Source organism: Streptomyces viridiviolaceus, from assembly GCF_014650995.1.
GTDB classification, from domain to species: Bacteria; Actinomycetota; Actinomycetes; order Streptomycetales; family Streptomycetaceae; genus Streptomyces; species Streptomyces viridiviolaceus.
In genome coordinates, this window is sequence record NZ_BMWA01000018.1 from 112776 (window position 1) to 169432 (window position 56657).

Annotated in this window: 53 protein-coding genes and 9 pseudogenes (2 of these 62 cut by a window edge); 30 read left to right on the forward strand and 32 right to left on the reverse strand. The window is 69.7% G+C overall.

Features of this window, described 5'->3' with window-relative positions; genetic code table 11:
- A protein-coding gene (gene ctaC, locus IE260_RS25825) for an aa3-type cytochrome oxidase subunit II (RefSeq protein WP_189875869.1) crosses the window boundary here: on the reverse strand, positions 1 to 506 show its 5' portion. Its footprint begins 469 nt before the window's first position; the window shows 506 of its 975 coding nt (coding positions 1-506); its start codon is at positions 504 to 506; its stop codon lies beyond the left edge, outside the window.
- Between the two features lie 521 nt (positions 507 to 1027).
- On the opposite strand from ctaC, the gene IE260_RS25830 reads away from it, so the two are divergent.
- From IE260_RS25830 to IE260_RS25840, 3 genes are all read left to right on the forward strand, one after another.
- The gene (locus tag IE260_RS25830; protein WP_189875870.1) at positions 1028 to 1870 is read left to right on the forward strand and encodes an MBL fold metallo-hydrolase; all 843 of its coding nucleotides are present in this window, start codon (positions 1028 to 1030) and stop codon (positions 1868 to 1870) included.
- Positions 1871 to 2299: 429 nt separating this feature from the next.
- The gene (locus tag IE260_RS25835) at positions 2300 to 2833 is read left to right on the forward strand and encodes a hypothetical protein (protein ID WP_189875872.1); all 534 of its coding nucleotides are present in this window, start codon (positions 2300 to 2302) and stop codon (positions 2831 to 2833) included.
- A 263-nt stretch (positions 2834 to 3096) separates the two neighbouring features.
- Positions 3097 to 3669: a hypothetical protein gene (locus tag IE260_RS25840; protein ID WP_189875873.1), complete on the forward strand. Its 573-nt coding sequence runs from the start codon at positions 3097 to 3099 to the stop codon at positions 3667 to 3669.
- On the opposite strand, the gene IE260_RS25845 is transcribed toward IE260_RS25840, so the two are convergent.
- Entirely contained in the window at positions 3670 to 3813 is a 144-nt protein-coding gene (locus IE260_RS25845) for a hypothetical protein (protein ID WP_189875991.1), read from the reverse strand.
- A 299-nt stretch (positions 3814 to 4112) separates the two neighbouring features.
- On the opposite strand from IE260_RS25845, the gene IE260_RS25850 reads away from it, so the two are divergent.
- Together IE260_RS25850 and IE260_RS25855 are read left to right on the forward strand one after the other, a co-directional pair.
- The gene (locus tag IE260_RS25850; RefSeq protein WP_189875876.1) at positions 4113 to 4430 is read left to right on the forward strand and encodes a hypothetical protein; all 318 of its coding nucleotides are present in this window, start codon (positions 4113 to 4115) and stop codon (positions 4428 to 4430) included.
- A 223-nt stretch (positions 4431 to 4653) separates the two neighbouring features.
- Entirely contained in the window at positions 4654 to 5253 is a 600-nt protein-coding gene (locus IE260_RS25855) for a hypothetical protein (protein WP_189875878.1), read from the forward strand.
- A gap of 1381 nt (positions 5254 to 6634) precedes the next feature.
- Here IE260_RS25855 and IE260_RS25860 read toward each other — a convergent pair.
- The gene (locus IE260_RS25860) at positions 6635 to 7042 is read right to left on the reverse strand and encodes a hypothetical protein (RefSeq protein WP_229881251.1); all 408 of its coding nucleotides are present in this window, start codon (positions 7040 to 7042) and stop codon (positions 6635 to 6637) included.
- A 328-nt stretch (positions 7043 to 7370) separates the two neighbouring features.
- Between IE260_RS25860 and IE260_RS41905 the strand changes: the two genes are divergently transcribed.
- The 3 genes from IE260_RS41905 to IE260_RS25865 all read left to right on the forward strand — a co-directional run bounded on the left by IE260_RS41905 (position 7371) and on the right by IE260_RS25865 (position 8994).
- The gene (locus IE260_RS41905; RefSeq protein ID WP_229881253.1) at positions 7371 to 7469 is read left to right on the forward strand and encodes a DUF6233 domain-containing protein; all 99 of its coding nucleotides are present in this window, start codon (positions 7371 to 7373) and stop codon (positions 7467 to 7469) included.
- 301 nt (positions 7470 to 7770) lie between these two features.
- Entirely contained in the window at positions 7771 to 7902 is a 132-nt protein-coding gene (locus tag IE260_RS42655) for a hypothetical protein (RefSeq protein WP_268254941.1), read from the forward strand.
- A 354-nt stretch (positions 7903 to 8256) separates the two neighbouring features.
- The gene (locus IE260_RS25865; RefSeq protein WP_189875882.1) at positions 8257 to 8994 is read left to right on the forward strand and encodes a VOC family protein; all 738 of its coding nucleotides are present in this window, start codon (positions 8257 to 8259) and stop codon (positions 8992 to 8994) included.
- A 617-nt stretch (positions 8995 to 9611) separates the two neighbouring features.
- On the opposite strand, the gene IE260_RS25875 is transcribed toward IE260_RS25865, so the two are convergent.
- A complete protein-coding gene (locus IE260_RS25875) occupies positions 9612 to 10487 on the reverse strand; it encodes an NAD(P)H-binding protein (protein WP_189875887.1) in 876 nt (291 codons plus the stop codon).
- A 93-nt stretch (positions 10488 to 10580) separates the two neighbouring features.
- Here IE260_RS25875 and IE260_RS25880 point away from each other — a divergent pair, with 93 nt between their 5' ends.
- Positions 10581 to 11429, forward strand: coding sequence for a LysR family transcriptional regulator (locus IE260_RS25880; protein WP_189875889.1), 849 nt, complete (start codon positions 10581 to 10583; stop codon positions 11427 to 11429).
- 385 nt (positions 11430 to 11814) lie between these two features.
- Here the strand turns inward: IE260_RS25880 and IE260_RS41910 are convergent.
- The 9 genes and pseudogenes from IE260_RS41910 to IE260_RS25915 all read right to left on the reverse strand — a co-directional run.
- Positions 11815 to 11963, reverse strand: a pseudogene (locus IE260_RS41910) (sugar isomerase); the annotation flags it as partial.
- 134 nt (positions 11964 to 12097) lie between these two features.
- A pseudogene (locus IE260_RS41915) lies at positions 12098 to 12316 on the reverse strand (DUF6233 domain-containing protein); the annotation flags it as partial.
- Between the two features lie 302 nt (positions 12317 to 12618).
- Positions 12619 to 13029: a hypothetical protein gene (locus IE260_RS25890; RefSeq protein WP_189875893.1), complete on the reverse strand. Its 411-nt coding sequence runs from the start codon at positions 13027 to 13029 to the stop codon at positions 12619 to 12621.
- Between the two features lie 146 nt (positions 13030 to 13175).
- On the reverse strand, positions 13176 to 13871 hold the full coding sequence (locus IE260_RS25895) for a response regulator transcription factor (protein WP_189875895.1): 696 nt from the start codon (positions 13869 to 13871) through the stop codon (positions 13176 to 13178).
- Positions 13843 to 15072, reverse strand: coding sequence for a sensor histidine kinase (locus tag IE260_RS25900; protein WP_189875897.1), 1230 nt, complete (start codon positions 15070 to 15072; stop codon positions 13843 to 13845). The genes IE260_RS25895 and IE260_RS25900 overlap by 29 nt, the downstream gene beginning before the upstream one ends.
- A 457-nt stretch (positions 15073 to 15529) precedes the next feature.
- On the reverse strand, positions 15530 to 15652 hold the full coding sequence (locus IE260_RS42660; protein ID WP_268254942.1) for a hypothetical protein: 123 nt from the start codon (positions 15650 to 15652) through the stop codon (positions 15530 to 15532).
- Positions 15653 to 15970: 318 nt separating this feature from the next.
- A complete protein-coding gene (locus IE260_RS25910; RefSeq protein WP_189875899.1) occupies positions 15971 to 16546 on the reverse strand; it encodes an SMI1/KNR4 family protein in 576 nt (191 codons plus the stop codon).
- Positions 16547 to 16873: 327 nt separating this feature from the next.
- The gene (locus IE260_RS42665; RefSeq protein ID WP_268254943.1) at positions 16874 to 17002 is read right to left on the reverse strand and encodes a hypothetical protein; all 129 of its coding nucleotides are present in this window, start codon (positions 17000 to 17002) and stop codon (positions 16874 to 16876) included.
- A gap of 162 nt (positions 17003 to 17164) precedes the next feature.
- Positions 17165 to 17899, reverse strand: coding sequence for a hypothetical protein (locus IE260_RS25915; RefSeq protein ID WP_189875901.1), 735 nt, complete (start codon positions 17897 to 17899; stop codon positions 17165 to 17167).
- Positions 17900 to 17975: 76 nt separating this feature from the next.
- On the opposite strand from IE260_RS25915, the gene IE260_RS25920 reads away from it, so the two are divergent.
- Positions 17976 to 18548 carry an ArsR/SmtB family transcription factor gene (locus IE260_RS25920; RefSeq protein WP_189875903.1) on the forward strand — a complete coding sequence of 191 codons (573 nt, stop codon included), beginning with the start codon at positions 17976 to 17978 and terminating at the stop codon, positions 18546 to 18548.
- A gap of 433 nt (positions 18549 to 18981) precedes the next feature.
- On the opposite strand, the gene IE260_RS25925 is transcribed toward IE260_RS25920, so the two are convergent.
- Positions 18982 to 19278: a hypothetical protein gene (locus IE260_RS25925; protein WP_229881255.1), complete on the reverse strand. Its 297-nt coding sequence runs from the start codon at positions 19276 to 19278 to the stop codon at positions 18982 to 18984.
- A gap of 402 nt (positions 19279 to 19680) precedes the next feature.
- A complete protein-coding gene (locus IE260_RS25930; RefSeq protein WP_189875907.1) occupies positions 19681 to 19932 on the reverse strand; it encodes a hypothetical protein in 252 nt (83 codons plus the stop codon).
- Positions 19933 to 20410: 478 nt separating this feature from the next.
- Between IE260_RS25930 and IE260_RS25935 the strand changes: the two genes are divergently transcribed.
- Positions 20411 to 20815 (forward strand): hypothetical protein, encoded by a 405-nt coding sequence (locus IE260_RS25935; protein WP_229881258.1) that lies wholly within the window; start codon positions 20411 to 20413, stop codon positions 20813 to 20815.
- A gap of 7 nt (positions 20816 to 20822) precedes the next feature.
- Here IE260_RS25935 and IE260_RS25940 read toward each other — a convergent pair.
- A pseudogene (locus tag IE260_RS25940) lies at positions 20823 to 20933 on the reverse strand (ATP-binding protein); the annotation flags it as partial.
- A gap of 236 nt (positions 20934 to 21169) precedes the next feature.
- Here IE260_RS25940 and IE260_RS25945 point away from each other — a divergent pair.
- Positions 21170 to 22276 (forward strand): hypothetical protein, encoded by a 1107-nt coding sequence (locus IE260_RS25945; protein WP_189875911.1) that lies wholly within the window; start codon positions 21170 to 21172, stop codon positions 22274 to 22276.
- Positions 22277 to 22488: 212 nt separating this feature from the next.
- Here IE260_RS25945 and IE260_RS25950 read toward each other — a convergent pair whose 3' ends face one another.
- Entirely contained in the window at positions 22489 to 22896 is a 408-nt protein-coding gene (locus IE260_RS25950) for a DUF3592 domain-containing protein (protein ID WP_189875913.1), read from the reverse strand.
- A 77-nt stretch (positions 22897 to 22973) separates the two neighbouring features.
- On the opposite strand from IE260_RS25950, the gene IE260_RS25955 reads away from it, so the two are divergent.
- The 3 genes from IE260_RS25955 to IE260_RS25965 all read left to right on the forward strand — a co-directional run bounded on the left by IE260_RS25955 (position 22974) and on the right by IE260_RS25965 (position 25545).
- Complete coding sequence (locus IE260_RS25955) at positions 22974 to 23702, forward strand: transposase (RefSeq protein WP_189875915.1); 729 nt, start codon at positions 22974 to 22976, stop codon at positions 23700 to 23702.
- Positions 23703 to 23813: 111 nt separating this feature from the next.
- The gene (locus tag IE260_RS25960) at positions 23814 to 24944 is read left to right on the forward strand and encodes a methyltransferase (RefSeq protein WP_189875917.1); all 1131 of its coding nucleotides are present in this window, start codon (positions 23814 to 23816) and stop codon (positions 24942 to 24944) included.
- A gap of 469 nt (positions 24945 to 25413) precedes the next feature.
- Complete coding sequence (locus IE260_RS25965; RefSeq protein ID WP_189875979.1) at positions 25414 to 25545, forward strand: helix-turn-helix transcriptional regulator; 132 nt, start codon at positions 25414 to 25416, stop codon at positions 25543 to 25545.
- A 465-nt stretch (positions 25546 to 26010) separates the two neighbouring features.
- Here the strand turns inward: IE260_RS25965 and IE260_RS25970 are convergent, their stop codons facing one another.
- Positions 26011 to 28242, reverse strand: coding sequence for an MMPL family transporter (locus tag IE260_RS25970; protein ID WP_189875919.1), 2232 nt, complete (start codon positions 28240 to 28242; stop codon positions 26011 to 26013).
- Between the two features lie 514 nt (positions 28243 to 28756).
- Between IE260_RS25970 and IE260_RS25975 the strand changes: the two genes are divergently transcribed.
- From IE260_RS25975 to tpg, 3 genes and pseudogenes are all read left to right on the forward strand, one after another.
- Positions 28757 to 29836, forward strand: coding sequence for a sensor histidine kinase (locus IE260_RS25975; RefSeq protein ID WP_229881262.1), 1080 nt, complete (start codon positions 28757 to 28759; stop codon positions 29834 to 29836).
- On the forward strand, positions 29833 to 30510 hold the full coding sequence (locus tag IE260_RS25980) for a response regulator (RefSeq protein ID WP_189875922.1): 678 nt from the start codon (positions 29833 to 29835) through the stop codon (positions 30508 to 30510). Before IE260_RS25975 ends, IE260_RS25980 begins: the two co-directional genes overlap by 4 nt.
- A 75-nt stretch (positions 30511 to 30585) precedes the next feature.
- Positions 30586 to 30941, forward strand: a pseudogene (gene tpg, locus IE260_RS25985) (telomere-protecting terminal protein Tpg); the annotation flags it as partial.
- An 84-nt stretch (positions 30942 to 31025) separates the two neighbouring features.
- Here tpg and IE260_RS25990 read toward each other — a convergent pair.
- Positions 31026 to 32201, reverse strand: coding sequence for a PP2C family protein-serine/threonine phosphatase (locus IE260_RS25990; protein WP_189875923.1), 1176 nt, complete (start codon positions 32199 to 32201; stop codon positions 31026 to 31028).
- A gap of 371 nt (positions 32202 to 32572) precedes the next feature.
- On the opposite strand from IE260_RS25990, the gene IE260_RS25995 reads away from it, so the two are divergent.
- The 4 genes and pseudogenes from IE260_RS25995 to IE260_RS41920 all read left to right on the forward strand — a co-directional run bounded on the left by IE260_RS25995 (position 32573) and on the right by IE260_RS41920 (position 36372).
- Positions 32573 to 32791, forward strand: a complete 219-nt coding sequence (locus IE260_RS25995) for a hypothetical protein (protein ID WP_189875924.1) — start codon at positions 32573 to 32575, stop codon at positions 32789 to 32791.
- A 244-nt stretch (positions 32792 to 33035) separates the two neighbouring features.
- A pseudogene (locus tag IE260_RS26000) lies at positions 33036 to 33767 on the forward strand (dienelactone hydrolase family protein); the annotation flags it as partial.
- A gap of 451 nt (positions 33768 to 34218) precedes the next feature.
- On the forward strand, positions 34219 to 34425 hold the full coding sequence (locus tag IE260_RS26005; protein ID WP_189875925.1) for a hypothetical protein: 207 nt from the start codon (positions 34219 to 34221) through the stop codon (positions 34423 to 34425).
- A gap of 555 nt (positions 34426 to 34980) precedes the next feature.
- Positions 34981 to 36372 (forward strand): serine/threonine-protein kinase, encoded by a 1392-nt coding sequence (locus tag IE260_RS41920; protein WP_229881264.1) that lies wholly within the window; start codon positions 34981 to 34983, stop codon positions 36370 to 36372.
- Between the two features lie 38 nt (positions 36373 to 36410).
- Here the strand turns inward: IE260_RS41920 and IE260_RS41925 are convergent.
- Positions 36411 to 36491 (reverse strand): annotated as a pseudogene (locus tag IE260_RS41925) (NUDIX hydrolase); the annotation flags it as partial.
- 70 nt (positions 36492 to 36561) lie between these two features.
- Here IE260_RS41925 and IE260_RS26015 point away from each other — a divergent pair.
- From IE260_RS26015 to IE260_RS26025, 3 genes and pseudogenes are all read left to right on the forward strand, one after another.
- A pseudogene (locus IE260_RS26015) lies at positions 36562 to 36735 on the forward strand (tyrosine-type recombinase/integrase); the annotation flags it as partial.
- Positions 36736 to 37066: 331 nt separating this feature from the next.
- The gene (locus IE260_RS26020) at positions 37067 to 37501 is read left to right on the forward strand and encodes an NfeD family protein (protein ID WP_189875927.1); all 435 of its coding nucleotides are present in this window, start codon (positions 37067 to 37069) and stop codon (positions 37499 to 37501) included.
- A 29-nt stretch (positions 37502 to 37530) separates the two neighbouring features.
- Positions 37531 to 38643 (forward strand): SPFH domain-containing protein, encoded by a 1113-nt coding sequence (locus tag IE260_RS26025; RefSeq protein ID WP_189875929.1) that lies wholly within the window; start codon positions 37531 to 37533, stop codon positions 38641 to 38643.
- 314 nt (positions 38644 to 38957) lie between these two features.
- Here IE260_RS26025 and IE260_RS26030 read toward each other — a convergent pair whose 3' ends face one another.
- The 6 genes from IE260_RS26030 to IE260_RS26060 form a co-directional block, all read right to left on the reverse strand.
- Positions 38958 to 39638: a class I SAM-dependent methyltransferase gene (locus IE260_RS26030; RefSeq protein ID WP_189875931.1), complete on the reverse strand. Its 681-nt coding sequence runs from the start codon at positions 39636 to 39638 to the stop codon at positions 38958 to 38960.
- Positions 39628 to 41538 (reverse strand): phosphotransferase, encoded by a 1911-nt coding sequence (locus IE260_RS41935; protein ID WP_229881266.1) that lies wholly within the window; start codon positions 41536 to 41538, stop codon positions 39628 to 39630. Before IE260_RS41935 ends, IE260_RS26030 begins: the two co-directional genes overlap by 11 nt.
- A gap of 8 nt (positions 41539 to 41546) precedes the next feature.
- A complete protein-coding gene (locus tag IE260_RS26045; RefSeq protein WP_189875934.1) occupies positions 41547 to 43037 on the reverse strand; it encodes an NUDIX domain-containing protein in 1491 nt (496 codons plus the stop codon).
- Between the two features lie 49 nt (positions 43038 to 43086).
- A complete protein-coding gene (locus tag IE260_RS26050) occupies positions 43087 to 44226 on the reverse strand; it encodes an NUDIX hydrolase (RefSeq protein WP_189875936.1) in 1140 nt (379 codons plus the stop codon).
- Between the two features lie 45 nt (positions 44227 to 44271).
- Positions 44272 to 46155 (reverse strand): ATP-binding cassette domain-containing protein, encoded by a 1884-nt coding sequence (locus IE260_RS26055; RefSeq protein ID WP_189875982.1) that lies wholly within the window; start codon positions 46153 to 46155, stop codon positions 44272 to 44274.
- Between the two features lie 146 nt (positions 46156 to 46301).
- Entirely contained in the window at positions 46302 to 46601 is a 300-nt protein-coding gene (locus IE260_RS26060) for a hypothetical protein (protein ID WP_189875938.1), read from the reverse strand.
- Between IE260_RS26060 and IE260_RS41940 the strand changes: the two genes are divergently transcribed.
- Positions 46551 to 46670, forward strand: a complete 120-nt coding sequence (locus IE260_RS41940) for a hypothetical protein (protein WP_229881269.1) — start codon at positions 46551 to 46553, stop codon at positions 46668 to 46670. The genes IE260_RS26060 and IE260_RS41940 overlap by 51 nt on opposite strands.
- Before the next feature lie 73 nt (positions 46671 to 46743).
- On the forward strand, positions 46744 to 46977 hold the full coding sequence (locus tag IE260_RS26065) for a tautomerase family protein (protein WP_229881271.1): 234 nt from the start codon (positions 46744 to 46746) through the stop codon (positions 46975 to 46977).
- On the opposite strand, the gene IE260_RS43145 is transcribed toward IE260_RS26065, so the two are convergent.
- The 4 genes and pseudogenes from IE260_RS43145 to IE260_RS26080 all read right to left on the reverse strand — a co-directional run bounded on the left by IE260_RS43145 (position 46883) and on the right by IE260_RS26080 (position 49597).
- A complete protein-coding gene (locus IE260_RS43145) occupies positions 46883 to 47587 on the reverse strand; it encodes a DUF6207 family protein (protein WP_373303406.1) in 705 nt (234 codons plus the stop codon). The genes IE260_RS26065 and IE260_RS43145 overlap by 95 nt on opposite strands.
- Positions 47588 to 48232: 645 nt before the next feature.
- A pseudogene (locus IE260_RS26070) lies at positions 48233 to 48375 on the reverse strand (MarR family transcriptional regulator); the annotation flags it as partial.
- A pseudogene (locus tag IE260_RS26075) lies at positions 48367 to 48477 on the reverse strand (IS5/IS1182 family transposase); the annotation flags it as partial. The pseudogenes IE260_RS26075 and IE260_RS26070, both read right to left, overlap by 9 nt.
- A 55-nt stretch (positions 48478 to 48532) precedes the next feature.
- On the reverse strand, positions 48533 to 49597 hold the full coding sequence (locus IE260_RS26080) for a LacI family DNA-binding transcriptional regulator (protein ID WP_229881274.1): 1065 nt from the start codon (positions 49595 to 49597) through the stop codon (positions 48533 to 48535).
- A gap of 178 nt (positions 49598 to 49775) precedes the next feature.
- On the opposite strand from IE260_RS26080, the gene IE260_RS26085 reads away from it, so the two are divergent.
- From IE260_RS26085 to IE260_RS26095, 3 genes are read left to right on the forward strand one after another with little or no spacing between them, the layout of a single operon-like run.
- Positions 49776 to 50639 carry an ABC transporter permease gene (locus tag IE260_RS26085; RefSeq protein ID WP_189875940.1) on the forward strand — a complete coding sequence of 288 codons (864 nt, stop codon included), beginning with the start codon at positions 49776 to 49778 and terminating at the stop codon, positions 50637 to 50639.
- Positions 50640 to 50684: 45 nt separating this feature from the next.
- A complete protein-coding gene (locus IE260_RS26090; protein ID WP_189875942.1) occupies positions 50685 to 51707 on the forward strand; it encodes an ABC transporter substrate-binding protein in 1023 nt (340 codons plus the stop codon).
- The gene (locus IE260_RS26095) at positions 51704 to 52549 is read left to right on the forward strand and encodes an ABC transporter ATP-binding protein (RefSeq protein ID WP_189875944.1); all 846 of its coding nucleotides are present in this window, start codon (positions 51704 to 51706) and stop codon (positions 52547 to 52549) included. Before IE260_RS26090 ends, IE260_RS26095 begins: the two co-directional genes overlap by 4 nt.
- A 194-nt stretch (positions 52550 to 52743) precedes the next feature.
- Here IE260_RS26095 and IE260_RS26100 read toward each other — a convergent pair whose 3' ends face one another.
- Both IE260_RS26100 and IE260_RS26105 read right to left on the reverse strand, forming a co-directional pair.
- Positions 52744 to 53628: a sugar phosphate isomerase/epimerase family protein gene (locus tag IE260_RS26100; protein ID WP_189875946.1), complete on the reverse strand. Its 885-nt coding sequence runs from the start codon at positions 53626 to 53628 to the stop codon at positions 52744 to 52746.
- A 16-nt stretch (positions 53629 to 53644) separates the two neighbouring features.
- On the reverse strand, positions 53645 to 56657 hold the 3' portion of the coding sequence (locus IE260_RS26105; RefSeq protein WP_189875948.1) for a ThuA domain-containing protein. It continues 479 nt past the right edge of the window; 3013 of the gene's 3492 nt are visible here — the last part of the coding sequence; its start codon lies off the right edge, out of view; its stop codon occupies positions 53645 to 53647.

The window sequence follows — 56657 nt, forward strand, 5'->3', positions numbered from 1 at the left end:
TTGGCGTCACCTGTCTCGGCCCTGCCGTCCACGTTCTCGACGTAGTTGAAGCCCCAACTCCACTGGAAGCCGACCACACCGATGGTGTGAGCGGGCTTTTCGGAGAGTTTGAGGAGCTCGGACTCGTCCCGGGCGGTGAAGTAGAAAAGCACCGACACGATGAGCAGCGGGACCACGGTGTACAGCGCCTCGAGGGGCATGTTGTAGCGGGTCTGCGGGGGAACCTCGACCTTGGTCCTACTGCGGCGGTGAAAGATGACCGCCCACAGGATCAGCCCCCAGACCAGCGCGCCCACGGCGAGGGCCGCCGCCCAGGAACCCTGCCACAGGGAAAGGATCCGCGGCGCCTCTTCCGTGACCGGGGTGGGCATACCCAGGCGGGGGAAATCCTGCCATGTGTACTCGCAACCAGAAGCGGTCGCCAGGACCAGACCCGCAGACAGCGTCTGCAGCAGCCCCCGCCGCATCAGGCGCAGCGGCAAGCGGTCACAGCCGTTTCGACTCACGTAGCGCCTTCCCGAGAGTCCCGGCCCGCGGGTCGGAGCTCGGCTGCGGCCGCCTCACTGGTCGGTCACCGGCCCGACGCGGGCTACAGATGGATCTTTATGCGGACAAGACACTACTGAGGCTCGCGCCGAGAGAGTGCTCAACGCGCCGCCGGGCAGCCTCGGCGCGCGCAAAGTGTGCTCTTTCTGTCCGGACGTCACCAGCTGCCTCGGCCCCGTGTGCAATCGCCCAGGTCCGCGACCTCCGGCGGCACGGAACGCACGTGGTCCTCGAAGCCGTCGGCAACCCGCCTACGAGCAGGCCCTTGGCGTCGTCCGTCCCGGCGGCGTCATCAGCCGTGTCGGCGTCCCGCAGTACGAGGAGGCGCTGGGCCGACGCGCGCGGCCGCCCGGACCGCGAAGGTGCTCCGGCCACAGGGCGTCATCCCGATCGACCGGGGTACTCCGGATGGGTCCGGGTCAACCGGATGGCACAGTTCTCAGTCGACAGGCGGGCCTGTCCCCGTCGGGCAAGGACCAGCATGGCTGCCTTCGACGACGATGCCCTTGACGTGCAGTTCATCGGCACTGCGACGCTCCTTCTGCGGTATGGCGACCTGACCCTGCTCACCGACCCGAATTTCCTGCATCGCGGCGAGCGCGCCCACCTGGGGTACGGGTTGACGAGCCGGCGTCTGACCGAGCCGTTCCTGGGCGTGAAAGACCTCCCGCCGCTGGACGCCGTGGTCCTCTCCCACCTGCACGGCGACCACTGGGACCGCGCGGCCAGGCGACAGCTGGAACACTCGATTCCGATCGTCACCACCCCGCATGCGGCCCGCCACCTGCGCACCTGGCAGGGGTTCGACCAGGCCGGCGGCCTGCGGACCTGGGAGAGCTGCGTTTTCCGTCGGGGCGGCTCACAGGTCCGGGTGACGGCACTGCCCGGCCGCCACTCCCTGCAGCCCGTGCTGCGCCGGCTGCTGCCGCCGGTGATGGGCAGCATGCTGGAGTTCGGCCCCCGCGACGGGCCGGTCCGCCTGCGGCTGTATCTCTCGGGCGACACGCTCCTGTACGAGGGCCTCGACGAGATCGCCCGCCGCTTCCCCGACACCGAACTGGCCGTGCTCCACCTGGGCGGTACACAACTGCCCGGTGGCTTCGTCGTGACCATGGACGGCGCGCAGGGCGCCGAACTCGCCCGTCGGCTCGGCTGTCCCCGCGTCCTGCCGGTCCATTACGACGACTACTCCGTCTTCCGCTCGCCCCTCGAGGAGTTTCTCACCGCGGCCGACCGACTCGGGCTGGGGGAGCGACTGGTCCACTGCGCCCGCGGCCGGCATGCCCGCGTGGTGCCTGGCGGCGATGCGCCCACGGTCCGCTGACCGCTGCCGACCGCGCGACGGCGCCCGGACGCAGGTGCGCGCGCTGCGGCGGACCCGGCCGAAGCCCTGTTGGTGCGAGGTGCTGGTGGGCGGCCCTGGCGGGTACGGCTCCCGGACTCCCAGGACGTATTCGGCTACGGGCGCTGCGAGCACGTCCAGCAGAGCCGCCACAGGACGGAAGACCAGCAAGTGGCCCGGGGCCGGAGAGCGCGAAGACCCGGAGGCCGCGCCGGGGACGGCCGGGCGCAGGAACCCACAGAGCAAGGCCGAGCGGGTGGCCAGGACAAGCAACAGCGGAGCCTACGCCTACCCGGCCCTCGGCCGGAAGCGCCTCCCGGCGCAGCGCCCGGGTGAGACACCGCGCCAGGCCGCACCCAGCGGCCGCGGCCTGGCGTGGTGAACCCGCGGCACAGGGGTACTCGCCGTGCCATGGTCAAGCAGTCGCTGTGGCAGGGGCTGGTCGCGGGGACAGCCGGAGGCATCGTGATGACACTCGGTGAAAAGATCGAGCAGGCTCTCACCGGCCGGCCTGACTCCCATGTACCCGCACGAGTCCTCCAACGCCTGACCGGCCTGCCCGAACGCCCCGGCAAGCAGCCACTGCCGGTCAACTGGGCCATGCACCACGGCCAGGCCGCCCTCCTCGGCGTGTTGCGCTCGGTCATGGCCAACGCCGGTCTGCGCGGTCCGGTCGCCTCCGCCCAGTTCGCCGTCGTCCGCCTCACGAACGACCAGATCCTGGAGAACGCCACCGGCGTCGGCGCCCCGCCTCCCGGCTGGCCTCGCAAGGAGCTGGTCGTGGACCTGCTGCACAAGGCCGTCTACGCCTTCGTCACCGGCGCCGTGGCCGACGCCCTCGCCGCCCGCGGCGGGCCCGGACCCGGTCAACGTCATGCCGCCCTGCGCCCTGGCCGTCACCCCGACGTGAGCCCCCTGCCCCGCACGGACGCCCACGGACGGTGATCCCGGCCTCTCGGCAGTCTGTCGCTCCGTGTCCGCCGGCGACGGGGTGAACGTGATGCCGGCGCCCCGGGGGGTCTTTGCGGTGTCCATGATCTGCAACGCGGCCGGATCACGCGAGCGATCGGCAGGGCCGCCACGGGTTCTTCCCACCTGGTGGTGGGGGCAGGACAAACCAGACCGCATGCAGCATCGAGGCAGCACTTGACTGACTCGGCCGGGGCACTCGGTGACCGTCGACAGGTTCGAGACCCCTAAGGGAAATCATGAGCGCGACAGCACGAGGCGCCGGCGACGGTCAGACGCGGCAGAGAAGGCTGGACATCTTTCTCAATGATCACCTGGCCGGTGCGACGGCCGGTGCAGAGCTCGCCCGGCGCATGGCCCAGGAGCACGGAGGTTCGGCGTACGGCAACGACTTGAAGAACCTGGCGGCGGAGATCTCGCAGGACCGCCGGACCCTGCTGCGGCTGATGGCGGACCTCGACGTTCCCGTGAAGCACTACAAGGTCTACGGGGCATGGCTGGGCGAGAAGATCGGACGTGTGAAGCCCAACGGCCGCCTGCTGCGTCGCTCCGGCCTCACCGCGCTGGTCGAGCTCGAAGCACTGCGGCTGGGGGCGCAGGGCAAGGCGCTGCTCTGGCGCGCCCTGCTGTTGACGGCGGCACAGGACTCACGCCTGGTCTCCGACCGGCTGGAGCAGCTGCTGCAAAGGGTCGGGCAGCAGATCGAGACGTTGGATTCCCTGCACGACAGGGCCGCAACGGCACTGCTGTCCACCACCCCACCGCTGGAAGCGACATCAGAATCTGCCATCGGGGAGGACACACCCTCGTGATCACGCCTGAGCAGCATGGGCGTTGAGGTGCCGTCTTCTGCGTCGTGGGTCAGGGGCTCTGCGGTCGGTGAGGAAGAGCGGGCCGTGGGTGCGGTCGTCGATGAGCCAGGGCAGGAGCCGGGCGGTGCCGGACTGCAGATTCACGGGACATGGGTACGCCTTCGCATCGCTGAGCGGATCAGCCGCAACCGCGGCTCCGTGCCGGCCGGGCCGCGGTCGCTGCCCGGTAGCCTGCGGCAGCTGTACGGCCGAACAACGGCCGGACGTGCTCGGATGCCAGAACCACATCATGCCCCTGGCACGAAGTCCTCACCGATCCTCTGGGTGAGCTGCTGGTATTCGGTGTCGAGAACCAGGGAGGCTTCTACTGGGGCCTGCCATGGACCCTGGAGCAGCCGGAGGACGATCCGACCGTCTGGTTTTGCGAGTTCGACAAGAAGCCGGTGGCCGAGCAGGAGCCGCTCAGCGGCTCCCTCCTCCAGTTCTCCCTCTTCGAAGCCGCCATGAGCGCCCACTACGTGGGCCTCGCCACCCTCAGCGACCATCAAGTAGCGCAGCTCACCGTACCTCTGCAGCGGGTCCCGCTGCGGCCCTTCTGGCCTCGGGCCTCCATCCGCTTCTACGTCGCCCCAGGTCTCGTCCTGTACCTCGGCGACGCCGTGGAAGTGGGCAAGTTCGATCTGTGGGCCGGTGCCACACGCCGCAGCGCTCTGCAGGCCCTCGCGGAATCCGACGTCAAGTGGAGCCGCTTCGACGGCTGACAGCCGTCAGATGTCCGTCGTACCGGGCGAGGACCGCTCCACGAGTTCGTGGACAGCGCAGAGCCGACCTGCGAGACCAGCCGTCTGTCGGGACACCGCAACAGGTAGCCGGCTCACCGCCTGGGATCCGCGAAGCCCCGGGGGGAGAAATCTGCTGCCCAACGCCATTGCGGGTAGCACATAGTGGAGCCACACATCACCGATCAACCTGGAGCAAGCGGCCGTGACGACCGTGCACAGCGAACCTTCCACCGAGCGGATCCCCGGGCGGGCCTGGACCGTCCGCATCGTCGGCCACGGCCGAACCTCCGCCTCGGTCACCTGCAGCACCGCGGCGTGCCGGATGCCGCCCCGCTCCGAGGACCTCGCCGCGCTGCGCGCCTTCGCCGCCCGGCACGCCGCCGCCCACGCAAAGGCGGCCAACGTCCGCCCCAACGCCTGGTGCCACTGCGGCTCCCAGCACTGCGGCGCCCACCCCGACACCAAGACGCACTGCTCCGGCGCCGTACTGATGATCCTGCGCCACGACCCGGTCATGCGCCGCGTGTGGAGCGTCGAAGAAGTCTGCGAAACCTGCGCGCCGCTGATCCCGAACGCCACCGTCCTGGCCCGCGCCGAACGACCCCGCCGCACCCCCGACCGGCCCACCACGCAGGCGCCTGCCCCCGTGCGGCCGTCCATCGCGGGCGGCTTCTCCTCGCCCGTCGCCCCCGGCGAGCCCGCGCCCGTGCGACGCTCCCGGCGCAGCACCCAGCACCCAGCGCCCCCGGCCCCGGCGGCCCGGCCAGGGACGCTGAGGCACGAGACCCGCGCCGGTGACTGAGTCGCTGCCCCGCCTCGTCCAATCAGGCCTGCTGAAGGTAAGTGCTGGTGTACGCCTGGGTGTCGCGCACCAGCATGCGGGATCCCGGTCCGCTTCGCCTCGCGGGACGCTGCTGCTGACCGGCGCGGCCGCAATCCCGCTGGGCGGGACGTCGTCGACCGCCGCGGCGCCACCCCGTTCCCGGTACGGGCAGGCTGCTGTCAGCCGCCGTCCCCGGGCCGCGCGGCGCCCCCCGCCGCTCGAGCAGAAGGCCCCGTGGAGGTGAGGACTTCCGCCAGGCCCGCTTGTCCGGGACGGGCAGGAAGCGGTCGCTGTACTTCGGTGGGGGAGCTGACGAGCGGTGCGTCGACTGCTCCACCATCGAGCCGGCGAAGCGGTCGGCGCGGCGTTCTTGGGCAAGTCCGTGCAGACTCTGCTCGGCGACAACTAACCGATAGTGGGGGTTCGGTGAGCAAGAGAACGATCCTGGGGGCCGCGGTGCTGTTGGCTGCGGCCACCGGGTGCGGTGGGGAAGATGACTCGGCGGCGCAGGAGAGATCGCACCGGATCGCCGGCCGTGCCACAAAAAGTGGCCGATCGCCAGCGACGGGCGGCGGATCCATGCGGACCGCCGCCTCTGCATGACCGCCACCCCGCGCGTCTTTCGCCGCCCTTGAGCTGACCGAGTCCGCCGACCTGACCCGTCCGCGCCGCCGCCGTGGCGTGGCGGGGCCGGACGTGGACGTGTTCGCCAACTCCATGGACAACGAGCAGGTTTACGGAAGAACGCGCTCGCGCAGGCCGTGGCGCTTCGGCGTACGGGACACCGCTGAGGTCGTAGATCGCTGTGACCGTGGCGGGCAGGGCAAGCTGTCCGCTTGTGGAGGTGGCGGGCATCAGCTTCCGGATGCCGGCCGGGGCACCGGGGGAAAGCAGGGCTTGGGTGCAGCGGTGGCGGCGTCGCGTCTGGGCGATGCACTGGATCTCGTCCACCGGACGGGCGGCCAGGGAGCGCACGTACAGCAGCTGCACGATGGGGCGGGCCGGGCGGCAGACCGCTGAGGCTCCTTCCTGGGGTGCCGGGCGGTCCGGAGCAGCCGGGGGAGGGGAGAAGGCGCCGGCGTCGATCCGGCGGCGGTGTTCACCGCCAGAGCCCGGCGCAGTTCAGCCAGCTCGGGAGAGGTTGCCCGGGCCAGCAGGTTGAGAGCCGCACCGCAGTACTGGACCGCCTGGTCGCGCAGCAAGGGCTGTAGGGCGGTGCGCCGTTCGGTGGAGACGTCCATGTGGAGCGTCGGTTCCTGGGCCGGACGTCTGAGCGGGTGCTGTTGCCTGTGTCCAGGACGCGGCAACATCGGCCCGGTCACGGAGGGCCAGGATCATTCCGGTGCTCCGGGCAACGCTGTCACCACTCCTCGTCGCTGATCACCCGGAAGCTGCCCACGACGCCGTCGTCACCGAACAGGCTCCCCTGGGCGGTACCGGTCACAACGCCATGGGTGGAGCCGTGCGGACTCACGGTGGCAACCGGAGCGTCGTTGTCACAGGTGAAGCCGCGGAAGACTTCGACGGTCTTCCGGCTGTCATTGAAAATGCTGAAGCTGCTGGAGCCCAGTCCGCTGGCCGCAGTGATGCAGCCGTCGGCGGAGGCCGAGTACGTACGTTCGTTGAAGTGGATTCTTCCCTCTTCCTCATGGCTGTAGCCGCCTTCACCGCCCTCGCGGTCGCGGCCCTCGTCCTCCTTCTCGCTGCCTGAGTGGCCGTTGCCCTCGGAAACCCCAGTAGGGGCGGCTCGTTGGACAGGCTTGGTCACGCGTTGGACAGGCTGAGCCGGACGCTGGACAGGGGCGGCCGCGTGGTGCACAGAGGGTGACGCCGAGGTGGCGTCGGAGGGCGAGGCGTAAGTGATACCGGTGACTGCGAGGACCGCCGTGCCAACGCCGGCAGTGGCCAAAGCGAATGTATGCGTGGGCATGTCACGTCTCTCTGTCTCGCGAACATCGGCCGAGCGACCGACTTGCGATGAACGTAATGACTGCTCATGTAGCTGTCATTTCGGACATGTCCAAGGTGTGACACCACGAGCCCAGCCAGGGGAAAGCGGTGCATCGGGGGATTGCTGGGATCCGGGCTAGTGGCGCATGGCGGTGACGCGCGAGCAGGCTCGTGAAGCGTTTGCATCGGGAGCGCCGGTGTGCTCGAAATGCCGGCCGGATACGGCGCTTGGGCTTCTGGAGTGAGGCGGCCCCCGGCGGAGCATCGGAGTCCTCACCCCATCGGCCAAGCCCACGCGGCGCCTGGCCCTGCGCCGGCTGAGCAGGTCGCCCAGATCCTCAAGCACGCACCCGCCCAGACCGGGGCGGACAACGCCGGGCCAGGCCCGCAAGCCGGGGCGGCCGCGCGCCCCCGGTCGACGACACGGCCGGCACCTCGACGAAGCACACCCGCGGCGCCCAGCGGATCACCAGCTCGCACGACCGCCGGCCCCGCCCGGTCGACGTCCACCGGCAGACCCACAGCACGGCGGTCCGCCTCACAGCGTTGAAGGACCAGGCCCCCGCCCTCGGGCACACCTCGCTCGCGGACCAGATCGACAGCGTCAGCACCTCCCTACGCGACCTGATGACGGAGGCCGCCGCGGCCGCCGTGGCCACCACCTCCGACAGCGACTGACGGTCATCCCGGCCCGTCCCTGCAGGCCGAACGGACAGCGCGACGTCGCTGTGCAGCCCACCCAGCCCATCCCTCCAGCTGGACCTGCGGGACGGCCGGCCGTCGACACGACTCCGGCCGTCCCGCAGCCCACGGGATCCCGTCCAGGCGCCCCTCGCCCGGCCCCCGGACCCGAAACCCCGGATCGGCCATGGGCCCCGATCCGCACCTCCCAGACCCCTACCGGTCGACGACGTCGCCGGAAAACAAGCCCACCCTCCTCGGCCCCCGACTCGCGATCGCCCGATTGCGCTATGCAGCAGAAGAGCCTGAATTCGCAGGCCTGCCCGACGAAGATCACCTAGGGTGTGCGGCATGACGCTGCAACTTGTTCAGGTGAACATCAAGGCCCGGGACGACGCGGCGCTCGGCCAGTTCTGGGCGGAGGCGCTCGGCTGGGGTGTTTCCAGCGAAGGGCCCGGCGTCACCAACCTGGAACCCGTGGGCTTCGACTGGCCGGACCCGTCCGCCGTCTGCATCGACCTCGTCCGCGTCCCGAACCCGGAGACGGTGAAGTACCGCGTACACATCGAGCTCGCCACCACTTCCGACGCTCATCAGGCGGAGTTGGTCGCACGTCTGAAGGAACTCGGGGCGACGCCCGCCGATGTGGGCCAGGGCGACGCGCCGTGGACGGTGATGGCCGACCCGGAGGGCAACGTGTTCAGCGTCCTGGAGCCCCGGGAGCTCTACCGGGACACCGGGCCGATAGCCGCCGTAGTCGTCGACTGCGCCGACCCACGGGCCATGGTCCGGTTCTGGGGCGAGGCGATCGACTGGACCGTCCACGAACTGACCGACGACCGCGCTCTGCTGCGCTCCATCAAGGGCGTCGGGCCGTACCTGGAGTTCCGCCGCACGCCCGACGACGAGGTCGTGTGGAACCGCATCCATCTCGACGTGATGTCCGACCCCGTCGAGGACCAGGCGAGGGAGGTCGCCCGGCTCGAAGGCCTCGGCGCGATACGGACCGACGTGGGTCAGGGTGACGTCTCCTGGGTCGTCATGACCGACCCGGCGGGCAACGAGTTCTGCGTCCTCGGCCGGGGCTGACGCGGAACTCCGTCCGCTCCCTCAGCCGGTACGGCAGTGTGCGGGGCCAGGCCCCGTACTCCCCAGCCGCCGCATCCTGACCCACGCATAGGGCAGGAGAGACTGTGGAAGTCGGCAGCCTGGAGTGCTTCAAGTCCGCCTGCCGGGCAACTCGACCGGACCGCGAGAGCCGGCCGGGAGACCAGGCCGCCCGCGACCTCCTGATCCAACGCGACGACTACCGCAACCTGAAGGTCGATCGCCGGCTGGTGCAGGCACTCGCACTACGCCGACCCGGCCGCCTGTACGGCCGCCGTTGGCTCACTGCCCGTGCGCGCCCACGCCGCCCTTCCCGTCGCGCTCGCCCGGCGTCGGTGGGAAGGACGTGCCGAAGCCGAGCCCGGCCAGGGCGTGGAGTGGGGAGCGGACCACCCCCGCGTCGGCGGGGAGGACCCAAGCGCACAACTCCACTCTCCCGACCGAGCCGGAACTCCCCGTCGGTGAGGAGGACTTGGTCGGCAGGCGGCGATGTCGCGCTCCGGAATGCCCCCTGCGGGTGACGGCATGACGGCTGACGCATGCCTGGTGATCCGCTACGACGCCGAACGCCACGCCGAGACCGACGGCCGCTGCGGCTCTCAGGCCAGAACAGCTGGCCTGAGCACCTCTTCGCACCACTGACGGAAACCGGTCGGGGAGGGCTGCGCGGAGCGGTGCTCGGCGTCGTACGCGCCGTCGATCTGGGCCGCGGCCATGTCGACCAGGCCCTGTGCCCAGGCCTCGCTGGCCCCGCGGCTCAGAGCCGTCTCCTTGTACGCGTCGAGGGGGACCTGTTGGCAGCGGACCGGACGCTCCAGCACCTCGGACATGATCTGAGCCATGTCGTCGGGGGAGATACGGTCGGGGCTGACCAGCGGGACGCCGTCCTGCCCGCTCCAGGAGTCGTCGAGCAGCAGCCGCACGGCCGTCGCGGCGATGTCGCGGGTGGCGATCGTCGCGAGAACCCGGTCCGCCACGGACGGGAGGAAGAACGTGCCCTGGTTCCTGATCGCCTCGACCTGCCCGAGCAGGTTCTCCATGAAGGCCGCCGCCCGCAGCGCCCGGAAACCCACCCCCGTGGATTTGATCAGCTCGTCCTTGGCCACGGACGCCGTCAGGTGCCCGGCGTTCTTCTCGATCCCGGTGCCCAGGGTCGATACCGCGACGACGCGCTTGACGCCGTGACGGTTGATCGCCTCGCACGCGGGACGGGTCCAGTTCAGGTAGTGGCCTTCGACGCTGTCCGTCCGGGAGTCCGGCGGCACCAGCCAGAACACGCTGTCCGCGCCCGCGAACGCCTCCATGACGACATCGCGGTCGCCGTGTGAGCCGCGGACGATGTCGACCCGCTCGCGCGCCCGGGCGGAAAGCCGGGAAGGGTCACGGGCTATCACGCGGACCGGCCGCTCGCCGTCGAGCAGGGCGTCGAGGACCTGTCGGCCGATCCGGCCGGTAGGAGTGGTGATGACAATCATGGAAGAAGCATCTGATCCGGCCCGGCACTACGGAAGGATCGCAGGGATCCCGCTTGTTACCCTCAGGGACATACCAGATGGAGGTGCCAGGCCGTGGAGTCACGCCCGCTGCGCTATTTCGTCGCCGTCGCCGAAGAACTCAACTTCGCCCGCGCAGCAGAACGCCTCGGCATCTCCGCCCCGCCCCTGTCGCGCGCCATCCGCAACCTCGAAGCGGAGCTGGGCGTCACCCTCTTCGAACGCACCACGCACAGCGTCACGCTGACCCCGGCCGGCACCGTACTGCTCGCGGAGGCGCGGACCGCGCTGGACGCCCTGCAGGCGGCCGGGCGCCGGGCACAACGCGCGGCCGAGCCGAGGCTGGTTCTCGCCGTGAAGGCCGACGGCGACGGGGGCTTGCTGGAGTCCATCCTCGCCCGGTACGCCGCCGAACCCGCGGCTGAGCCGGTCACGATCCGCCTCTCCGGCTGGCGCGACCAGCCCAGCCTGCTGCGCCGGGGCGAAGCCGACGTGGCCCTGATCTACGAACCGTTCGACCGCACTGGCCTCGACACGGAGCCGGTGACTGTCGAACGCCGCCTGGCCGCTCTCCCGGCCAACCACCCGCTGGCCGCCAGGGACCGCATCGCTCTCGCCGACCTCGGTCTCCCGCGCACCGAGCACGACACTCAAGGATGCCTGGCCCGCCACCTCGACACGATCGTCGACCGGTACGCGATCCAGGACCTCGCCCAACTGCTCAAGCTCGTCGAACTCGGAGACATCGTCACCCTGCTCCCGGAGTCCGTGTGCACCCGATACCCGCGCCCGGGCATCAGGTACCGCGAGGTCCCGGACGCCCCGCCGGCCACCTTGTCGATCGCCTGGCCCCAACAGTCCCGCTCCAGGGCGACTGCGGCGCTGGTCCGCATAGCGACGTCGGTGGGCGGAGCGCACGGTTAGCGCTGCACGCCATCAAGGGCTGGCGTCGTTGCTGGGAGGACGGCACCGGGCGGTCGCACCCTCGGCCGCTGCCTGGATCAGTCTCCGCGAGAATCTGAAAGGCAGGGCCTTGCCATGAGATCACCGACGAACGTTCGCCAACGGCCGGGTATGTCGGGGTTCATGGCGATCGCGGTGCCGGCAATGGTGACCGTGCTCGCCTCGCTGCTGCTCGGCTCAGCAGGGCCGGCGCAGGCGGGGGAGCCACCGCGATCACCGTTGTCGCATGTCCCCCGGGTCGAGCCGGGCTGCGACACCGGCGAACTGGACGGAGAATACGTGGTTTGCTGCTGGGACGAAACGGGGCACGGGGACTGCACGGGCATCGTTTGAACCCATCGCTGCCCGCCAGGCAGGCGCGACGTCTGCCGCAACGGGGCCCCGGGTGCCGGTCCGCGTCGAGGCCGCGGGCGGCGGCGACGCGAGCCGCTGGGCGCGGACCAGTTCGGCGAGCGGGTCGAGCTCGCCTGGCACCCACAGTCCGCCCCCTCGGCGGTCAGTGCGGGCAGGTTGGCCAGACCGGCTGCGAGCATGATGCGGTCCCCTGTCTGCCGCAGGGAGTCGATGATGTGCAGCCGGACGTCGGGCCGGCAGTGGCCGCAGGCCTTCAGGCCCGAGGCGAGGAGCCGGCGAGCTTCGTCACGGTCGACGGCACGGTGCCGCTTGCCGGCCACGGAGCAGTCGCCGGCGTGGACCTGCAGGGGCGGGCGGCGGGTGCCGTTGCCGAGTTCGGCGATCCACTCCGGCGGCTGCGGCCGGCTGGTCCGGCCGTACTCCTCCTGCGCCTGCCGCTGAAGAATCGCGGCGATCTTCGCGTCGATGCGCTGCACCCACAGCACCTGCCGCATCCTCAGCGTCTGGAGACGTTTCAGCCCGCCGAGGCAGAAGCCGAGGCAGAAGTGGCGCACCGCGGTCGGCTGCCCGCCGTGGCGGCCCCGACGGGCGGATCCGGCGCGCAGCGGCCGGAACACCGTCGCGGTGCCGAACCGCGACGGTGACGGCACGCACCGGCTCCCGCGGACCGAGACCCAGCACCTGCTTGCCGCAGGGACTGCGGGTACCGCTGCACCCAGATCAGCAGCGGTCGGCCCGGCGAGCGGTACCCGGACTTCGATGACACGGCGTCCCACGGAAAGGACGCACCGGACAGTCACCGATCACCCGCACGACCATCAAGTCGCTCGATGCGCGTGGTCCTGCTGACCCATTCGGCCAGAGTGAGCTGTCTGGCCAGGGCTACGCGGGCTGAGCTGCTGCGACGCGGTGACACGTGGCGGTGCACGCTTCGGCCGTGGCCATGCATCTGCTGGTCCCGACCGGTGCCGTGGGCCAGGGCATCGCGGAGAAGAGACAGGTGGGGTGCCACGGCGGCAAGGCCGTCGTGCTCATTGCGCGCGTCGCAGGTCGTCACATGACGGGTCCACACCGTGCCCGTCCTGTGGGGACCGCCGGGGCTGCGCAACCCCGTCACGATGCCGGGGCGGACAGTGAAGGACAGATCCTCGACGGCTGCCTTGTCGGCGTGCGTCCTGGTCAGGCACTGGGCTTCTGTTCCGATCATGGCGAAACCTCCGTTCCGGGTTCCACCATCGCCCAGGAATGGCCCCTGGCGCGTCGTCCCCGCGCAGCGATTCACCGCTACCACGGCCGCGGTATGCAGCCCGCCGGCCTACCGCGGCGACAGAACCCGGTGCGCCTCCGCAGCTGCTAGCCGGACATGTGTGACTGACCCGGTTCCGTCGCCGGACTGACCAGTCCGCACTGGTAGGCGATGACCACGAGCTGGGCCCGGTCACGAGCGCCCAGCTTGGTCATGGCCCGGTTGACGTGGGTCTTGGCGGTCAGGGGGCTGATGAACAACTGTTCGGCGATCTCGTCGTTGGAGAGGCCCAGTGCGACGAGCCTCGTGATGTCGCTTTCTCGAGCCGTCAAGCACTTCAGCCGCTCGTGCACGGCTGCCGGACGCGGATCAGGCTGCGCCAGGAACCGGGTGATCAACGCTCGCGTCGCCGACGGGGACAACAGCGCCTCGCCGCCTGCGACCGTGCGGACGGCATTGAGGAGCTCTTCGGGCCGCGCGCCCTTGCCGAGAAAGCCGCTCGCACCCGCGCGCAGTGCCTCGGCGACATGCTCGTGATCCTCGAAGGTGGTCAGAATCAGCACCTTCACATGGGCGAGGTCCTCCGACTCGCTGATGAGCCGTGTCGCTTCGAGACCGTCCATCTCGGGCATGCGGATGTCCATCAGAACCACATCCGGGTGCTGCGCACTGGCCAGTTCCACCGCCTCCCGCCCGTCGGACGCCTCGCCCACGGTCTCCATGTCGTCCGTGGCGTCGAACAGCATCCTGAAGGTGCCCCGCAGCAGGGCCTGGTCATCGGCAAGCAGTACGCGAATTGTCATGCCCTTCTCTCCGATCCCGTGCCTGGCTGGGCCGCAGCGGCAGTTCGGCGGTCACGGTGAAACCGCCCTCAGGGCGCGGTCCCGCACACAGCCTGCCTCCGATCGTGACAGCCCGCTCACGCATCCCGATCAGCCCGTGGCCAGTCCCCGAGGAGACGTGATGCGGCCTGGCCGAGCCGTCGTCCTCGACGGTGATCGTCAGTCGTTCACGGTCGTAGTGCAGGAACAGCCGGGCGGTGTCCGTCCCGGCGTGCTTACGCACGTTGGTCAGGGACTCCTGCACGATGCGGTACGCAGCCAGGTCGACTGCTGGCTCAAGCGGTTGGGCCGCGCCGCACCGGGTGTGGCTCACCGCGAGCCCCGCGCGTTCGAACGACGCCAGAAGGGCCGGCACCTGCGCGAGACCTGGCATCGGGTCGCGTGGCTGCGCCGGATCGTCGGACTGCCGCAGCAGGCCCACGGTCACCCGTAGCTCGTCCAGCACGGACCGGCTGGTGTCCCTGATGTCCCTCAGAGCCGTGAGGATTTGTTCCGGCCGTTGCTCCACGAGATGGACGGCCACGCCTGCCTGCGCGTTGATCAAGGTGATGTGGTGCGCGACGATGTCGTGCAGCTCGCGTGCGATCCGGACGCGTTCGGCCTCCACGCGCTGCCGGGCCTCCTGCTCGCGGGTGCGTTCTGCATACTCCGCCCGCTCCTCGACGGCCGCCACATAGGCGCGGCGGGAGCGAACTCCGTCCCCGATAGCGGCGGGCAGAGCCGTCCACGCAACCGTCGCCACCATGTCCGGGTCCAGCAACGACTTGGAGGCGAGCACGGTGGCGGCCCCCACCAGAACGGCAGCCGAGGCAGTGGCCGCAGTCCAGGCGGTACGCCGGTCGGTCCGCACCGCAATGTTGTAGACGGACACCAGAACCGGGCTGATCACCAGCGGGCTGTCTCGGAACCCGAGCACCTGAAAGACGACGCCGCAGCCAACGGTGACGGCCAGTGCACCGAACGGGTGGCTACGCCGCCACACCAGCGCGGCGCAGCCGAAGGCCGCAAGCACCACGGCGGGCCACCGCAACAAGAACTGGTCCTGGTCCGGATCGATCGACGCAGCCACAACCGACAGTACGAACAACACAGCCGCGCCGATAGCGTCCACTGCGCGGATCCGGGCTCGCGTTGCCAGCCTCCAACCGTTGATCACCGCCATGCCACAACCGTAGGGTCGACGGCTGGATCAGGCATCGCCACGCCAACGGTCACCGGAGTATGACCCGGGCCCCGGGTGGTGCCCTCGGTTGCGTCCTGGAAAGCGAACACGGGGCATGACCCGGACACGCCGGAAACCCGCCACCGGATGATCTTCAGCACCTGGCGGTCGCCCATGGCGCCGAGACCGCAGTGGCGGCGTGCGCGTCGTGTTCGCGCAGCATCCGCATGACGGTGGCGGGTGAGGGGTGCAGGCCCAGTTTCCTGCCGGTGCGGACCACAAGCCGGGATGCGATCAACACCCGTAGGAGTTGCGGTTGCTCCGTAGATCGGGTCCACGGACAGGCGCGGCCCGTTGACGGGTTGCAGAGGCCTACGCCCATGAGGACGGTGTCGGTGGGCGTCTCCGCCGAGCGTTGGTCAGGCTGCCCGGTCAGCTTCTCGTGCAAGCGCCAACGTCAGGCACTGACCGCCTCGCGCACCTCGGCGAGGAACTCCTCCGTACGTGGGTGCGTGGGGTGGGCCGGACGGGCGACGTAGACCGTGGCGGCGGGCGCGTCGTCGACCGGGACCGGGTGCACTAGCCGGACCGGCCCACCGCCGGGAAGCGTTCGCGTTCGGCAGGCGTCACCCGGCAGTGCCTGCCGAACGCGAACCGTCGTCCGGCCAAGGCCACCCAGGCCCGCGCATCAGCCCTCCCGGGCCCGTCGTACACCTTCTCGGCCGTGAATCCCCAGACCCTCGACAGGCGCTCAGCCTTCGAATGAGAACCACTCGACTGGGGGGCCGCCAACCGGGCGGGGTGGCCGACGCCGACGTGCGTGCGGGGGCTGCGCTGCTCATAGACATCTCAGGGGGTCAAGACGTCGCTTCTTATGGATTGTCGGCCTGCGAATCGCTCAGCAGGGGGTGACTTCAGGGTTGACCGGGGGCAGCGCCCAGGGTTCCAACGTGCCGTCGCAGAGTTCGGCGAGGAACTGGACGGCGCCACCCTCGTAGTGCCACCAGCCGCCGTTGCGAGAGGCGATGGTGACGAGCCACTGCTGCGGGTTGTCCCCAGTCGTGCTCCATAGGAACTTGTCGCCCTCGTTGGACTCCGCCCATGGCAGTAGGCCGCCCGGCGCCGGATGCGGGCGCAGGCCGATGGACATATCGGCCTCCCGCCACGCGTGGATGACCCCTTCGAGGTCATAGCGGATACCGCGGAGCTGGTGGTGCTCTTCGCCTGGTTCAGGAAGGTAGACGAGGAGAAAGTCTCCGAGAGCAAAGGTGGGGTACCACTCAGCGAGGCGCTTGTAGTCGGCGGGTAGCGGGGTGCGCAGGCCGTCTTCGAGCAAGGCCCAGTCGAGGACGGCGGGCTCTGATCGGCGGTGCCCGGCCAGTCCAGGAACAGCGCGTTCCAGTGCCGCGATCGCCTCTTCCGGCTCTGTGATGCGGTACTTCGGCGCCTGTGTGCCGATCAGATCGTCAGTCATGGCGAGCAGCGTGCCAGACTCGGCTGACATCACCGCCCGCTGATGCCGCCTGGCCTGTTGCAGAGACCACCGTGCCCCTGTACCGCAGTTGTCATCCCCTCTCCCCCCTTCAGGGGGAGACGATGTCAATCAGCCACGACTGCTGGACACATCACCGAACTGACCGACCACTACCGGGCCGAGAGCGGCCGCTGGAAGATCGCGAAGCGTTCCGTTGACATGATCCTCGCCTCGGTCATCAGCTGTTCTACCGCGGTGTCGTCGCGGGAACGGCCACGACTGCTCGCGCGACGACACCGTGTGACCGTCGGCACAGGCAAGGACGCGTCAGCCGATGCAGACGTAGCCGGACGGGCAGTCGATCCCGGCCCGCACGGCACTGGGCTCGCTGGAGGCGGAGGGCTGAACGGCCATCGGACACAGGACGAGGGCGGCAACCGCCGGGGTACGCATCACGTTCTCGAACCGTACTGCCTGCTGCCGCCTGGCCGTACTCGCCCGCAGGTTCACTCCAGCAGCGGAGCGCAGCGCCGGTGCACGGCCAGCCGGATGTCTTGCGGACCCGGGGGTGGCAGCGCAGGTGTGCACGGGCCAGCGGGTCCTCCGGTGTGAACCGGTCTACGTGTAGGGCCGGACGGCCACCGTGACTTCCATGTCGAAGGCGTTCTCCCCTGCTGCCGACGGCAGGCCCAGGACCCGGTCGAGCGCGCGGCTCAGGGGGCCGCAGCCACTGGTGCCCGGGGCGGCGAACTCCGTGTCCTGGGCACCGAAGGTGGCGACCAGGGGGTCCATGGATATCACCCGGGTGGGGCCGGTGTCCTTGAGCACCAGGTGGACCGCGTGCTCGTCGCTGCCTACCGAGCAGCCCGTCGACGGCAGGGCCAGTAGCCCGTGCGCTGAGCCTATGGTGAACTTGATGTCGAACTTGCCGCGCCGGGTGTCGTCGGACAGGAAGTCCGAGTAGCCGCCGTACTGCGGAGTCAGGGTCAACGGAGTGCCTCCCACCCGGATTGGCGCAGCGGTCATCTCTCCGAAGACCTGGCGGAATTCACCGTCCACGCGGCCTTCCGCAAAGGTGATCTCCATAGGTTCGGTGAGCGGCTCGTCGACGGCGCCCATGCGCAGATGTCCCGTGGCGTGCATGACCTCGCAGCGCCAGGTCCCGGGGTCCGCACCTGCGGGCAGCTCATCCACGGTCGGGCAGGCGGAGAAGTCGAACTCGGGTAGATCCGCTGCCCGTTCAGCTCCATGCGCGGGTGCGGCGCCCAGGGCGAGTCCGGCAAGTAGTACCCCGGCAGCAGCACTTGTGAAGCGGCGGACTGTGCGGTTCAAGGTCACTCGGTTCGGCGTCATACGCCCAGCATTGCAGAGAAATCTCTGCAGAGGAATGTCTGCAGAGCTTTCTCTGCTGTCTGGATAGACTGCCGCCATGACGAAAGAGCGGAGAGCGGAAGCCGCAGGACGGCGCACGGTCGACAGCCCCGAGGTGCTCAAGGCCCTCTCGCACCCCCTGCGCCTGCGAATCCTGCGCCACCTCGGCGCGGCGGGCCCGGCCACCTCAACCACGCTCGCTGCCGCCCTCGGCGAGAACACCGGGACGCTCAGCTACCACCTGCGCATGCTGGAGCGCAGTGGCCTCATCGAGGACATCCCCGAGCGCTCCACCGGGCGTGAGCGCTGGTGGCGCGGGGTGCGCGGCCTCGACATCCGCAGACCGCCGCAGGGTGAGCTGACGGAGGCCGAGCGCGCCATGTCGGCCGAGCTGGACCGGATGAGGATGGAGGAGGACGTCGAGCTCGCCCGGCAGTTCACCGCCGGACACGCGGAGTCCGAAGGCTGGATGCGGGGTTCACGCAGCCTCATCCACCTCACGAAGGGTGAGCTGGACGCGTTCCATGACGACTACCTGGCCCTACTCGCGCGCTATGCCCGCGGGCCCGAGGAAGCCCCCGACGACGCACGCCCCATACTCCTCCGCTGGTTCGGCCTGCCCGCTGACTGACCGGCGGCCAGCCGGCGAACTGTTTGATCGGCCAAGCGCTCGAGCGGTATGCCCTCACTCGGGTGAGGGGCGCAGTGGTGTGCGGCGAGCTGGTGGTGGGCCTGGCTGCGCCGGGTCTGCTGCGCTGGGGTACCGGCGTATCCCCGGGTGCGGCCGGTGTCAGCCTGCGACCCGGTGCGCCCTCTCATCGCGCGCAAGCGCAGATCCGTCTGTGCCACGAAGCGACGGAGTTCGACCGTTCCGGCCTCCCCCCGAGCATCCGCACACCGACCTGATCCAATGAGCCCGGTTGTTCAGGCCCTGGTGCGAGCGGTGTTCGACCGACGGCATCACCGCGCGGTGGGCGCCGCCGGCGCCCTCCTCTCTTCACGCCTGGTCATCCCGCACCGTCGCGAGAAGGGTCAGGCCGAACTTCCGGCCTGACCCTGCAGGGTCACCGGCGCCGCCTCGCCGGGACCGAACGCCCGCGCATCAGGGCCTCGGCATCGACGGGCGCCTCACGGCCCGCGGCAGCCGAAGCGGTGCCCGTCAGTGACCAGGCGCCGACCGGACCGCCGTGGTGCACCTGCACCTCACGGCCTCCCTCGGCGACTCCGCTCACCATCTTGGCCAGCAGCTCCTGCTCACGTTCCCGGCGCCGCTCACGGGCCAGCTGCACGCACCTCCACTCGCGCACCCTGATCGCGACCATCGCGATCAGAGCGGCAATCACCCCCTCAGGCACCAGCATCTCCTGCACTCTTTCCACCGCCCCGGTCCTCGTCGAACTCGCCAGTCACCCCCACATCGCGCGAGCGGACCAGGGCGGGTACCGAACCCTTCGAGATTTTTTAGCCGGACTGTTCACCGGAGTCTTCGTCGGCATGACCGCGCCTCCTGACTGCCCCGTTACAGCTCGCAGGATGCGCATCGAGGTCTCCTCGAAGCCGACGGCCCCGTCTTGTCGCTGGGCGACGACGTCCGTGGAGTGCACCATTCGGGATGCCGGCCAGCTGGGGTGTGGCTGCGCTGTTACCTCGACATGCGCCAGCCCCCGCACTCGCCTGTTTACAGGTAGGACCTCCGGGGGGCACGGGCCGGACAGGTGAGGTGCGGACGGAGGGTCCGGAACCCTCTTCGGAATTGGATCGGCTCAGTCTTCAGCGCTGTCGCCGTCGGTCGGCCGCAGGCGACGTCGGGCCTCCTCCAGCCGCACGTCGTAGTCGGGGAAGAACAAGGCGGGAAGCATCTTGTCCAGCTGGCCGGCGATCCGGTGGATCGGTGCCCATGCCGCTGGATCGTCGACCGTGTTGCTGAGGTCGGTCATCTGCAACCGTTCCAACCAGTCCGACAGGATCGTCGCTTCGTCGCGGGTGAGCTTGATCGTGATCTCTGGATCGTCCATCCCGGCCCCACCCCTTCGAACGGGCGACTCAATGCTCGACGACACAACCTACCGATCCCCAGGCTCGTGAGATCGACCAGCCTTCATCGGGACGGGCACGTGCCGTCATCCCGCGTCGACAGTTCCGGACCGGTTGTGGAGGCCGCTGAGAGCGTCATCAGTGCGCCCAGGGCCTCGAAGCCATCACGGGCGGTATCCGGGACGTCGAGCGTCCCCGCCCGCGCGCGGTCACGCGGTCTTCGCCTTTTCGTCCGGATCCTGCGGTGTCCCGGTGGGCGGCCTCGGGTAGCGCCTGTCGGAGCGACCGGGAGGGGAAGGGCTTGGGTAAGGCGAGCCGGGAGAAGAAACAGCGCAGCCGCGGCACCTCGACAACGTGGAGTGTCGGCGTACTCGCTTATGTGCAGAGCCAGGTACGGATGAACGTGCAGGGCAAGCAGCCGCTTGAAGGGCCCGCGTCGTGGTTCGAGATGATGGGGCGGTGTCTCTTCGCTACTTCAATCAGACCGGTTGGACCGCAATCTTCAACGGCACTGACACCGAGATCGGCCGCATGGTGCCCGTAGAAGGCTGGGACCAGGCGACTGGGACTGCACTGGTCGTTGATCCCAAGCGTGGTGCCCTGCGCCTGGTGACGGACTACGAGGACTTCTCGCACCTGGAGCGGGCCGAGCAGGTCGTGGCCGCGGTGCCTGGTGGAGGGTGGCGAGTGCACTGGAACGACGAGGGTCCGGGAGGAACGCCGCTGACGGAACAGGTGCTGGCCTGGCTTATTACGTCGCAGGGGCGGGCAACGGCCATCACAGTCGACGCCCACGGGCACGTCGAGGATGCTGATGGCGCCGACGACTTCATCCCGCCGGGCGAGGAGCTGCGTAGCAACTGAAGCCGGGTCAGGCCACGTCGGTTTCTCGCTCGATGGCCTTGAGACGGTTCTTCAGCCGGTAGCTGGGGCCGTTGATGGAGATGACCTCGCAATGGTGGAGGAGGCGGTCGAGGATGGCTTCGTTCGCGAGAAAGGACAGCAGATGTTCACCACTTCGGGAGGCGCCACGACACACCGGGAATTCGCACACTGAGTGAGTTGCTTGCCGTAGTCAGAGGCGGCGGCTGGCAGTTGCCCGCGCTGCGTTGACACTCCACGGCGGTGCCAGGCGCCGTTCCCGCAACGGATGAGAAAACATGTTGGCTGGCTGCCAGCGAGCTGCGAAGATGCGCCTGTTTCCCAGCCGGAGGACATTTGTTCGTTTTCGTGTGTGCGGGATGTGGCGCCGAGTTGACCACCCCGCTATCCCAGGTCTCACTGCCAGTCCACACCCGTCAGAAGTACGGGAACGGGGCCCAGCTTCCGGTGCTCATGCAGTCAGGAACGTTTGGCGTGGACCCGGACCCCTGGGGAGGGCCGTGGCGGATGTGGGACGAGATCGATCCGGCCGAGGCGGAGGCACGCGGCATCTACGCGCCGGTCTACGCCCTGTCCGACAGCACGCCCGGGGCGAGTGTCATCGCGCCCGGTGACATCCGTGGAACCCGGCTGATTCCTGAGCGGCGCGGCGGTGCCTGCTGTGGCCTCGACGGGGCCGACGGGCCCAACATGGCGTGCGAGGCATGCGACCTCCCCGTGGCGACCAGGGTCGACGATTGCTCGCTCTGGCAGGCAGTGCGACTCAGCTCGGAGGCCGTGCACCGCGTCCCCGTTGACGGTATCCAGGCTGCGCCCCTCTCCTGGGCGGAGCTGGCAGAGAACGGGGAGAAAACGCCCCCGTTCGAGCCGATTGCCATGTGGGGAGGACGGTTGGGGCCGAACCGCTACTGGTCGTGGAGTCCGCAGCGGGAGGCGGCAGCCGGCCATGCGCTCGCCCACCTGCTGGTTGCCTCCCAAGGGCAGCCGGTGAAGGTCCCGGGCGGTCTGACCGCGGACGTGTTCCAACGCGCGCTCGACACCCTGCTGCCCGCAGGGACCCCTAAGCGGCGCGCCGTCCTGGCTGGTCCGGGACGGCCCGCCCCGGACGCGGGCGTCGACATCTTCCTCGTACCGGTCCATCCCCAGACGGGTCAGAGCTGGACCCCCGCCAGCCCGACTGCGCCGGCATACCGAGTGCCCCTGCCGCTGGGGGTGTGGCTATGGCTGGTCTCTCCCCAGCCGTACTTGCCGGTTCCCGCATCGGGCCGCATACCCCAAGACGTCCTCCGCGACGACCCGCTCCCGCTGCTCCCCAACCGCCTGTTCCGGGCCGACCGGGGAACGTTCCAGCACACCTTGGTCCGGCTACCGGCAGTTCGCAGCCCGTGGCTGCGCGCGGTCCTGGAGAACCTCACGCAGGGCACATCGGCCGACCTCTTCTAGCCGTCTGGCAATCGAACAGCGCCAGACCCCCGTGCCTCCCAATCTGCTGTCCAATCTCGTGAACAAAGCCAATCGCCCTTCTTTCCTCGCTGCTAGGAGCTGTCGTCAAAGTGTCAGGCCAACACCATGACCGAGGGGGGACGGCGGCCTGATCGAGAGCCTGTTCCTGGGCGGCCGTGCCGGCGGCCAGATGGTGCGGAAGATCGACACAATCAGGTGAAGAGGTCCAGGAACAGCACCACGGCGACGAAGGCCCCGGCGACCCCGCCCCCTAGGGATGCGAACAGGCCAGGTTCGCCGTAGCCCTGCAGACGGGCACGTCGGGGCTTGGCCGGGTCGTACCGGACGCGTATCCGCGTCGGATAGTCGACCGGATACAGCCGGCCGACCTTGGATTCGACCCTGACCTCATCGCTGTCCGGAGGGGTGAAGGCGACCTCGGGATAGAAGCGGGGGTCGCCGTCGCCGTCCGTGTCCTCCCGAACGTAGACGATCTCCGCCTCGATCCACTGCCCTCGGGTGAGGAGGCGGAAGTTGGTCCACGCCTTCACAAAGGCCCAACCCGAGAGCCCTGCCGACACAGGGATGAAAGGCGCCATGACGATCTGGTCCAAGTTCACGCCAGCAGGCTATAGCGCCCCTCGGACGCGACAGGTCGTACCGTCACTGCCGCCGGACGTATCGTCACGTGATTCGGGTGGTGGATCACGGCCGGGTGATACGTCGCCATGAACTGTCCGATGTGGAGTGGGAGTTCGGCAAGCAACGTGACCTGGACGGCGGGAGGAGCGGCGGCTCGGCTCTGCATTCAAGGGGTCCGGGCCCCGGGACCCACGACGAGTGCAATCCGTCCTTCCCGCCATCGATTGGAGTCACAACCATCGAGCCACTCTCGATTTCAGGGTTCATCGACCTGGGCCAGGACGAGGCTTCTCCGGCTCCAACTGCTGCCCATTGGATCAACGGCCGCAAACGACATATCACCGTGGACACGCTCGGCCTGCCCGTGATGATCACGGTGACGCCCGCCGACATCCAGGACCGCGACGCCGCCCGCGATGTCTTCTGGCGCCTGCGCCTCACTCAGCCGCAGATCACCCAGATCTGGGCCGACCGCGGCTACGCCGGCGACCTCGTGGACTGGGCCCGCGACCGCTTCTGTCTCACTCTGCGCATCGTCTCCCGGGCCAAGGGCACCAAGGGCTTCGTCGTCCTGCCCCGGCGGATGACCAGGCGTCTCACCCGTAAAGCCCCCGCACCGACAGTTGGACAAAGAAGCCCACCCGCTGACCTGGCCGTGCTGGTGTGTTTGGAAGCCGAGCAGCACCTGTGGGAGCCTGCTGCCACTCCTTTGAAAGGGATGACTCTGATGCTCGGCATGGTTGTCTGGGACGTCCGCTCTCGCGCTTCGACGCGAGAGCGGTAACGGCCACCTGCCTCAACGCACACGCCTGTCCGATGGACATGCGTGGGTTCAGCCTGCTCCCTGTCGAAGTGCTCTTCGTGCCCCTGCACGTTCGACCACGAGGAGTACGTGGTGCCCACCATCCACTGGACCACAGGCAACACTCGACAGTCCGCCCGCTGGCATTCCGAGAACCCCGCCCCCCTTCCACGGCGGACCGTCGTCGCCGACGACCGGATGAAGGCCGACGACGCCTATCGCCAGGCGTGTGAGGGAACGGCCCTGCTCTGGCAAGGCGACTTCCACAACGCCCGGCAACTGCTGCAGGCGATGGGCCGCCGCCTCGACCGCAAGACGCCCAGTTCCAGTACTTCCCTGAGCGAGTCCTTCCACCTGCACCGACGCAACAGCAGTCACCGCGCCCGTGTCCTCGGAAGGCTCCTGGTACTGCTGGACGACGACTACACCCTGGCGCTGCGCCGGGCTCCCGACGTCCGCCAGGCATGTCTGGAAGCCTACGGCCCCCCAAAGGGACCCATGTCGGTCTCTCTCCGGGAACTGCTGGGAGTGATCGGCGCTCACCAGTGGCGCCTGAAAGGGGTCGACGTGCCGGCGCTCGGCACTCGCATCCACCCCCACTACGGCGTGTTTGCCCCGGTCAGAGGTGAGTACGTCGACCTCGTCGCCCATGCGCCTCTGCCACCGGCGGCCCTGCACAGGCCCGCCACCAGTACGGCGTTCGATCTCGGCACGGGAACCGGTGTCCTTGCTGCGGTCCTGGCCCGCCGCGGAATCAACCGCGTCGTGGCCACCGACATCAGTCCACGCGCCCTGGCCTGCGCCAGGGAGAACGCCCACCGGCTCGCCCTGACCGACCGTATCGAGGTGTCGGGTCCCGGCCTGTTCCCTAAAGGCCGCGCCGACCTCATCGTGTGCAACCCTCCCTGGCTCCCCGCCCGTCCGACCAGCCCCATCGAGCAAGGCGTCTACGACCCGGACAGCACCATGCTCCACGGCTTCCTCACTGGACTGTCGGCCCACCTCCGGCCAGGTGGCGAGGGCTGGCTCATCCTGTCCGACCTGGCAGAGCACCTCGGCCTCCGGACACGTCAGCAACTGCTCGACGCCATCCGGGCAGCACGCCTCCGCGTCGTGGACAAGATCGACACCAAGCCCCGGCACCCACGCTCCAAGGACGACACCGACCCCCTCCACACAGCACGAAGCGCCGAGACCACGTCCCTCTGGCGTCTGACGGCATGACCGGCGCTCCGATCACGCAACGGCATCTCGCCTCCCAGTTCACCAGGTGAGCACATCCCGTGGGTGGCCTCGCCGCGCCCACGGGATGACCCGATTCCGCGCCAAGCCTGAGGAACAAAAACACCTACTGGTGCTCCTGCGGCAACCACCTCAGTGACGTCAAACTCGCAACTTGTGAACAAGGCCACCAGTGACCTGCCGTGGCCGGGTTCGCGAGTGGCAGTCCGTGCGGCCGTGGTCGGGCCAGTGGCCAAGGGCTTGCCGGCGTCCGGCTACGGGTGCCGGGGGGCGTCAAGCGCGTCACCGACGCGATGGAGGCCGACCCCGCCCACCCCTTCACCACGAACGAGCCCGCCCGCCTGTCCGGGGTGCCCTTGCGCTCCCTGCAGAACGCCTTCCGCGCCCATCACGGCGTGCCGATGACGCCCCACCTGCGTAACCTGCGCCTCGCGGCGCCCACCAGGACCTTCTGGCGGAGCAGCTCCCGGGTGTCACCGTGGCCGACATCGCCATGCGCTGGGGCTTCTTCCACCAGAGCTGCTTCGCCGCCTACTACCGGCAGCGCTGCGGCACCCTGCCCTCTCACGACCGAGGCCCCTGACCTCTCCGGCACCGGGGAGGCGCTTTCCGGAACCCGGCCGCGTATTGGCTCGGGCGAGGGCTGTGGGAGCGAGGCGGATGGTGTGCGGCTGAGGGAGGGACCGGATCCGGATGGCCCTGGATTCGACCGCGCTGCGCCGACGTCTGCCGGTCGGGCCGCCTGACCCGCGCGCCGCCGACAGCCGGTCGTGAGGTCCGGCTGCCGCGCCTGGAGCACTCGCTCAGGGCACTGGGCAGGCCGGGGAGGCGGGGCAGGCCCTCTCCCGCAGCGGTGGCCGCGGGGGAGGGCCGGCCGGTGTCCGCGTCCTGCCGGCGCAGCGCGGCGCAGACGTGGGGGGACCGCAGGCCGCCCCACTCCGGCACGCCCCCGCGCCTGCTCCAGTCCGCGGCGGAACTGACGGGCCGATGCCCGGCGCCGCCGTGCGGCTGCGCGAAGCGCTGATAGACGCCGGCGAGGTGGACGCCGTCAGGACCGTCCGGACAACGGCCGGGCCTCCGTCCGGCGTCCTCGCGGCTCTGGGGTGTCGCGGCCGATCCCGTCCCGCCGGCCTCGTGCCGCGCGCACCGGCCACCACATTCCCCGGCCCAGCAGTGCCGCGGCCGCCGGGACCAGCAGGAGTGACACGACGAAGGCGGACAGGAGGATGCCCAGGGCCGTGGCGAAGCCCAGCTGACGAGTGGCGGGATCCGCGTTCACCGCGAGGCTGCCGAAGGAGGCCGCGAGGACCACACCGGCCGTGGCGACGGCCGGCGCCGTGTGCCGTACCGCGCGGGCCACGGCGGCGCGGACGGGGCCCCCGTGGGCCATCTCCTCACGCAGACGGTCGCTGATCAGGATGTTGTAGTCGGTGCCCAACGCCACCACGAACAGGAACAGCACCAGCGGCAGGACGAAGGTCACGCCCGCCTCGCCGCCGATGTGCTGGAAGACCAGCGCGGAGGCGCCGAACGTCGCCGCGAAGCACAGTCCGACCGCGAGCATCAGCACCACGGGCGCCGCCAGGCTGCGCAACAGCACCACCAGGATCAGCGCGATCAGTGCCGCCGCCACCGGGAACACCGTCCGCAGGTCCCGGTCGACCGCCGTCGCCACATCGGCGAACACGGCGGCCGTGCCGCCCACGTGCGTGGTGAGTCCGGCGGGCGTCGCTTCCCGTACGGCCTGGCGCACCGGGCCCGCCACGAGATCCCGCGCGCGCTGCGACTGGGCGTCCACCGTCAAGTAGGCGTCCAGCCGGGCGGCGGTGCGGTCGGCGTCGAACACGGGGGCGGCCACCTTGCCCACTCCGGCCACCTCCGACAGCGCCCGGTGCACGACGCCCAGCTCTGCGGGGTCCAGGACCCGGCCGTCGTCGGCGGTGACGTACACCGTCGTCGGGTCGGACACTCCCGGCGGCAGAGCACCGGCGATTTCCCGCGCCGTCGCGGCGGCCGCCGTGTCGCGCGGGGTGCCGCCGGTGCCGAAGTCCATGCGGACGCCCGCCACACCCACCGCCAGCGCGCCGAGGAGGGCCACCGACGCCACGAGCACCAGCACCGGGCGGCGCGCCACCAACTCGCCGGTACGGCCCGCCGCGCCGGGCCGCGCGGCCTTCTCCGAGAGGATCCGCGACGGCCAGAACATCTTCCGCCCGGTCACCGCCAGCAGCGCCGGCATCAGGGTCAGACTCGCCACCAGCATCACCAGCACCGACACCGCCACCGACGGGCCGAGCACCCGGAACTGACCGAACGTCGCCACACCGAGCGTCGCGAAGGCCGCCACGATCGTCAGTGCCGCCGAGGTCACCGCCGTGCCCACCCGCCCGGCCACGTCCGCGGCCACCAGACGGTGATGCTCCTGCGGGCGCCGTCGCAGCTCCTCGCGGAAGCGGAACAACAGGAAGAGGAAGTAGTCGACGCCGATGCCGATCAGCACGGTGCCGATCATGCTCGGGGTGCCCGGGTCCAGTTCGAAACCGGTCAGGAGGGCAGCACCCACGACCGTGCCGACGGCGGCGCCCCCCACCACGGTCACCGCGAACAGCGGGACGAACGCGGCCAGGACGCTGCGGAACACGAGCACGTTGATCAGAACGATCAGCCCGACCACCAGCAGACCGACCACCGTCTGCGTGGTCTCCTCCGCGTCGGCGCGGTCCACCACGTCCGCCAGGCCGCCGGTGAACCCCGTGCGCAGCCCGGCCTCGCCGAACTCCTGCTGTGCGCGGTCGTGGAAGACCCGGTACAGGGAGTGCATGCTGGGGTCGGTGGAGTTGCCCCGCAGCCGCGCGTCGAGCAGCGCGAACGATTTGTCCGGGGCGGTCGTCATGAGTGCCACGCGGGGAACCTGGGAGTAGTCCTCGGAGAGCCCCCGTATCTGCTCGTCCGTCCACGGCATCTGCAGGCGCGTGGCGCTCAGTTCACGCGCCACGTCCTGTACGCGTTGCTCGTCCGCGTCCCGCAGCGGCTTGCCGTCGCGCCGCGCCACCAGCACCGTCACCGCATTGGCGTCCGGTTGGGCGCCGAACTCCTCCCGGGCGATCCGCAGCGCCGCGGCCGCGTCGTACTGCGGTGGCAGGAAGCCGGCGCTGTCGGTGTGCGTCACGCGGAAGACGAGCGCCTGACCCATGATCGTCACGAAGATGCCGACCACTGCCCACACGACGATGACCCGCCAAGGTCTGCGGGTCGAGAATCCGGTCAGGGAACGGATCACGGAAAGCCTCCGGGAAGGGTACGGGAGTACAGGTGCCACGGGACCGCGGACGTCCCAGGCGGCGCCTCTGCCGGGTCGTCCCGGCACTCGTCCAGCACATCAGCCACGCGCGGCCCGGAACTCGGAGCCAAGAACGAGAAACCCTCTGGGAGCACGGCCCCGAACCGTCGCGCCGCTGGGAGCCTGCTCCCGGTCCCTCTTGCTCCCGGTGGAGGCCACGGGCCCGGCGCACCGCAACCATGGGACACTCGGCGGAAGAACCGCAGGTCATCGGGCCGCTCCGACGGCCGCGGAGAAGCATGGACGCGCACAGGGGGCGGAGATGGGACCAAGCGTGAACGAAGGGTGCGCCGTCCGGGCACCGGGCGGGGCCGACGCGCCCGGTGCCGGGTTGCCGGGCCGTGCGAGCGGGACGCGTCCCGATAGGGCCGCGACGGCAAGCCGAACCGGAGGGCCGGGACTGTGGACCCAGCACGACGGACTCGTCGCCGCCGGCGCCGCAGCCATCGATCTCGTGGGCTTCACCGTCACCAGCCAGATGGACCAGGGCCATGTCCCGGTGGCCGGGTGCCTGGTCACGGTCGTCGCCTCGCTGTTCCTGCTGGCACGCCGCCGCGCGCCTGTGACAGTCCTCGCGTGCGTCCTCGCGGCGAACCTGGCGGTCAGCTGGTTCAGTTCCGTGGGCCAGCACTACGGGGCGGCCACGATCGTCGCCCTCTACACTGCCGTTCGTCACCACAGAGCCGCGGCCGGCGCGGCGGCCGTCGCCGGCTGCGTCGCGGTGCTCCAGTTCGTCCACCCCGGAAGACCCGCGCCGTCCCTGATCGAGCTCGCCCCCAACGCCGCGTCCGCGCTGTTCGTGGCCGGCGCCGCCGTCGCCGTCGGCCGCTGGCAGCGCAACGCCGAGGCCCAGCGGCGGCTGCTCGCCGAGCGGGCCGTCTCCGACGAACGGCGCCGTATCGCCCGGGAGCTGCACGACGTCGTCGCCCACCACCTGACCACGATGCAGCTGCTCGCCGGAGGCGCCCGGGCCAACCTGGACCGGTCCCCGGATGCCGCCCGCGAGGCACTCGTCGCCCTGGAGGGCTCTGGCCGCTCCGCCCTGCGCGAGATGCGTCACCTGCTCGACGTGCTGCGGGCCGGCGACGAGGGCGAGGAGGGGGACGAGGGCGGGACGATCGCACCGCAGCCCGGCATCGGCGACCTGGACCGCCTCGTCGAGGACAGCCGCCGCGCCGGCCTGCCCACCACGCTCACCACCGAGGGCGACCCCCACTCGCTCCCGCCCGGTGTCGCGCTCACCGTCTTCCGCATCGTCCAAGAAGCTCTCACCAACGCCCGCAAGCACGCGGGCGACGGCGCGCACGTCGACGTACGACTCACCTGCGCGGCCCGCGAGGTGCGGGTCGCCGTCACCGACGACGGCCCGCGTCCCGGCCGCTCCGTCGCACGCGGAACGGGCCACGGGCTCGTGGGGATGCGGGAGCGCGTCGCCCTCCACGGCGGCACCCTGCGGGCCGGACCGGAGGGCGGCGGGTTCGCCGTCCGGGCCAGCCTTCCCCTGCCCGCCGACCGCCAGGAGGCGTACACGTGAGCGCGATCGTGAAGGTGCTCATCGCCGACGACCAGCCCCTCGTCCGACGCGGCCTCGCCCTGATGCTGGCCCCCGAACCCGGTTTCCAGGTCGTGGCCGAGGCCGGGGACGGCGCCGAGGCGGTCCGCCTCGCCCACGCATACCGACCCAACGTGGTCATCATGGACATCCGCATGCCGGTCCTGGACGGTATCGCCGCCACCGAACGGTTGACCACCGAACTGCCTGGCTGCCGGGTCCTGGCCCTGAGCACCTTCGACATGGACGAGTACGTCGTGGACGCCCTCAGAGCGGGGGCGTGCGGCTTCCTGCCCAAGGACATCTCGCCCGAGGACCTCGTCGCCGCCCTGCACGTGGTCCACGAAGGCGAGGCGATCCTCGCCCCACGGCTCCTGACCCGCCTGATCTCCACGCACGTCAAGGCCCCTGCCCACCGGTCGCGGCACCCGGTTCCCCCCGGCACCGAGGGACTCACCCCGCGTGAGCGGGAGGTGTGGCGGCTGATCGCCGGCGGTCTGGACAACACGGAGATAGCCGACCGGCTCGGGGTGAGCGCCTCCACCGTGAAGAACCACATCACCGGCCTCTTCGCCAAGCTGCGGGTCCGTGACCGGGCCCAAGCGGTCATCGCCGCGTACGAGACCGGCCTGGTCACGGCGCGGCGGGAGGCGTAGACCTGGGCCGGGGCAGCCGGGCCCGGATGCCTCAAGGGAGGACCCGAGCCCGGCGTGTGACCTGCGGCGGTCAGTGCCGCGCGCCTGGAGCGCGAGGTGAGGAAGCGGTGGCAGCGGCAGGTAAGGGCCCGGGCCCGGCAGCGAGCGCGACGACCGGCGGCATCGTCATCGGCACCCGGGCCAGGATCGGCTACACCGCGCCCGTCGGTACGACGGACGACGCCCGCCTCCGGCACCTGACCGTCGCGCTGCCCCCGCAGTACGCCGCCCGCCTCTTCGAGGCCCAGCAGGCCGGCGCCCCCGACCGGAAACTGCAGCAGATCGCCGCCGAAGGACTCAAAGAGGTCTACTTCCAGGACAGCGGCCGCCGCGCCGGCTCCCTGGAAGAGGTCCGCTTCACCGGCATCGAGCACGTCGAGTCCGACCTGTAGCAGCAGCGCCTCCAACTGCGGGCGGTCCCTGGCCAGTTGATCCGGAGCGCTCGCGGCTCCTGCCGGCGGCGGGCGGGTCCCTGCTCACCCGCCTGGGAGCGCGGCACTGGCGCATGTACTGCTGATCCGGTGCGGCGAGCGGCGCACGGCGAGAACCGCCAGGTCGTCCTGCTGCGCGCCCTCGGTGAAGGCGTGGACATCGTCGACGAGTGAGTAAGGGAGCCGGCCCGCAGTGATGTCGACGCGGCCGGCAAGTCGTGCCTCAAGCGGATAGAAGGTGCCCGCGGGGGAGCGGGCCTCGGTGAGACCGTCGGTGCACAGCAGCAGCGTCGCCCCGGCGGGGAAAGGGAACCAGGACACCGTGCGCGGCTCGTCGACGAGGTCCGCCAGGCCGAGCGGCGCATGCTCCGTCCCGGCGCCCACGGCTGTGACGGCCCCGTCGTTCAGCAGGTAGGGCGGGATGTGGCCGCACGTGACGAGCTGGGCCTCGGTGCCGGTGTCCACCCCCAGGACGACGGCGGTGACGAATCGTTCCGGCTCACCACGCTGTTCGGCGTAGCCGTTGTGGCGGACCACCGCCGCCTCGAGCGAGTCCACGAGCGCGGTCACCGTTGGTTCGCGGTGAGCGGCCTCACGGAAGGCACCGACTACGTCGATGGCCATGCCGATGGCGGAGAGTCCCTTGCCCTGGACGTCGCCGATCAGTACCCGGGTGCCCCAGGGAGTGGCCGCCACGTCGTAGATGTCGCCCCCGACGAGTTTGTCCTGCTGTACCGGCTCGTACACGCCGTCCACGAGTACGTCATCGGTGAGCAGCGGCAGCGGACGCAGGATCTGCCGCTGCATCGCGGCAGCGGTCGACCGCAGACGTACCAGCTCCCCCTCGCGCGTGATGCGCAGCCAGGATCCGTAGACGGCCAGCGCGCCGAAGGCGAGGGCGAACAGGGCCAGGATCACCCGGTCGGCGAGCCGCTCTCCCGACAGAGCCACGGGCACGATGACGAGGACGCTCACCCAGGTGGAGACCAGCGCCGTCTGGCGCGGGGTGCACAGCGCGGCGGCGAACGCGGGCAGAAACACCAGCAGCCCCAGCAGGAGCACGGCGGTCCCGGTCACCGTGCCCAGGACGAGCGTCACCACCGTCGCCGCGATCGTCACCAGTACGACAGCACGCGTGGGGGGCGTGCGGATCGAGGTGCTGTCGTCCCGGCCCGCACGGCCCTCCGCGTGGACCAGCGCCGCACGCAAGGAACCGAACATGCGGGCATCCTCCAGTGGCGGTGAGATCGGACGGTGCGAATGCCGCATGCCGCGACAGACGGGCGTCCTCGATCATCCGATCTGCTTGAAATGCCGGAGGGAGGCTGGCCGTACCCGCGCCGAAGTGCGTCCGCCCGGGTGATTTTGGACGTCTACTGCCACGTGAGGTCTTCTGCGCGCCACTCCGTCGTGACAGAAGCGTGTTGCCGGCCGGATGGCCATCCCTTGCGGGAGACCGTCCTGCGAGCCGCAGAGGCCGCAGGCGCCGGGGGAGCGGCGACCGGCGCGCCCCCGCCTGGCGACACCGCGCCCGCCGGCCCGACACGCGCACCTGTTTGGCGGGTACGACGAGGACTCCGACACCAGTCAGCGTGCAGAGCTGCTGGCCGGAGACCCTGCAGCAGGTCAGCGGCCGCAAAGCCGACGACTGGCGGCCGGCCAACACCATCGAGTCCTTCGAGACCGTGCGCCGACGCCTGTGTGAAGAGCCCGACTGGGTTCGGGCCCGGCTGCCGCGGACCTACTGCCCGTACGTCTCGGCCGACTCGATCCAACCGGCGTCCTCCACGTACTTCCAGTCGACCGGGTGACAAGCCCGACGGGTTCGCGGATTCTCGGGGTGGAATCGCGGGGAACCGGAGTGGGACGTGGCGCCCGCTGGCGGAGTAGCCGACGGGTTGGGGTGTGACCGAGGTACGCGCCAAAGGGGCAACGAGATGATCTTGAAGCCCTGAGGGCCCGGCCCCGCATTTCATAGGGACACACACGCGCGCTGTTCTGCCAGCGGCAGAACACCGGCCGGGCCGGGCCCGACGATCACTACAGTCCAGTCTCATGACGGCGATTACGACGCGTACGGTCGAGTACCCGGCGGACGGTCTGACGATGATCGGGCACCTCGCGCTCCCGGCCGGTATCGACCGCCGGCCCGCGGTGTTGCTCGGACCAGAGGGCATGGGGCTCAGCGACGTCGAACGCCGCCGGGCCGATGCTCTCGCCGAACTGGGATATACAGCGCTGGCCTTCGACCTCCACGGCGGGCGCTATTTGGGCGACCCCGAGGAGATGCTGGCCCGTTGCCTGCCACTGCTCGCTGATCCCGACCGGATGCGGGGCATCGGCCATGCGGCGCTCGACGTGTTGCGCACCGAACCGCGGACCGACCCCGACCGGATCGCCGCCGTCGGCTACGGCACCGGGGGCGCCGTCGGGCTGGAACTCGGGCGCGACGGCGCCAACCTGCGCGCGATCGGGACAGTCAACGCACTGACCACGGGCCGACCGGGCGAGGCAGCGCGCATTCGCTGCCCGGTGTGGGCCGGGGTCGGGTCGGAAGACCCGATCATGCCGCCCGCGCAACGGAACGCGTTCACCGCCGAGATGCAGGCCGCGGGCGTCGACTGGCGCCTCTCGGTCTACGGCGGCGCCTTACACGCCTTCCACCACCCGCCGGTCGACCACCCCACGGTCCCCGGCGTCGGCTACCACCCACAGCACGCGCAGCGAGCCTGGCGCGACGTCGTCGACCTGCTCGCCGAGTGCCTGCCCGTGACGGAGGATCTGGGGCATGACCCAGGCAAACAGCCTGGCGCCAGGCCTGGTCCGCGTCGTGCACTGACGGTCCCCTCCCCTCAAGTCCGCACAGCGGAACCACATTCGAGCGGATGCTCGATCACGGAGAAGCGTTCGCAACTGCCGAAGTAAATACCGGATTACTGTCACTGTCCGATGCCGGAATCGGCGACAGAGCAGACAACAGGGCAACTTGCAACTAGAGTCCGTAAGGCACGGTCAGCGGAGCTGGCCGCGACGGGAATGGGTCCGACGTCCCTTTCGGGCGCGCGTGTGACACCAAGTTGACACCGCGTCAATCGCGACAATTTCAGACATGGCCTGTGCGTCGGCAGGGCCTCAGTTGATCACTCGTCTTCAGGGTGGTCGACCTGAGACACCTGCCACTCTGCATGCAGTTCTGCGCTCAGCTCGGCCGCCCTCCACTCGGAGGAGAGGCCCACGCATGGATGCGCAGATCGTCCTGGGGATTCTGGCAACGGCTGGCGCCGTGTCCATCTTCATGTTCGCCTTGAAGGGCCTGCTTGACCAGGTCCCCGATGTGATCCGGTCATGGCGCCGCATCATGGTTGAAGCCCGGCGCCCCCACTCGGACCACGCGCCCGAGCGAGAGGACCACCGCCCGCCTTCCGCAGGCGTCGATGGCTCGTGATGACAGGCCAGGCAGGGCCCACTCGCCTGGGATTCGGATGGTGGGCCCTGGAATGCCGTGACGGTGCCCCTGCAGGGCGAGGTCGGCCCGCAGCTGCCGTGCGCAGGCCGACGAGCCCAGGCCGCCGATCTGCTGAGATGCTCCACGATCTCGGATACGGACTCGACCGACCATCGAGCAGGTCATCGAGGACCTGAGCGCGTCGTGGCAATGCTGACGCTCGACACCCCAGCCGTGCGTACGCTGGCCATCGTGACAGCCCGCACATGAGCTGGCCGGCGACGATGACCAACTGCCCGGCAGGCAGCTTGCCTGCCCTGCCGCACGTGCGAGCCACCGGGAGAAGCGGTCCGGATATCTGACACAGGCCAGGGGTACCCGCCTCGCAGCACGGCACATGGCCGAGTCCGGTACGCGGCGACAGCAACGGAGGACCAGATGAAGGCCCGCCAATCAGCAACCCCTCCGACGCCCGCGCCGGGTCCTGCGGATGAGCAGTCCGCCGAAGTTCTCTCCGGCCGCTACCGGTTGGGCGCGCGAATCGGGTCCGGAGGCATGGCCGACGTCTACGAGGGCGTCGACACGCGCCTTCGGCGGCCCGTGGCCGTCAAGGTCTTCCGGCCGGGCCCCGACCCCCAGACCGAGGACCGTCTCACCGCGGAGGCTGTCCTTCTGGCCCGCCTGCAGCACCCGGGACTGGTCACCGTCTACGACGCCGGCCGCGACGACGACCGCACTTATCTGGTCATGCAACTGATCGAAGGCCCCACGCTGCGCAGCCTTTTGGCGTGTGGAGCGCTGCCTGAGCGGCGTGTGGTACATATGGGCGCCGCCCTCGCGCGGGCGCTGGCCCATGTCCACCGGGCCGGCGTCGTGCACCGGGACGTCAAACCGTCGAACGTCCTCCTCGATGCGGCCGACGATCCTCACCTGGCTGATTTCGGCATCGCACGCCTGGTCAATGCCACCCGCCATACGGCACCGGACGTGCTGATAGGCACCGCCGCCTACCTGGCACCGGAGCAGGTCGAGGGCAGGTGGATCGGGCCGGCCGCCGACGTCTACGCCCTCGGCCTGGTCCTGCTGGAGTGCCTGAAAGGCGAACTGGAGTACCAGGGCACCCCGTTGGAATCCTCAGTCGCCCGCCTCCACCGCCCACCCGAAGTCCCCACCTGGCTCCCCTCGGACCTCGCGACCCTGCTGCGGGCCATGACCGCCCAGGACCCCGAGGCCCGCCCGGACGCCGAACAGTGCGCGCAAGTCCTCGCCTCCCAGCACGCCGGACCCGACCCGTACCCCCTGCCGCTCTCGGCACCCACCGAGGCGCGCCTTCCGACGCCGCCGGCCGCTCACTCCGACGCGCAGGAGCACATACGGACTCAGCAGACGGCGGCCACCCGGCGCAACCTCGCCGACGACACCCGCCACAGCCGGCGCCTGGCAGCGGGCTCGGCCCTGGCCCTCTTGGCCCTGGGTACGACCCTCGCCGTCACATCGGGCACCAGCGGAAGCGACGACCGGGCAGCACCGACGCCCGCCGTAACGCACCCACCCTCCGGCACGGCGACGGCCAAGAGCGGGCCCGGTGCCCTCCCAGCACCACGATCGCACGGCGCTCAGCCCCCCTCTGGGACAGTGGGCACGTCCCACCCCGCGGCTGCGCCAACCGGATCTCATGCCCCGCCCGTCTCCGGAAAACTCGACGCTTCTCTTCCGGCGGCTGCCCCCAGCTCGAGCCGCAGCGCCTCTACATCGCCCGAGAGCTCGAGGCCGCCGGGATCGGCGTCACTGCCGCCACGATCCACGCCGACTGCAGCCGGGGCCACTGGCCCCAGCCGGACGACACCATCGGCGGCGCCAACCACTGGCACGGCGCCACCGTCACCAAGTCCCTCGAGTGGCGGCGCGGCTACCGGCGCACCGCCCAGCCCAAGCCCGACCCGTTAGATGCCGAGGGCCGAGCCCCACCGCGCCGTTACATGCTCGACCTCGTCGGGGGTGAGCCAGGAGACGGCTGTCGACTCGCTTGATGTGCGTTCGGTGCCGCCGGAGGGCTTGCAGCGCAAGGCCATACCTTGCCGCCCACACCGTGGAACCGGTGGGGCTCCGCCGTGCCGGACTGCGGAGGGCTGCCTGATGGCCAGCAAAAAGGGCAGGCGCCGGCGCTTCGGTGCGGTGCGGCAGTACCGGCCCGGACGGTGGACGGCTTCGTACCTGGGACCCGACGGTGAGCGCATCCGTGCGGAAGAGACCTTCGCGACCAGGAAGGATGCTGAGATCTGGCTGTCCCAGGTCGAGGCGGACCTCAGCGGCGAGCTGATGGTGCGGTTGTGGTGCGGCACACGCTCACCGGTCTGGCCCCCGGGTCGATGACCTTGGGGTTTCACATGGAGCGGGTGACGAGAGTCGAACTCGCGCTCTGGCTCGGCAAGCGACGGCCCGCAGGCGTCGGCGTAGTCGTTGACCTGTGCTTATGTGACTCGGTGGCGGCCCCGGGAGAGCGGGTGCGCACCGCTGGTGACCGTTGTTGCTCGCTCCCGGGTAGGTGGTCAGTGATCAATAAGCACGGCTGTCGTGTCTGTTCTGCCCGGCGTGTCCGGGCGGTAGCTTGGTGAAGAGGGCCCCGAAGGAGGGCGATTCGATGCCGTGGTACGTATGGCTGCTCGCCGCCGCGGCACTGGGTGCCGCGGAGTTCTTCACCCTGACACTGGTCTTCGGCTTGCTGGCCGGTGCCGCGCTGGTTGCCGCCGTAGTCGCCGGTGTGGGCATCGGCCTTCTCGGGCAGCTGTTGGCCCTGGGTGCGACAGCGGCAGCGGGCCTGCTCATCGTCCGTCCCATCATGCGGCATATGGCACAGCAGCCCCTCACACGCGAGGGCAGCGACGCGCTGATCGGCAAGCGGGCCGAGGTCATGCAGGAGGTCACCGCGACCCGTGGCTTGATCAAGCTCTCCGGTGAGGAGTGGTCCGCGCGCGCCCTCGACGAGAGCCTGGTCATCCCGGTGGGGGCGTTCGTGGACGTCATGGAGATCGAAGGGGCCACGGCCATCGTCCATCCCCGCGAACTCCTTCCTTGAACGGCTGAACACGCAGCAATGGAGGCACTGTGGATCCAGTTGTCATCCCCATTCTTGTGGCGGCCCTTGTGGTCGTCTTCCTCGTGGCCTCCAGTGTGCGGATCGTCCCGCAGGCGCGCCGCTACAACATCGAGCGGTTCGGCCGATACCGCCGGACGCTGCAACCCGGCCTGAACCTGGTCGTGCCGGTGGCTGACCGCATCAACACCAAACTCGACGTGCGCGAGCAGGTCTATTCCTCCGACCCCAGGCCGGTGATCACCGAGGACAACCTCGTGGTGAACATCGACACCGTGCTCTACTACCAGATCACGGACCCCCGGGCGGCGGCCTACGAGGTCGCCGACTACCTGCAGGCGATCGATCAGCTCACCGTGACCACGCTCCGGAATGTCATCGGCAGCATGGACCTGGAGGAGACGCTCACCTCGCGCGAGGAGATCAACTCCCGGCTGCGCGCCGTCCTCGACGACGCCACCGGCAAGTGGGGCATCCGGGTCAACCGCGTAGAGATAAAGGCCATCGATCCACCGCACACCATCAAGGAAGCGATGGAGAAGCAGATGCGGGCCGAGCGTGACAAGCGCGCGGCCATCCTGCACGCCGAAGGGGAGCGGCAAGCCAAGATCCTCACAGCGGAAGGCACGAAGCAGAAGGACATCCTGGAGGCGCAGGGCACGCAGCAAGCCATGATCCTGCGGGCGGACGGTGAGGCAAAGGCGGTGGAGCTCGTCTTCCAGGCCGTCCACCGCAACAATGCCGACCCCAAGATCCTGGCCTACAAGTATCTCGAGACGCTGCCGCACTTGGCGAGCAGCGACAACAACACGTTCTGGGTCATCCCCGGGGAGCTGACCGAGGCAGTCAGGACCGTCACCCGCGCGTTCGGTGATCAGTCGACGGTGCGTCCTCACACACCTGCGCAACCTGAGGCAACGGCCACCGCCGGCGCCGACCGCACGCCGGACGAAGGGCGCACTCCGGAGCTCGGTGCGGGTGGGACGGCTTCGCTCGATGCCGCCGCGGCTGCTGATGAGGCCGGGAAGCAGGCCGCCGCCGCGGTGAGCGACGCCAAGGCGGAGGCGGCGGAGGCTGCGAAGTCGCCCCAGACACCGCGCCGGGGGCAGCCGTCCGGCGGTTGAGTCCATCGTGGGCCATCGTCGGTGTCCGGCGAGTAACCGTCCTGCGTGTCGGGTGCAGGACGGCAGCGAAGCCTGACGTCGGTGCGTCTTGCCGCGTCGCGCGGCCCTCCACGGAGGCCATGGTGGCCAGGTGACAGAACAGCAGTGCCGGCACCGCGGTGAGCAGGTGGCGGCGCGGTGGCGACCAGGTCATGCGCCGCCCGCTTCGGTGCGCTGGTACATGTGGGGGATGCCGTCGGCGTCCGTGTCGAGGTTCTCCTTCTCGGACAGGCGCCGGTAGACAGCGTTCCTGCGGCGCAGGAGCAGGGAGGCGATCAGGGCTGCTTCACTCCGGGCCCATCCCGTCGTTGACGAATCCTGCCGCGGACATGGCTTGGCAGAGGGTGTCGCGGTGGGCGCGGGCGGACGGGCTGGTCTTCCCACAGCCGAGGGCGCAGGACCCACATCTGGGTGGGCAGGGGCGGCTCGCCTTTGAGCAGGATCGTCTGCTCGCGCGGCTGGACCATGGGGGAGGGGCCGCGGCCATTGAGGTCGGTGTGCAGAAGGGACAGGACGAGGGGCGCGCCGGGGAGCAGGACGTTACGGAGTGCCGGCAGCGCACGGTGCGGGTCGATGAATGCCAGGGAGCCGATGGCGTACGCGGCGTCGAACCCATCTCCGCCGGTGTGGTATTCGACCAGGTCGCCCCGTACGAAATGCACGCCGGGCACGCGGCCGTGGGTGGAGGTGGCACGCTCGTACTGGGTGGGCGAGAGTTCGATGCCGGTGACATGGGCGCCGTAACGCTGGGCGAGATGGACGGCATGGTGGCCGGCCCCGGAGCCAATGTCCAGGATTCTGCGGCCGGCGATATCGCCAAGGATCTCGGCCCCGGGGCCGACGCCTTCCCAGGGGGACCAGTTGATCCGCTGCGGGACGGGCGGCATGTAGGCGCGGACGAGCTGGCGGCGGCCGTAGAGGGTCCAGGCGCGCGCGTTGAGCTCTTCAGCGGTCACGGTCGCCCCCGGGTGTCCGGGCGTGGCTCAGGGGCCGGCCGCTGACGAGGTAGTGCGGTCCGTCGCCGGTGCGGGCACGTTCGGTGGCCTCCAGGCGGGCGAAGGGCACTTCGCCCATGAGGCGCTGCCACTCGGGTAGGTCGTGGACGGCCCACATGTCGTGCTCGGCCGGATCGAGGCGGATGCGGCGGAGTTGTTCGGTGGTGAGGTTACCGCCGTCGAAGATGAAGCCGATCTTGCCCATCGGCCAGTGCGGGCCGGGGTGGAGGTAGTGCGTGAGCAGCAGACGCGGCCGGCCCTGGCCGAGTTCGAGTCCGGTTTCCTCGGTCGCCTCGCGACGTGCGGTCTCCAGGGGGTCTTCGCCGGTGTCCGTGTTTCCGCCGGGAAACTGCCAGAGCCGGTTGCCGTAGACCGAGCGCAGTTGCACGGGACGGTCGTGCTCGTCACGGATGTACAGGCAGCCGTAGGCCGTGTGGTGCGGCACTGTCCTGACGTACTCGGCCGGCGTCATGGGAATCGGGCGCCCTTGGCGACCGGGCCGGTGGTCGAACTCGATTGCCAGGACGCCCAGGTTCTCCTTGGCCGGCGGGTAGATGTTCCGGAGGTTGGCGAGCAGCTCTTCGGGAGACCCGTCCGGGTTGATGCGCGTGGGGTTCTCCGAGCGGAGCAGATCCTCGAAGGAGGGGTATGGGGTGATCCGCTGCACGATGACGTCAAGTTCCCGGCCGGTTTCCCGGTCGTGGAAGACGACCGTGTCGCCGGCCGCGACGGCACGCTTCTGTGGGGTGGCCACCCTCACTTCGATCGTCTTGCGGCCTGCTTCCACTTGACGGTAGTACCGCGGGAGCAGGTGCATGTGGTGCTCTTGCGGTTCATCTCCTGTCGTCGGACTCGGGACGGCGGGGATCGCCTGCTGGGTGTCGTCGGGCACCTTTGCCTCCGATCGATGCTGTGGCTGAACCGTGGGGGGCTGCGGTCCGTGGAAGGGGAATCGGGGTTGCTTCGCTGCGGGGTTCTTCCGGGGGTCGTTCACTGGGGGTGGCCTTGGGGTCGCAGGCGCGCCAGGGTGCGGTGCCCCCGGTTCCTGCGTTTCCGCATCGCTGCGTGTGGCGCCGTACTGGATTCCGGACAGGGCGTCCAGAGTGGAGTCGATGACGAAGGATTCCTCTTCGGCTGGGGTGAGTCCGCGGCCGTAGCCGGACATGAAGGCGTCGTGGAGGCAAGGCTGCGTGGCCCAGGCGTCCGAGAGGCGGACAAGGTCGCGGATGGCCGGGCCGGGCTCACTGCGTCCGAAGTCGATGACCGAGAGGCTGCCGTCCTCGTCCAGCAGGAGATTGCGCAGCTGGAAGTCTCCGTGTGCTGGCACGCGGGCCAGGGACGGAACCTCTTCAGCGCGCGCCACGGTACTTCGGATGAACTCCTCGTCCTCCCGGTTCAGGTAGGGGCGTGCTGCTGCCAGGTGCCTCTCTACTTTCGCGAGCTCGGGCACTCCTTCAGTCGTGGGAATCGGCGTCGCTGCGCTGCGGTGAATGGTCGCGGCCAAGGAGCCGATCTCGTGGAAGAGGCGTCGTCGTTGCTCGGGTGGGTGTGCGAGACCGTGCAGGGGATGGCCGGGCACTGCGGTGACGACGACGGCGTGCAACGCGCTGTCGTGGGCCACGAGTGTGGGGGCAGATGCTCCGAGGCGCGGTACCCGGCTGCGGTACGCCTCCACCTCGCGGTGGTGGAAGCGAGCGTTCTGGTGGACCTTGACGTACCACTCGCCGTGGGCTCCGCGTGCCCGCCATACCCGGCTGCTTTCGCGGTCCCAGGAGGTGTCCGTCCAGGCGGCGATGTGCCCCACCGCCTGCTCGGTGAGCTGTCGCACTTCCTGGGGCGGGTCGGCCGGGTGCGTGGACATGGCCGTGCTCATGCCCATCCCGTTTCGGAGTAGAGGCGGCCGGCACGGATGCTCTCGAAGACCACACGGGTGCAGGGGACGAGATCGTCGGGGAGCGCGCCCGGATTCCAGAATTTCCACTGGGTGCACTTGCCCGGCTTGCGCAGCTCGGGCTCGCCGGCCCAGGTCTGGGCACGGAAGAACAGGCCCATACGGGGCTGGTCCCCGGCCCGGTCGATGAGATGGACGACGTGAACGAGTTCGACGTCCTGCGGCCGGATCCGCAGGCCCGCCTCCTCGTGGGCCTCCCTGATCAGGCACGTGATCGCGCTCTCCTGCTCGCAGTGGCCGGCCAGGACGTGCCACGTGGAGGGCGCGAACTGGGAGTCGGGGTGGCGCAGCCCGAGCAGCACCGTTCCGTCGGGACGCTCTAGGTAGAGGTGGACGCCGATGACGTTGGGGACCGTGCCGCGCGGGGAGGCCGGTCGGCGCTCATCGCTCGACGCGGCCGCATCTTGCGGGGCGCTGTGGGATGTGCCGGCCGTGAGGCTGGCGGCATGGCGCCGTACGAGGTCGCTGGTGGTGGGCGCGATACGCAGGCGGTGAAGGTCGGCAGGGGCGAACCAGGCCAGCATCACCCCTTCCGTCAGGTGGAGGTCTCGTGGATCGCCGTTCCAGCGGCCGGCGTAGATGGTGATGGACACGGTTGCGCCGGCGGCGTCGGTTGCTTCCTCGACGCCGAACGGGGTCAGGTCTGCGATGTGGAGGCCGGCTTCTTCGTCGAGTTCGCGCCGCACGGTGTGTTCCAGGGTGGCGTCCTGGGGTTCTCGGCCGCCGCCCAGCAGGGACCACATGCCGGGCTCCCAGATCTGGCCGGGGAAGTAGTCGCGCAGGTGGAGCAGGTACTCGCCGCGGTCGTTGTAGATCAGGGCTGAGGCGTTGGCGATTTCCGGTTCGACGGCGTGCGTGAGCTTGAGCAGCTTCTCGCGCAGGGTGGGGGAGGTCACCTTGTCCACGGACCGCCACTCGATGGCGCCGACTTCGTCCTTCTGCAACGTCACCGGCACCTTTGTCGCCGTGTGCAGGCGGAAGAGGAAGCGGAGGTCGAAGTGCTGGTGGCCCGGTTCGCCTTTGTCCGGGCGGGCGTCGATGTCGTGGATGTCGATGTCGAACGGCACGGTCTCGTAGCCGGACCATGGCATCACCGCTTGGGGTGGGATCCCGGTCTCCTCGTGCAGCTCCCGAAGGGCGGCCCCCGCCAGGGACTCGTCTTCGGGCTCGGTGTGTCCGCCGGGAGCGAGGACCTTCCCGCTCGCCAGGTGCAGCACGTGCAGGACGCGGCCGAGGGGGTCGACGACGATGGCGCTGCAGGTGATGTGTCCGGAGAAGGCGGAGCGGCTGGCGATGTCGGTGGGCCAGTCGAGGGCGTCCATGAGGCCGCCGAGCTGCTCGCGCTCGTGCGGGTGGCGAGCGACGTAGGTCTCGACGGTGGTGCGGATGTGGTCGTGCGACAGCGGCATAGGTGTACCTCCGAGGGAGCGGAGCGAGTCGAGGAGGGGCGGTCGTTTGTCAGCTCAGCCGCATCCCCTCCACAGGAACTTCCTCGATGGCGGTGGGGCGAGGGGTGGGCAGGCTCCAGCGCTCTTGGGCTGTCTCGGCGGCGAGTCGGGCTTGCCGCGCTCCTGGCGGGCCCCATCCCAGGAGGGCGGCTGCCTGGGCAGGGGGGGCGAGCAGGCGTGGGAAGGGGTGGCCGGTGTCGGGGTCGACGGCCGCCGGCCCGATGAAGGTGACCCGGGCGGCCAGACGGAGCCAGGCGTTGGCCCCCACTCCGCCGTAGACCTCGCCAGCCTGATCCAGCACCCAGCCCAGTCGCACCGGGTCGGTCAGGGTGAGCTGGGCTTCCTCGGCGGCTTCGCGGTAGAGGGCGTCCTCGGGCGTCCTGTCGGTCTTCTCCACGGTGCCGCCGGGCAGCGTCGGTGGTGCGCCCCGGGGGCCGGGGTCGGCAACGAGGACGATCCGGCCGTCGGAAACGAAGCACCACGCCCAGGCTTGCTGCACGGGGAGCCGCTCGGGCACAGGGGCACGGTTGAGGGGGCTGTCCCACAGGGGCCGGTAGCGGACGTGGACGTCATGGCGGTCCAGCGGCGGGACGTCGCGGATGTGCCGGCCGTCGGCGAGGTGGGCGGTGGCGGTGTTCCCGAGCCGGGCCCGGTAGGCGGCGAGCATGATCTGCCCGTCCACGGGGCGCAGCCGCTGTACCGCGTCCCGGCTTTCGAGGAAGGCGAACTCGGACAGCTCCTCGCGAGGCAGTCGGATCGCCTTCGCCTGGGCGGGGGTGAGGGTTCCGCCGTCAAAGACGTAACGGATCTCTCCTGGGCAGGGCATGCCCGGCTTGATGTCGGGGTGGTGCGGCGAGAGGGAGTGGACGGCGAGCACGCCCGCCAGGGGCAGGTCCGGCAGCCCCAGTTCCTCGGTGATCTCGCGTCGGCAGGCGACGTGCGGGTGTTCACCGGGTTCGACGACTCCTCCAGGCAGCAGCCACCGGTCGTCCTCGCGGTAGGTCGGGTGGACCAGCAGGACGCGGCCGACCTGGTCGGTGACGATCGCGGCGGCGCCGAGCCACATCGCGTGCCGGGACGCGGCGTATCGCGCTGCCGAGAGGGCAGCCCGCGGTGCAACCTGATCCGAAGGGGAGGCGGGAGAGGTCACGTGGCTTCGCCTTTCAGGACGTGGGTGTCTCGATTCCGTAGGGGGTCAGCGGTCCTTGGCCAGGGCGACGAGCTCGGCGAACTGGCCGCCGGCGCCCACCAGGTCGTCGTACGTGCCCTGCTCGATGACGCGGCCTTTGTCCATCACGAGGATGCGGTCGGCGAGCCGGGTGTTCTCCAGCTGGTGGGTGACGACGATCGTCACGCGCTGGGGTGCGAGGCGCTTGATCTGCGTGAAGATCGCGTGTTCGCCGCGGGCGTCCATCTGGGAGGTGGGTTCGTCCAGGATCATGAGTGGCGTCTGCCGGTACAGCGCGCGGCCACATACGAGCCGCTGCCATTGGCCGCCCGACAGTTCGGCGCCGCCGAACAGCTCTCGGGCCAGGAGGGTGTCGAGTTGGCGGGGCAGCTTCTCGATCTCCTCGCGCATGCCGACGGCGTCGATGGCGTCCCACACCGGCTTGTCGTCGTGGGCGCGGGGCTGGCCCAGGGTGATGTTCTCGCGGGCCCGCAACGGCCAGCACGCGAAGTTCTGCGGGACGAGTGAGGTGCGGCTCCACACGGAGCCGGGGTCTGCGTCGGCGAGATCGATGCCGTCCCACAGGACGCGTCCTTTGTCGGCGAGCACGATCCCGGTGATGAGTCTGGTCAGGGTGGACTTGCCGGAACCGTTCGCGCCGACGACGGCCAGGATCTCCCCGCGGCGCAGAGTCAAGGAGATTCCTGCGACGGCCGGATCCTCCTTGCCGGGGTAGTGGTAGACGGCCTCCTCGATACGGATCTCGTCGACCCGCTCCGGAATGGTCAGCTCACCCCGCTTCGGAGCGCGCTCGCGTGCGAGGTCGAGGAAGGCCCGCATGTCGGCGAGGTAGAGCGAGGTGTGGAACAGGGCGGCGCCGTTGATGACGACCTGGGCCAGCGCGGCGAGCGCGGTCTGGACAGCGACCACCGCGGTGGCCGCGACGGGCAGCGCGATACGACCGGTGAGGGCGAGGCCGGCCAGGGTGGCCCAGGTGCACATCAGGAAGAAGCCGCCCAGGGCGCTGGTGGACAACTGGATCCGCAGCATCTGCGGCGCCGCGTCGAGAGTGCGTCGGTCGATGCGGTCGGAGAGGGCTTGGTACCAGTAGATCTGGTAGCCGGTCATCCCGTTGGCGCGGACCTCGTCGCCGAAGCGGGCGTGGGTGGCCCAGCTGCGCATCATGGCCCGTACGTTGCGGTCACCGATGTTGAGGAAGTGCGTGCGGTAGTCGACGCGGGCCGACAGCACGGCTCCGACGCCGGCGGGCAGCACGGCCAGGAGCAGCACTGGCAGCATCAGCGGGTGCAGCGCGGTGATGACCCCGCCGGCGGCGATCATGCGGATCAGGGCGGACATGAACCGCTGCGCGTCCTGCACCATCAGGCGGGTGCGGGTGACGCCGATCTCGGCCGCCTCCTGCTGGTCGGCAAAACCGTCCCTCCCGTAGGCGGACGACTCCACACGCAGCACGGCGGAGACGAGCGCGACGTCGGCTTCGGTGGTCAGCAGGGGAGTGATGCGTCCGTCCGCGTACGACGACAGGAGGCTGCAGATACGGCCGGCGCCCGCGGCCAGGGTCACCACGATCAAGGCGGGGACCGCACCGTGCAGACGTTCGGAAACGGTGCCGCTGCCGAGGACGTGCGTCATGGCACGGGCGGTGGAGGCCAGGACGACAGCGGCGGCGACGCCGGTGAGCACCTGGCATACCAGGAGGAGAACGAAGCCAGCCCTGTCGACGGCCCACGCCTTGCGCGCGGTGTGGGCCAATACAGAGGGCAAGCGTCGGCACATCGCCCCAAAGCCGGCGTCCTCCAGCGGGTTCTTGCCGAACTTGCCCTCGAAGCTGATGGTGGCCGGCGGGGGAGGGGGAGGCGTCTCGGGAGTTCTCGTCGAGGCGGCAGTCACAGTCACCTGGTCCCTCCATGAGGTCGGCGCCGTACCTGGATGGCTCGGCAGTGCACGGCTTAACGACATGGACCGGGATTCGAACGCGCTCGATTCCGGACGGCTTGGACCCCTTGCGCCGCACGGTCTGTACGCCCCTCGGCCCGCTACCTCGCGGCTGCGCGGTGGCCCACAATGGCCGAATCGCCGACGCTTGCAACGCCTGTGGCGGATGAGATTTCGAGCTGTCCCGTCTCCGCACCCTGGAGACCTGGCTCGCCCTCGCCCTCGACGAGGTACGGCAGGCCATCGCCGTAGCCGAGCAGCGAGAACGCGAGCGGCAGCGCGGCATTCATGACCGGCCGGCGCCGCCCGACTGGCTGCTGGAGCAGGGGCTGAATCGAGACAGTCCGCCCGTGCAGGTGCACGTCGGCGGCTGCTGGAACGCGGGGAAACAGGTCAGGCATCAGCCGAAGCGAGGCTCGACGTACCCTCACCCGAGAAGGCGGCGGGGCGGCATAGCTCTCTTGCGCTGAATGGGTCCGTACATTGCGCGGCGGCCGTGGCAGCCGCCTTAGCTTCATAACAGGCACAGTCGGAAGGAAGGGCATGACCATGCCTGTCGTGGAGATCAAGGTCATCGAGGGCGCCTTCACTCACGAGGAGAAGCGCCAGATGGTGGAACGCCTTTCTGAAGCACTCATCGAGATCGCGGGCGAGCCGATGCGCCAGGCTACGCACGCGTTCATTACTGAGACCCCGAGTGCCGAGTGGGCGATTGGTGGCACGGCGAGGAAGGCCGAGGAAGTGAAGGCCATGCGAGGCCAGCCTCGAAGTTCATGATCGACGCTGAAGCCCGGACACGCGAAGAAGCCCCGCCGCCCGAGCGGCGGGGCGCGTCGAGTGCACCCGTCGAGGACCCTGCGACCGCCGCCGACGCCGTCGAGGAGGAGCCGGAGCCTTCGTTCGCCGAGGTCACCACCGACAGCTTCACCATGACGCCGCGCACCACGGAGCGAACAGTGCTTCGGATCGTCCGATCCAGCACCTTTGCATCAAGCAGCCGCACCGTCATGGGCCCTGGCCGGATACCGGGCACCGGTACCTCCGGCCCGTCGGCCTGGGCGTGCTCCAGACACGGCTTCAGGCGCCCGCATATCCACGTCGCGCAGCAGCCCGTCGGGCAGGGCTGTGCCTTTTGGGCACCGGCGCGCAGGGCAGAATCCTTACCGTGCATTCCTGGGCGACGGTCCGCTGCCGCATGGCCACGGAGCAGCGCAGGTGCTGGCCAAGGCGACCCGAATCCCGGGTGATGCGGTCCGCCTGCGAGACCGGTCGCCCAGAGGGCGGTGAACGACTCCTGAAACGCCGGCGTAGTGCGGTCGTCGGCAGCAGCGACGTCCACGACGATCAGCCCCGGCTGTGAGATATGGGTTCGGTCGGAAGACTCCACATGGCAGGACGGTGTCCCTTGCGAGGTATCGGCACCCTCGGTGAGTGCCTGCGACGCGAGTTCTCGGCGGCAGAGGTGCGCAGGCAGGCTTCAACTTCCTGCCCGCGGCGCGCCCGGGTGGTGGGTGGAGGCGACTGGGGAACGGTTCGGGCGGGCCTTAGAAACAGCACTGGACAATTGAACGGCGTCACACTCTTGCACTGGCACATGTGCGCGACCCCGCCATTCCTTTGTACGGTTTCAGTGCCCGGCTCGGACAGGACAGCAGGGCATGGGCGGTCCCGCGCCCCGATCGCACGCCGCGCGGGACTGCCGATACGGACTCCTTGCCCGGCAACAACAGCGGGAGCTTGATTGCTGGCAACGCTCCCTCGAGTACAGCTATGGCGCCTCGCCGCCCGCGGCGTTTGCGCCGCGGCCACGGCCCAGGCCGCCGTCGTCCGCGACACCCTACTGGCCGGACGACTCAGCTCGCCTTCTGCGAGGTCGACGCGGGGTGGTCGAAGCAGTCCGGGCGCCGCTGACCGATTCTTCACGATCGCCGCTGGCCGGCCGCGGCACTTGCGGGCTGGGTGTTGACGACTGGTCTGCGGTTGGCTTGCCACTGGCGCCCTGGCGGCTTCTCACCCATTGCCGGGCCGCTGCAGGCTGTGCGGGCCTGCGCCGGTGGGCGCGGCGTTCGGTGGCGCGGTGGACCAAGTCGGTGAGGTAGGCGGTGGGGCCGCGTTGCGCATCACCTCACGCGTGATCGCCGAGGTCGGACGGTCCAGGCGTCGGGCTCCGTCGGCGATCGTGGTGTTGCCGACGGCGGCCTTGGCGCCGGACTCCTCCCAGCCGCGGGAGTCGTGCCGGTTGCCCGGCAGAGGCCGGCCGACCACGACGACAAGACGCATGTGGCCCGACCAGTGAAACACCCCAACCTGACGCCCTTTCACTGACGCCTTTTCACTGACACCGAACCGGCACATCACACAGTGGGGGAGCGACGCTTGCGCGCAGGACGACCTCACCGCCCATCCTCAGCACCCGTGACCGGGGCCCGCGCGGCTCGCGCAGGGCGAGCGCCATCACCTCCTGCCCCATGGCGGTGAGCGGCAGGGCCACCGTCGTGAGCGGCGGGGAGAGTTCCCGCACGAGGGGGATGTCGTCGAAACCGGCCAGTGAGATGTCCTCCGGCACGCGTACGCCCTGTTCCCGGAAGGCGGCGAGCGCGCCCACGGCCATCACGTCGGTCACCGCGAAGACGCAGGTGGGCCGTTCGCCGCGGGCGAGCAGCGCTCGTGCCGCCGTGTACCCGCCTTCGCGGGTGAAGGGCCCGTGCACGATCCGTTCGGGCGGCAGTGTGACACCGGCCCGCGCCAGTTCGGCCCGGAAGCCGGCGAGCCGGTCGGAGACCGTGGTCAGCGAAGGCGGTCCGGTGAGTACCGCGAACTCCCGATGCCCCAGGTCGAGCAGCGCCCTGGCCAGGGCCGAGGCGCCGCCCCGGTTCTCCGGCAGTACGGCGTCGACCCGTAGGCTGCGGTGCCGGCTGACGACCGCGACGCGTCCGCCCGCCCGCACGTACGGCTCGAGTTCCGCGGCGAGCGCCCGCTCCCAGGTCCGGTCCTGGAAGCCGGAGCCGATCAGCAGGATGGCGCGGGCCCGCTGGGCGCGCAGTGTGGAGACGTAGGCGATCTCGCGGGCCGGTTCGCGGAAGGTGCTGGCCAGCATCACCAGCAGGTCCTTCTCCGCGGCGGCGCGCATCACGCCGTCGGCGATCGCGGCGAAGTAGGGGTCGCCCACGTCGTGGCAGATCAGGCCCACGGTGTTGTTCGACGCACTGGCGAGTGCTTGGGCGTGGGCGTTGGGGATGTAGCCCAGTTGGTCGGCGGCCGCGCGTACCCGGCAGCGCAGGTCCTCGCGGACGCGGGTGGTGCCGTTCAGGGCTCGTGACGCCGTTGCGAGGGACACGCCCGCTCTGCGGGCGACGGCGTCCAGCGTCGCATGAGCCTGTGATTCCAGTTCACTCACTTTACCCCCCGAAACTTGGGGACGACCTATTGACCGTGCGGACTGGCACTCAATAGCGTGGCCATACTGTATCAGAAAGCGCTTTCTGAAAGCGTTTTCCCTCAGAGGCAGAGAACTCGATGCACCCGGCCGATCCGGACAGCTCTTCCTGACTGCTCCGGAGACCCAGGAGTTGACCGTGAGTCAGAGCGCCATCAAGGCACCACCCGTGCAGGTAGCGGGAGTCGACAGGCGGAACAGCCCGAGCGCGGGGGAGCGGGCGTCGCGGCTGCTCGAGCAGAGCTGGCGTCCCGTCGCCCTTCTGCTCGCGTGCTTCGCCGCCTGGTGGGTGATCGCCGCCGCCGAGCTGGTCGAGCCCTACCTCGTCCCCTCGCCCGGAGAGACCTTCGACGTACTGACCGGGAAGCCCGACTACATCTGGCAGCACACATGGGTGACCACCTACGAGACGCTCCTCGGCTTCCTGATCGCCCTCGTCGTCGGGGTGTTCGCCGCCGTCGTGATGGTCTACTCGGCGACCGTTGAGAAGACCCTCTACCCGATCCTGCTGTTCGCCCAGGTCGTGCCGAAGATCGCCATCGCCCCGCTGTTCGTCGTGTGGCTGGGCTTCGGCATCGCACCGAAGATCCTCATCGCGGTGCTGATCGCCTTCTTCCCCGTCGTCATCTCCATGGTGACGGGACTCAAGGCGGTCGACCCGGAGATGCTCCAGCTCTCCTCGACCATGGGCGCGAGCCCCTGGCAGACTTTTGTCAAGATCCGCATGCCCGCCTCGCTGCCACATCTGTTCTCCGGCCTCAAGGTCGCGGTGACGCTCGCCGTGACGGGTGCGGTCGTCGGCGAGTTCGTCGGCGCCAACGAGGGGCTCGGCTATGTGATCCTCCAGGCCAACGGCAACCTTGACACCCCGATGCTCTTCGCCGGCCTGCTGGTGATGTCCCTGATCGGCGTCGTCCTCTTCGTCCTCGTCGAGGTCACCGAGAAGCTGCTGCTCCCGTGGCACGCCAGCCGCCGCGAGACCGGCGTCACCACCACGTACTGACCCGATGACCGGCCACATGTCCCAAGCTGACAAGAAGGACCAGCCATGACTGCGCGCAGACTGCTTCTGACCGGCCTCGTACCGCTGCTCTTGGTCGCCACGGCCTGCGGGGAGGACGGCTCGGACACCTCGACCAGCTCCTCCGGCAAGGAACTGGAGAAGGTGACGCTGACGCTCAACTGGTACCCGTACGGCGAACACGCGCCGTTCTACTACGGCAAGCAGCAGAAGATCTTCGAGAAGTACGGCATCGACATCGAGATCCGCGCCGGCCAGGGCTCCCAGAAGACGGTGCAGGCGACCGGTGCCGGACAGACCGACTTCGGCTGGGCCGACACGCCCGCCGTCCTGTCCGGTGTTGACGCGGGCGTCAAGGTCAAGAGCCTCGGCGTCTTCCTGCAGACCACTCCGGCGTCGGTGCAGTCCTTCGAGTCGCAGGGCATCACAAGCCCCGCCGATCTCAAGGGGAGGACCATCGCGGGCACCGCCGGCGACGCACTCTCCAAGACATTCCCGATCTTCCTGAAGAAGAACGGTCTTGCCGAGTCCGACGTCAAGGTCCAGAACACCGACCCAGCCGGCAAGATCGCCGCCGTGATCTCCGGCAAGACCGACGGACTGCTCGGTTACGCCAGCGACCAGGGCCCCACCATGCAAAACAAGGCCAAGAAGCCGGTCTCGTATCTGCGCTTCTCCGAGAACGGGCTGAACTTCTACTCCAACGGCCTCATCGCCGGCCAGAAGGTCATCACCGGCAATGAGGACCTCGCCGAGCGCATGGCGAAGGCGGTCAGCGAGTCGTTCGCTGCCGCGGAGAAGGCACCGGAGCCGGCCGTCGCCTCGATGGAGGGCGCGAGTGAGCAGCTCCCGCCGAAGCAGGTCCTGTCCGAGCAGTTCGCCACGACGCTCACTCTCCTGCACACCCAGTCGACGCAGGGAAAGGCGCCGGGAGTCAACACCGAGGCCGACTGGCAGCAGACCATCGACGTCTTCGCCGAGGCCGGACTAGTGGGCAGCCCCAAGGCCGTGGCCGAGTACTGGGACAGCGCCACCGCGATGAAGGGATGAGGATGCCCAGGAACACCACCGTGCGGGAGCCGGCAGTGACCAAGGACGGACGAAGCAGTGGGTCCGGCACCACAGCGGCGGTCGGCATCAAGGACGTTGCGGTCCGCTTCCGTACCAGGAACCGTGACGTGACCGCGCTGACGGACGTCGATCTCGATGTGCCCATGGGGCAGTTCGTCGCGATCGTCGGCCCGTCCGGATGCGGCAAGTCGACGCTGCTCAAGCTGGTCGCGGGGCTGCTGAAGCCGTCCACGGGCGATGTGCTGCTGAACGGCGAGCGGGTACAGGGTCCGCGGCACGACATCGGCTACGTCTTCCAGCGCGCGGCCCTGCTGGAGTGGCGCTCGGCGCGCCGCAACATCCTGCTGCAGGCGGAGATGCGGAAGATGCCAGCGGAGCTGGGTCGGCGACGCGCTGACGAGCTGATCGCGATGACTGGCCTGAGCGGCTTCGAGGACGCGCTGCCGCACGAACTGTCCGGCGGTATGCAGCAGCGTGTCGCCCTGTGCCGCGCCCTGCTGCACGAGCCGCCCGTCCTGCTCATGGACGAGCCGTTCGGCGCGCTCGACGCGCTCACCCGCGAGCAGATGAACACCGAACTCAACCGTATCTGGCGGGAGACCGGCACCACCGTGCTCCTGGTCACCCACTCCATCTCCGAGGCCTGCTACCTCGCCGACCGGGTGGTGGTGATGAGTCCCAGGCCCGGCACCATCACCGAGATCATCGACGTGGGTCTGCCCCCGGAGCGCGACTACACGGAGACGATGGGGCGGCCCGAGTTCCGGGAGGCCACCACCCACATCCGCGGCCTGCTCGGCGCGGTCTCCGCGCAGGACTGAGCTGTCCGGGGAGCGAAGGAGCCCCGCACCATCCATGGGGGTGGTGCGGGGATCCTTCGTGTCCATCGGCCGGTTCCTGAGGTCCGCCAGGTGACTGCAGCCGATCCGCGTGTCCCGGATTGGGCGGCCCCTGCGGACCCGGAGGAGCCCCGCACCATCCCAGGAGTGGTGCGGGGCTCCTTCGTACGGGCCGGTCAGTACCTCAGGTTCGCCAGGTACGTGTAGCCGTCCTGCGCGGTGGCGAACGGGTCGGTGGGTGAGTCGTGCTCCACCAGCCACTGCTTCACACCACCGCTGCGCGCCGTGTCGAACATCGCCGCGAAGTCCAGCACCCCGGAGCCGACATCGGCGAAGCCGCCGCTCGGGTCCATGTCCTTGACGTGCAGCGCCGGGAAGCGGCGACGGTGCTCCGCGAACAGGTCCTGCGGGTCGCTGCTGCCGCCCTTCGCCGCCCAGTAGACGTCCAGCTCGAAGCCGACCAGGTCGGGGTCCGTCTCCCGCAGCAGGATCTCGTACAGGTTCTCGCCGTCGACCACCTGGTGGTCCGCGCCGTGGTTGTGGAACAGCAGCGGGCCGAGCCCCGCCTCGCGGGCCGCGAGCCCCGCCTTGTTGAACTCCCTGGCCGCTTCCCGGAACCCGGCCGGCGTGTGCATCGCCCCGGGGAGGCTGGGCACGACGATCCATCGGGCGCCGAGGGTGCGGATGTCGTCGAGGGCCTGCGGCAGGCCGCTGCCCCGTACGGTGTCGTAGCCCACGTGCTCCAGGACCGCCCGCAGGTGCGTTTCGTCGAGCATGGCGCGGATCGCGGCGGCGCTGTTGCCGTGCCGGCCGCTGACGCCGACCGTCGCGTAACCGATCTCCGCGAGACGGGCGAGCGTCCCCTTGAAGTCCGCCGCCAGCGCGGAGCGCATGGTGAAGAGGTGCATACCGATTCCGGAGGGCGGGATGCGGCGGTGGCGCTGTGCGGCCGCGCCGTTCGCCTCGGCGGCGTGGGCGACTGGACCGGCAACGGTGAGAGCCACGCCCGCGGCGGCGACGCCGAGGGCCTTGCCGAGGAATGCGCGTCTGGTGCCGTTCATTCGGATCTCCTTCACGTCAGCCGACGTTGATGCGGACGGAGCCGGTGGTCGTGTCACCCTTGTCGTCGGTGACCGTGAGCCGGGCGGTGTACGTGCCCGGGCGGGCATAGGTGTGGGTGGCTTTCGAGGTCTCATCGCCCGCGGGCCGGGCGTTGTCGCCGAAGTCCCAGTGGTACGAGGCGGCGGTACGGCCCTCGGGCAGACGGACACCGCCGGACAACTGGACGGCGAGCGGTGCTTTCCCGGTGGCCGGCGTGGCTGTGACGGTCACCTTGGCGCCTTGGCGCTTCTCCACGCCGGGCCCGTTGAAGTGCAGCCAGTCCACGGCGAACAGGTCGGCCTTGTCCGCGGCCCACTTCGGGTTGGTGAAGACCGCGTACAGCTTGGACATGCCCCCCGGGTCCGCCAGTGCGGTCGTGGGGGAGACGACGTTGCCCCAGCCGCCGGTGGCCGGCACGGTCACCTTGCCGAGCAGCTTGCCGGTCGGTGATCCGGCACGGAACTCCACTGTGCCGCCGATACCGCCCGAACCGGCCCCCACGGTCACGGAGTCGATGCCCTTGAGGTTGACCGGGTCGAAGCTGATCCAGTCGCCGTGCTCGATCTCACTGAGCCGACTGCCGCCGGAGGCGTCGGTGCGGCTGCTCACGACCGCGCCGGCGTGCGCTCCGCCGGTCGATGTCATGTGCTCCGCCTCACGGAAGTTGGTGCGCAGCGTCAGCGAGGCCGACCCGGTCAGGGCGGGCACGCCAGGTGCCGCCTTGTCCTCGTACTGGGCGGTGATGCCGTAGTAGAGGTTCTGGCCGGGGCCGTGGCTGTCACCGGCGTCGGTCACGATCTCGCCCGCGCAGCCGGTGTAGTTGTCCAGCGGGTGGAGATGGGAGTCGTGTCCGAGCTGCGACTGCACGACGACACGGGAACAGTCGATCCGTTCGCCGTCCTCCTTGTCCTTGACCTTCACGGTGAAGGGGATGGTGTCGCCGAAGCTGAACATCCCACCGTTCGGCGGCTGCTGGATGGTGACCTCGGGCCGGGTGTTGCCGACGGTGATGTCCTGGACGGCGAGGCCCGTCAGGTCGCCGGGTCCGGTGACGGTGAGCCGGGCGGTGAAGCGGCCCTTCTCCTTGTACACATGGGTCGGGTTCGCCTCGGTCGAGTCGGTCGTCCCGTTGCCGTCGAAGTCCCAGGCGTACGTCACGGGCTTGTCGTCGGGCAGTCCGGAGCCGTCGCTGGAGAACTGGACGGTCAGCGGGACGGAACCGCTGTCGGGGGTGGCCGTCGCCTTGGCCGCGGGCAGCCGGTTGTGGGCCACGTAGTCGATGCGGTAGATGCCGGAGCCCTCGTTGCTGCCGCCCCGGCCCGTGCCGCTGCCGAGTCCGAAGTCGATGACGTACATCGCGCCGTCCGGCCCGAACTCGGCGTCGAAGGGCTGGTTCCACGTCATGTCACCGAAGACGCTGTTGATGGAGTGCAGGTCCCCGGCCTTCACCGGCTCGAAGCGTGGGTCGGTGAACGTCTGGTCCTGCTGCTGGATGGAGAAGGTCTTGAACCACTTGCGGGTCAGTTCGTAGTTGAACCACTTGCCCTCGAACGCCGCCGGGAACTTGCCCGGGTAGGTGTTGGCGGGGTCGTAGTCGTAGACCGGGCCGCCCATGGGGCCGCCGCCACCGGTGCCGAGTTCGGGGAACTCGGCGGAGGCCGAGTAGGCGTACCAGACCGTGGCCGGCTGAGCCGGCGGGAGATTCGTCAGACCCGTGTTGTTCGGCGAGTCGTTGACGGGGTTCGCGCAGTCGAACTTCGGTCCCGAGGTCCGCGTCTGGAAGTCGTAGTCATTGAACGGGGTGTTGTTGCCGACGCAGTACGGCCAGCCGAAGTTGCCCGCCTTCGTGATCCGCAGGTACTCGACGGTGCCCTCCGGCCCGCGGTCGGGCCTGGCTGCACGGGCGTCGGGGCCGTAGTCGCCGACCAGCAGCGCACCGCTGACGGGGTCGGTGGTGATCCGGAACGGGTTGCGCATGCCCATGGCGTAGATCTCGGCACGGGTCTTCTCGGTGCCGGGCGCGAAGAGGTTGCCCTCGGGCACGGTGTACGTGCCGTCGTCCTTCGGGGTGATGCGAAGGATCTTGCCCCGCAGGTCGTTGGTGTTGCCCGAGGTGCCCTGTGCGTCCCAGGCGCGACGCCCCTCGCCCTCGTCGATCGGCGTGAAGCCGTCGGACGCGAACGGGTCGGTGTTGTCGCCGGTGGCGACATACAGGCTGCCGTCCTTGTCGAAGGCGAGCGAGCCCGCCATGTGGGAGTTGGCCCGGCCCTCGCCGCGGAAAGTGGGGATGGTGAGCAGCCGCTTCTCGGACGCCGGGTCGATGGTGCTGCCGGAGACGGTGAAGCGGGAGACATTGAGCTGTTTCTCGGTCTTGTCGGAGTTCAGCAGGTACAGCCAGTTGTTCTCGCCGAAGTCCGGGTCGAGGGCGAGTCCCAGCAGGCCGTCCGACTGACTCGTCATCTCGGGCGTGTACTCGAAGTCCAGCGCGGTAGCGACCTTGAGGGTCGACTGGTCGATGACCTTCACCTTGCCGGTGCGCTCGATGAAGAAGACCCGGCGGTCGGGCGCCACGGCCAGCTCGAAGGGGTCGGCGAGGTCGCTGGTGGCCAGCGGGGTGCGCTGGAAGGCGCCGGTCTTGCTGGCCGTGCAGTCACCGGGCTTGTTGCCCGCCGCCCACTGGATGCCGCCCAGTAGGTGCTTCAGGAATTCCGGCTCCTGGAAGGCGGAATCGGCGTGGCCGCCGGCGGTGAACCAGGAGCGTCCGCCGTCGTAGTTCTGGCACCAGGAATACGGTTGGTCGACCCCCTCGTCGAGGCCGGTGACCCCGTCACGCACCTTGACCTGCGCGAGCGTGTGCACCTTGCCGGTCGGGTTGGTGCGCCAGTTGTACCACTCCTCCGTGCGCTCCCAGAGCTCGGGAAGGCTCTCGGTGGAGGGGTGCGAGCGGTCGAGCACCTTGATCCGGCCGGTCTGCACCGCCGGATGCTTG

Excerpts from the sequence above, each read along its gene's own strand:
- IE260_RS25840 (WP_189875873.1), top strand. The coding sequence starts at position 3,097 with ATGAGCGCGACAGCACGAGGCGCCGGCGACGGTCAGACGCGGCAGAGA.
- IE260_RS41905 (WP_229881253.1), top strand. The coding sequence starts at position 7,371 with ATGGCGGTGACGCGCGAGCAGGCTCGTGAAGCGTTTGCATCGGGAGCG.
- IE260_RS26095 (WP_189875944.1), top strand. The coding sequence starts at position 51,704 with ATGAGGATGCCCAGGAACACCACCGTGCGGGAGCCGGCAGTGACCAAG.
- IE260_RS25990 (WP_189875923.1), bottom strand. The coding sequence starts at position 32,201 with ATGTTCGGTTCCTTGCGTGCGGCGCTGGTCCACGCGGAGGGCCGTGCG.
- IE260_RS26090 (WP_189875942.1), top strand. The coding sequence starts at position 50,685 with ATGACTGCGCGCAGACTGCTTCTGACCGGCCTCGTACCGCTGCTCTTG.
- IE260_RS41935 (WP_229881266.1), bottom strand. The coding sequence starts at position 41,538 with ATGTCCACGCACCCGGCCGACCCGCCCCAGGAAGTGCGACAGCTCACC.
- IE260_RS25895 (WP_189875895.1), bottom strand. The coding sequence starts at position 13,871 with ATGACAATTCGCGTACTGCTTGCCGATGACCAGGCCCTGCTGCGGGGC.
- IE260_RS25910 (WP_189875899.1), bottom strand. The coding sequence starts at position 16,546 with ATGACTGACGATCTGATCGGCACACAGGCGCCGAAGTACCGCATCACA.
- IE260_RS25875 (WP_189875887.1), bottom strand. The coding sequence starts at position 10,487 with ATGATTGTCATCACCACTCCTACCGGCCGGATCGGCCGACAGGTCCTC.
- IE260_RS26005 (WP_189875925.1), top strand. The coding sequence starts at position 34,219 with ATGGATGCGCAGATCGTCCTGGGGATTCTGGCAACGGCTGGCGCCGTG.
- IE260_RS25925 (WP_229881255.1), bottom strand. The coding sequence starts at position 19,278 with ATGCTGGTGCCTGAGGGGGTGATTGCCGCTCTGATCGCGATGGTCGCG.
- IE260_RS25915 (WP_189875901.1), bottom strand. The coding sequence starts at position 17,899 with ATGACGCCGAACCGAGTGACCTTGAACCGCACAGTCCGCCGCTTCACA.
- IE260_RS25920 (WP_189875903.1), top strand. The coding sequence starts at position 17,976 with ATGACGAAAGAGCGGAGAGCGGAAGCCGCAGGACGGCGCACGGTCGAC.
- IE260_RS26060 (WP_189875938.1), bottom strand. The coding sequence starts at position 46,601 with ATGCCTGACCTGTTTCCCCGCGTTCCAGCAGCCGCCGACGTGCACCTG.
- IE260_RS26045 (WP_189875934.1), bottom strand. The coding sequence starts at position 43,037 with ATGCCGCTGTCGCACGACCACATCCGCACCACCGTCGAGACCTACGTC.
- IE260_RS41920 (WP_229881264.1), top strand. The coding sequence starts at position 34,981 with ATGGCCGACGTCTACGAGGGCGTCGACACGCGCCTTCGGCGGCCCGTG.
- IE260_RS25900 (WP_189875897.1), bottom strand. The coding sequence starts at position 15,072 with ATGGCGGTGATCAACGGTTGGAGGCTGGCAACGCGAGCCCGGATCCGC.
- IE260_RS25835 (WP_189875872.1), top strand. The coding sequence starts at position 2,300 with ATGGTCAAGCAGTCGCTGTGGCAGGGGCTGGTCGCGGGGACAGCCGGA.
- IE260_RS26065 (WP_229881271.1), top strand. The coding sequence starts at position 46,744 with ATGACCATGCCTGTCGTGGAGATCAAGGTCATCGAGGGCGCCTTCACT.
- IE260_RS25930 (WP_189875907.1), bottom strand. The coding sequence starts at position 19,932 with ATGGACGATCCAGAGATCACGATCAAGCTCACCCGCGACGAAGCGACG.
- IE260_RS25865 (WP_189875882.1), top strand. The coding sequence starts at position 8,257 with ATGACGCTGCAACTTGTTCAGGTGAACATCAAGGCCCGGGACGACGCG.
- IE260_RS26020 (WP_189875927.1), top strand. The coding sequence starts at position 37,067 with ATGCCGTGGTACGTATGGCTGCTCGCCGCCGCGGCACTGGGTGCCGCG.
- IE260_RS26100 (WP_189875946.1), bottom strand. The coding sequence starts at position 53,628 with ATGAACGGCACCAGACGCGCATTCCTCGGCAAGGCCCTCGGCGTCGCC.
- IE260_RS25890 (WP_189875893.1), bottom strand. The coding sequence starts at position 13,029 with ATGATCGGAACAGAAGCCCAGTGCCTGACCAGGACGCACGCCGACAAG.
- IE260_RS25830 (WP_189875870.1), top strand. The coding sequence starts at position 1,028 with ATGGCTGCCTTCGACGACGATGCCCTTGACGTGCAGTTCATCGGCACT.